The sequence below is a fragment of the Streptomyces sp. NPDC003691 genome, assembly GCF_053981115.1.
Genome location: NZ_JBSFNQ010000047.1, coordinates 1 through 55,546, shown reverse-complemented (window position 1 = coordinate 55,546; position 55,546 = coordinate 1). Strand labels below are relative to the sequence as shown.

The following is a 55,546-nucleotide window of genomic DNA, read 5'->3' as shown; positions in this document are numbered from 1 at the left end:
CGCCTACAACGAGGCGTACAACTGGGCCTGGGCGGCCTACGCCCAGGGCAGCGCCGCGGGCACCGTGAAGGTCGTCAAGGCCGTGCCGTTCACGACGGCGTCGGGGCTGGTGGGCAGCGTCTCCACCGCCACGGCGAGCGGGACGAAGAAGCGCCATTCCTGCGAGACCGACGGCAAGTCGGTGGCGTTCAGCTTCAAGGACTCCACCGGCGAGATCAAAACCTTTGTCCTGCACGGGGTGAAGGGCGTCAAGGGGGAACTCCCCGAGGCGCTGATCCGGAAGATCCTGGGCACGGTCCGCCAGGCGGCGGCGTCGGGCGCCTGACACCCGGCCCGCCGGCCGCCCGGCCGTGCTCCGCGGCCGCGCCGGTGGAGTTGCCGCCGCGGAGCGGCCGTCAGCCGATGCCGAAAGCCCCGGCGGGCGGCTCCGGCGAGCTCTGCGCCTCCGCGTCCCGCACCGGCCGGGCGTCCCCGGTGCGCCGCGCCAGCGCCGCTCCGTGCTCGACCCGGGCGGGAAAGGCGTCGGCCGCGGTGCGGCGGGCGAGACAGGCCGTGTCGAGGGGCGCCTGGGAGGCGAGCAGCAGCACATTGCCGAACCGCCGTCCCCGCAGCACCGCGGGCTCCGCGATCAGCGCCAGCTCGCCGAAGACCGCGCCGAAGGTGGCGAGCTGGGAGCGGAGGAACGCGAACGGCGCGCCGTCGGCGAGATTGGCCGCGTACACCCCGCCGGGCCGCAGGACCCGCTCCGCCGCCCGGGCGAACTCGACGGACGTGAGGTGCGCGGGCACCCGGGAGCCGCCGAAGACATCGGCGACGAGGACGTCGGCGCTGTCCGGGGCGGCCGCTTCGACATGGGCGCGGGCATCGGCGGCGTGCACGGTGATCCCGGATCCGGCGGGCAGCGGAAGGTACTCGGCCACCAGCGCCAGGAGTCCCCGGTCGGCCTCCACCACGTCCTGCCGCGACCCGGGCCGGGTGGCGGCGGCGTAGCGCGGCAGGGTGAGCGCGCCCCCGCCGAGGTGGAGCAGGTCGAGCGGGGCACCCGCCGGGGCGCGCGAGTCGAGCAGATGGGCGATCCGGCGGGCGTACTCGAACTCCAGGTACGTGGGGTCGTCCAGGTCGACGTACGACTGCGGGGCGCCGTCGACGGTGAGCAGCCAGGACCGGGCGCGGTCGATGTCGGGCAGCAGTCTGGCGAGGCCGTGATCGACGGCGCGGGCGACGGGTATCGCCTCGGCGGGACGGTTGTTCTCCACTCCCCCATTGTCGGGCCCGCCGGAGCCCCTCGGGACCGGATCGCCGCGACCGGCCACGGCGGGGTACGGGCCGCGGCGAGGTGCCGACTGCGGCGGGGTGCCGGCCGCGACCGCCGTACGGCCGGTGCGGGCGGGGGGCGCGGCCCGGCCGTACGCTCCGGCCCCGCACCCGCCCGGAGCGGCGGCGGCACCCCGTCGGGTACCGCCGCGGCCCGGGCGCCGTCCCCGCCCCCGCCCTCGCGGATCGCACGGTCCCGCGGTCAGAGCGGTGTTGTCACCGTGCCCGCGCCGACCGTGCGGCCGCCCTCGCGGATCGCGAAGCCGAGGCCCGCCTCCAGGGGGACGTCACGGCCGAGTTCGACGGTCATGGTGACCGTCTCCCCGGGGCGGGCGACGCCCTGCTCGCCGAGGTCGACGAGTCCGACGACATCCGCGGTCCGGAGGTGGAACTGCGGCCGGTAGCCGGTGGCGACCGGCGTCGTACGGCCGCCCTCGCGTCCGGTGAGCAGATGCACCCGTGCGGTGAAACGGCTGCCCGTGGCGGTGCTGCCGGGGGCGACCACGACATGGCCGCGGCGGACCGCGTCGCGGTGGAGGCCCCGCAGCAGCAGCGCGACACTGTCCCCGGCCTCGGCGTACTCCATCGGCCTGCCGAAGGTCTCCAGGCCGGTGACGACGGTCTCGGCGCCCGCGCCCAGCACCTCGACCCGGTCGCCGGGGCGTACGGTGCCGCGTTCGACGGCGCCGGTCACCACCGTGCCGCGGCCGGTGATGGTGAGGACGTTCTCCACCGGCAGCAGGAACGGCGCGTCGGTGTAGCGGACCGGCAGCGGCACATAGGTGTCGACGGCGTCCAGCAGCGCTTCGACGGACCCCGTCCAGCGGGGGTCGCCCGCCAGGGCCCGGAGTCCGGAGACCCGGACGACGGGCGCGGTGTCGCCGCCGTAGCCGTGCCGGGTCAGCAGCTCGCGGACCTCCAGTTCCACCAGGTCCGTCAGCTCGTCGTCGCTCGCCTCGGCCATGGTGAGCGCGGTGACGATGTGGTCGACGCCGACCTGGCGCGCGAGGAGGACGTGCTCGGCGGTCTGCGGCATCACCCCGTCGAGGGCGGAGACGACCAGGATCGCCCCGTCCAGCTGGGCCGCGCCGGTGATCATGTTCTTCACGTAGTCGGCGTGGCCCGGCATGTCGACGTGCGCGTAGTGCCGGGTCCCGGTCTCGTACTCGACGTGCGCGATGTTGATGGTGATGCCCCGCGCCACTTCCTCGGGCGCCTTGTCGATCCGGTCGAAGGGAACGTAGCCGCTGCCGGTGCCCCGGTCGCTCAGGACCTTGGTGATGGCGGCGGTGAGCGTGGTCTTGCCGTGGTCGACGTGACCCATGGTGCCGATGTTGAGGTGCGGCTTGGTCCGTACGTAGGCGGTCTTGGCCATGTGTGATCGTCCTCGAAGCTCGGGAGGGAGTGGTGCGAACGGGACCCCGGGGGTCTGCCGACCCTCCCCCTTCGGGGTCCCACCGGACGATCCGGGAAGGGTCAGCTTCGGGCGCCGTCGGCGGCGAGGATCACGGCAGCCCTCACCGCGGCCGCGAGGGGGCGGCAATCTGCGGGAGCGGCGGGCCGGAACATGGTTCGATCATGGCGGACCGGCCCCCGCCGGTCGACCGGATTTCCCCCCGGCTGTGACCCCGGGGGCGCCCGCGGTACTGCTCCCGCGGCCCTGCCCACGGCTGCGCCGCGCTCCTTCGGCTACCCGGGCCGCAGCTCGGGCCCCGGCTTCCCCGGTGGCCGCCCGCCGGAAGGCCGCCGGGGCATGCGGAAAGACGCGGGGCGGCCCCTGACGCGTCCGTGCCCGCCGCGGTTCCCAGCGGGCGATGAGGTCCCCGTTACGGCGCCCGGCGGCCCGCGTCGGTTACGCTCCCCGGATGTTCGAACCCGCGCCCGGGCCCGTCGCGGGCCCCCGGCCCGCCGCCGGCCTCGCCGTCCGCTGCGGCAGGGCTCTCCTCTCCCCGTGGTCGAAGCTGTCGCTGCTGGCGCTGCTGCTCGTGTCGGCGGGCGCGCTGGTGCTGCTGTACGAGCCGCAGCGGGCGCTGGCCGACGGATGGCCGCCGTTCCAGCTGACCGGCCCGGTGGCGGTCGTCCTCTTCGCCGCGGCGTACGGCGCGTGCACGGCGGCCTTCGTGCCGCGGCCGCTGCTGAACCTGGCCGCGGGGGCGCTCTTCGGCTCCCAGGCCGGCCTGGTCGCGGCGGTCGCGGGGACCGTGCTCGGCGCGGGCCTCGCCTTCACCCTGGGCCGGTTCCTGGGGCAGGAGGCGCTCCGCCCGCTGCTGCGGGGCCGCTGGCTGAAGGCGGCGGACCACCAGTTCAGCGCGCACGGCTTCCGTTCGATGCTGGCGGTCCGGCTGTTCCCGGGGGTGCCGTTCGCCGCGGCCAACTACTGTGCCGCGGTCTCCCGGATGGGCTATACGCCATTTCTGCTGGCGACCGCCATCGGTTCGATCCCCAACACGGCGGCGTACGTGATCGCGGGCAGCCGGGCGAGTTCCCCGACCTCGCCCGCGTTTCTGATCTCCACCGGGTTCATCGTGGTCACCGGAGTGGTCGCGAGCGTCGTCGCCTGGCGCAAGCGCCATCGGTTGCGCGGGAATTAACCGGACGTTCACCCCTTAGGGCGCATGGCCGTACATCTCGCTGCGGGAGGGTACTCTTCCTGCCCATCGGCGCAGGAAACGGACACCGTGCGCCCCGGTACGCTCCGGGGCCGCCGGATCGCGGACTCTCCCTTGGGTGGCGTACTTCTACATGTCGTGGTTTGAATCCCTGATCCTCGGACTCGTGCAGGGCCTGACCGAGTTCCTGCCCATCTCGTCCAGCGCCCATCTGCGGCTCACGGCCGCCTTCGCCGGCTGGGAGGACCCGGGGGCGGCCTTCACCGCGATCACCCAGATCGGCACCGAGACCGCGGTACTGATCTACTTCCGCGAGGACATCTCCAGAATCGTCTCCGCCTGGTTCCGTTCTCTGACGGACAAGGCGATGCGTGCCGACCACGACGCCCGGATGGGCTGGCTGGTGATCATCGGTTCGATCCCCATCGGGGTTCTCGGCATCACCCTGAAGGACCAGATCGAAGGCCCCTTCCGCGATCTGCGGCTGATCGCGACGACCCTGATCGTGATGGGCGTCGTCCTCGGCGTCGCCGACCGCCTCGCGGCCCGCGACGAGACGGGCGGCAGGCACCGGGCCGTCAAACAGCGCAAAACACTCAAGGAGTTGAGCGTCCGGGACGGCCTGATCTACGGCTTCTGCCAGGCGATGGCCCTGATCCCCGGCGTCTCCCGCTCGGGCGCCACGATCAGCGGCGGCCTGCTGATGGGCTACACCCGCGAGGCGGCGGCCCGTTACTCCTTCCTCCTCGCCATCCCGGCCGTCCTGGCCTCCGGCGCGTACGAGTTGAAGGACGCGGGCGAGGGCCATGTCTCCTGGGGCCCCACGATCTTCGCCACCGTGGTCGCGTTCTGCGTCGGATACGCGGTCATCGCCTGGTTCATGAAGTTCATTACCACCAAGAGCTTCATGCCCTTTGTGATCTACCGGATCCTGCTGGGCATCCTGATCTTCGCCCTGGTCGGAGCGGGCGTCCTCAGCCCCGACGCGGGCGAGTCCGCCCACTGACGACCCACTTGGCCGCCGGCCGCCGGGGCCTTCTCCCGCGGCAGCCGGAGCGAGCGGTAGCCGCGGTGGACCGTCACCGGCCCTCCACCGGCGGGCTCGGCCAGCGGCCGTGAAGGGGGTCCGGATGCGATGACATTCGTCACGGCATCCGGTCACCTCCGGAAGGCAACCGTGCCGCTCTACCCGGTGTTCGCCCAGTTCAAACCGGACACCCGGGGCGCTTTGGAAGCACTGAACTCGGCCAAGGCGCCGCTCCGGGCGTGCACCAGGGGTTCACGTCGGCTCCACAGGCCGTAATCTGGAGCCATGTCGCCCCTTCAACACGAGTCCGAGGCCGTCGCGCCCTCGGCATCCGTGCAGTCCGCCGCCGAGCTCAACGCCCGTATCCGGGAGCTGTGGGCCGACGGGCGGCTGCCCGAGGAGCGGCGCGGGGAGTACGAGGCGCTGGTTCTGAAGTGGGCCACGACGCTGGAGCACATCGAGCGCGCCGCCTGAGCGCCGGGCCGCCGCCCCCGCGGGCCGGCCGGGCCGTCCGCGGACATGGCCTAGCCTGGTCGGCACGATGAACCGTCTGACCACACCGTGGGGGGATCTCGCCCTCACCCGCTTCCCCGAGGATCCGCGCGACCCCCTGCGGGCCTGGGACGCCGCCGACGAGTATCTGCTGCGGCACCTCGCCGAGGAGGGCACGGACCTCTCGGGGACCCTGGTCGTCCTGGGTGACCGGTGGGGCGCCCTGACCACCTCGCTGGCCGCGCACCGGCCGGTCCAGATCACCGATTCGTATCTGGGGCAGCGGGCGACCGAGGCCAATCTGGCCCGCGCCGGAGCGGACCCGTCCGCGGCCGTGCTGCGCAGTGTGCGGGACACCCCGCCGGAGCGCATCGACGTACTGCTGGTGCGGGTGCCCAAGAGCCTGGCGCTGCTGGAGGACCAGCTGCACCGGCTGGCGCCCGCGGTCCATCCGGGCACGGTGGTCGTCGGTACCGGCATGGTCGGGGAGATCCACACCTCCACGCTGAAGCTGTTCGAGCGGATCATCGGGCCGACCCGGACGTCCCTCGCGGTGCGCAAGGCGCGGCTGATCTTCTGTACGCCGGATCCCGCGCTGCCCCGGGAGGCCGGGCCCTGGCCGCTGCGGTACGCGCTGCCGGACGGCATCGGCGTGCTGTCGGGCCGTACGGTGACGAACCATGCCGGGGTCTTCTGCGCCGACCGGCTCGACATCGGCACCCGGTTCTTCCTGGGCGAGCTGCCGGTGCCGCGGGGTGCGGTCCGGGTGGTCGACCTGGGCTGCGGAAACGGCGTGGTCGGTACGGCCGCGGCGCTGGCCGGGCCCGAGGCGTCGGTGACCTTCGTCGACGAGTCCTTCTCCGCCGTGGCCTCGGCCGAGGCCACGTACCGCGACAACGTCCCCGGGGGAGCGGACCGGGCCGTGTTCACCGTCGGCGACGGGCTCTCCGGCCTGCCGGACGCCTCGGCGGACCTGGTGCTCTGCAATCCGCCCTTCCACTCGCACCGGGCGACCACGGACACCACCGCCCGCCGGATGTTCTCCGGCGCCCGGCGGGTCCTGCGGCCCGGCGGCGAGCTGTGGGTGGTCGGCAACCGCCATCTGGGCTATCACACCGCCCTGCGCCGGGTTTTCGGCAACTGCGAGGTGGTGGCGGGTCATCCGAAGTTCGTGGTGCTCCGGGCGACCGCTCCACTGCGCCGTTCGCGTGCCGGGACGCGCTGACGGACCGGCACGGGTCTTGGCCCCGGCGGCAAGCTGCCGGAGACTGAGCCGATGACGCAGCGTGTGGATCTTTCGACCGTGATGGACCGGCTGGCCGTCGACGACCTGGTCACGGCGTACGCGGTGGCCGTGGACGACGGCGACTGGGCCGCCTACCGTGCCCTGTTCACCGGGGACGGCCGGGCCGACTACCGCTCGGCGGGCGGTGTCGAGGGCCCGGTGTCCGAGGTCGCCGACTGGCTGGCGGAGGCGATGGCCCCGTTCTCCGTACGGCAGCACCTGATCGTCAACCGCCGGGTGAGCATCGAGGATCTGGGCGGCTATCCGGGTGACCGGGCCGAGGTGCGGGCGGACTACGTCTCCCCGATGCGGCTGGGCCCGGAGAGCGACCTGGTGTGCGGCGGCCGGTACACGTTCACCCTTACCCGTACCGGTGCGGGCTGGCGGCTGAGCGGGGTGGTCGTGGCGGAGCGGTGGCGGCGCGGGCCGCTCTGAGCGGTCCGAACGCTCCGAGTCCGCCCGGGCCGCCGGGCAGGCGCCGCGCGGGGTCCCGGGCCAGACTGGGGGCACCCGGGCGCCGCCCGGTCCGGCGGTGGTGAGGAGGCTCCCGCATGCGGATTCCGGCCGGCCGCCGGCGTGCCGCCGGGGCACTCGTCGCGGGCGGGCTGCCGGTGTTCGCCTTCCCCGCGCCCTCCTGGTGGTGGTGGGCCTACGGAGCGCTGGTTCCGTGGCTGCTGCTGTTGCGGTCGGCGCCGGGCGGGCGCCGGGCCGCGTTCGAGGGCTGGCTCGGCGGTACGGGTTTCCTGCTGGCGGTGCACAGCTGGCTGGTCCCGAACCTGACCGTGTTCATCGTGCCGCTGGCAGCGCTGCTGGGGCTGTTGTGGGCGCCCTGGGGCGTACTGGTGCACCGGATGCTCGGCGGCCCGCCGCGCGCGACCGCCGGGGACCGGGACGGCGAGCCGCCCCCTGCCCCCGCGGCCGGGCCGCCGCCCGGGTCCGCCACCCCGGCCACCCCTCCGTCCCCCGCCGCGCGGCCCGCCGCCGCGCCGTCTCCCGTCCCGGCCCGCGGGTCCACTACCGGGCCCACTACCGGGCCGCCCGCCGGGCCGTCCGTGGCGCGGGCGGTGGCCGCCGTCGCCGTGATCCCGTCGGGCTGGCTGCTGATCGAACTGGTGCGCTCCTGGCAGTGGCTGGGCGGGCCCTGGGGGCTGCTGGGTGCCTCCCAGTGGCAGGTGCCGCCCGTGCTGCGGCTGGCGTCGGCCGGCGGCGTATGGCTGGTGAGCCTGCTGGTCGTGGCGGTGAACACGGCGGTCGTCGTACTGATCACCGTGCCCCGGGCCCGGCGGGCGACCGCCGCAGCCGTAACGCTCGGGGCCCTGGTCACCGCGGCCCTGGTGGCCTGGGCCCCGCGCCCGCACCCCGCGGGCCGGGCGCGGATCGCGGTGGTCCAGCCGGGGGTGATCGACGATGCCGCGGCGCGGCTCGCCCGGGAGGAAGGGCTCACCCGTGAACTGGCCGGGCGCCGGCCCGATCTGGTGGTGTGGGGCGAGAGCAGTGTCGGCGAGGACCTGTACGCGCACCCCGGAACGGTGGCCCGGCTGGCCGCGCTGTCCCGCGGGACCGGTGCCGATCTGCTGGTCAACACGGACGCCCGGCGTCCCGGCGCGGGCGGGATCCTGAAGAGCGCGGTGCTGGTGGGACCCGGCGGACTGACCGGGCAGCGGTACGACAAGATGCGGCTGGTGCCCTTCGGGGAGTACGTCCCCTTCCGCTCCCTGCTGGGCTGGGCGACCTCGGTGGGGCGGGCGGCCCGCACCGACCGGCTGCGGGGGACGCATCCGGTGGTGATGGTCCTCCCGCCCGGGACGGACGGGGCCGGGCGGCTGCGCGTCGGGCCGCTGATCTGCTTCGAGACGGCGTTCCCCGATATGAGCCGCACCCTGGTCCGGCGCGGCGCGCAGGTGCTCGCCGCCCAGTCGTCGACCTCGACGTTCCAGGACAGCTGGGCCCCGGCGCAGCACGCGTCGCTGGCCGCGCTGCGGGCGGCCGAGACCGGCAGGCCGGTGGTGCACGCGACGCTGACGGGCATCAGCGCCGCGTACGGCCCGGACGGCTCCCGGTCGGGCCCGTGGCTGCCCCGGAGCAGCAGTACGGCCGTCGTCTACGAGGTTCCCCTGGCGACGGGCACGACGCCGTTCGTCCGGTACGGCGACTGGGCGGTGTACGCGGCAGCCGGGGTCCTCGCCGTGGCGGCGGGCGCGGCGGGTGCCCGGCGGTTCAGCCGTTCTGTTCGAGGGCCCGGAGGACCACGTGTTCGCACAGTTCGTGGGTCCGCAGGGCGTCCCCGGCGCTGAGCACCTTGCCCGCGCGGACCGCGTCGAGGAAGCCCAGGACCGCCTGCTCCAGTCCGCGCTGGCGGGCGACGGGCACCCAGTCGCCGCGGCGCCGCACGCTGGGCTGCCCCTTGTGGTCGATCACCTCGGCGAGATTGCGGACCTCGCGCTTGGTGTCCTGGCCGGCGACCTCCAGGATCTCCTCGGTGGAGCCGCTCAGATGGTTCATGGTGCCGATGGCGGTGAAGCCGTCGCCGGAGAGCTGGAGGACGACATGGTGCAGCAGCCCGTCCACCAGCCGGGCCCGGACATCGGTGTGGGTGACGGTGCCGGGGACCAGGAAGCGCAGGGTGTCGACGACGTGAATGAAGTCGTCGAAGACGAAGGTGCGCGGGTCCTCGGGGAGGCCGACGCGGTTCTTCTGCATCAGGATCAGCTCGCGCGGGTGCTCCAGGCACTGGGCGTAGCCGGGCGCGAGCCGGCGGTTGAAGCCGACGGTGAGGGAGGTGCCGCGGGCCTCGGCCAGCTCCACCAGCCGCCGGGACTCGCCGAGTTCGTACGCCAGCGGCTTGTCGACGTAGGTGGGGACCCCGGCCTCCAGCAGGGCGGTGACGATCTCCGGGTGGGCCGCGGTCGGGGCGTGGACGAACGCCGCGTCGAGGCCCGCGGCAAGGAGGGAGCCGAGGTCGCCGTGGCGGGCCCGGTCCGGGACGCGGTAGATGTCGCCGACCCGGGCGAGGGTGTCGGGGCTGCGGGTCGACAGGTGCAGTTCGACGCCCGGCAGAGCGCCCAGCACCGGAAGGTACGCCTTCTGCGCGATATCGCCGAGCCCGATGCAGCCGACCTTCACTGAGCCTCCTGGTGCCGTCGTGGTCAGCCCCGTTCCGGGGCTGGTTCAGCATACGTGCGGCCCGGCGGGTGCCAGTCGGCGATGCCGTCGAAGGCCCGTACGGCGGCTCCGGGGCCGAGCAGGGCGGTCAGGGCCATCGCGCCGTCCCGGAGGGCGACGGCCGGGCGCGCGGCGACGGAGTGCAGGCGGAACACCCGGGCCGCGCGGCGGACGATACGGGTCGTGCGGGGCAGCCGGTCGGCGGTGTACGCGGGGAGCCCGGTGCCCGGGTCGCCGGCCGCGCAGTGGTGGGCGAGGACGACGGCGTCCTCCACGGCCTGGTTGCCGCCCTGTCCGAGGGAGGGCGCCATGGCGTGGGCCGCGTCGCCGAGGAGGACGGTGCGGCCGCGGTGGAAGGCGGGCAGCGGGTCGGTCATCTGGTGCACGTCGTGGCGGAGGACGTCCTCCGGGCGGGCGGCGGCGATGAGCCGCGGGACCGGGTCGTGCCAGTCGCCGTACTGCCGGAGCAGATGGGCCCGTTCGTCGCCCGAGCGCTGCCCCTCGGGGGCCACGGCCGCCGCGTAGGCGTAGGCCCGCCCGTCCTTGAGGAGATGGCTGCCCCAGATCCGGCCGGGGCCCCAGGTCTCGTGGGGGTGGAAGCCGTCGACGCCGGAGACGACGAGGCGCCAGGTGGTGAGGCCGGAGTAGCGGGGGCCCGGATGGTCCGGGAAGAGGGCCCGGCGGACGGCGGAGTGGATACCGTCGGCGCCGACGACGAGTTCGGCCTCCAGCTCGCCGTCGGGGGCGGCGACGCGGGCGGGGTGTCCGGCAGCCGCTCCGGGGTCGGTGAGCCGGGCCGGGCTGCCGGTGCGGACGGTTCCGTCCGGGAGGCGGCTCAGCAGCCGGTCGATCAGGGTGGCGCGGTGCAGCAGCACCACCGGTCCGCCGAAGCGGGCGGCCAGGGCTTCGCTGTTCATCCGGGTGAGCCAGCGTCCGCGCGGGTTGCGCAGTCCGCCGTCGCCCTGCCAGGCGGCGAGGGCGCGGATCTCGTCGCCCAGGCCGACGGTGTCGAGGGCGCGCTGGGCGTTGGGGGCGAGGGCGATACCGGCGCCGACCGGTTCCAGGGCGGGCGCCCGCTCCAGGACGGTGACCTTCATACCGTTCCGGTGGAGGGCGACGGCCGCGGTCAGCCCGCCGATTCCGCCGCCGATCACGACGGCACGCTGTTTCGTCATGGGACCTCCTCGTCGGCCCTCCGCCTCGGCGGAAGGGGTACGGGCGTCGCTGTCGCACCACAGGCTCAACTACACCTGTAGTGGACCGTGCCGACGCTACTACAGATGTAGTGCGGACGGTAGGCTGGTTCCCATGACCCGACCGCTCACCGCCCGACCGGCAGGGCCCGGACCTGCGGAGACCCCCGCGGCGACCCGAGCCGTACTGATCGCGGACACCGCCCTGCGGCTGCTGGCCGAGCGCGGGATGCGGGGGCTCACCCACCGGGCCGTGGACGAGCTGGCGGGACTCCCCCAGGGCTCCACCTCCAACGGCGCCCGCACCCGGCTCGCCCTGCTGGAACTGGCCGTACGACGGCTGGCGGAGCGGGAGGCAGCGGTCCTCGGGATGTCCGGGCTCCCCGGTCCCGGCGGTGGGCTCCCGGCGTTCACCGATGCCCTGGCACACGCCCTGCACCGCCATCTGACCCGGCACCGCCCGCTGGTGGTGGCCCGCTACGAGATCGCGCTGGAGGCCACCCGGCGCCCGGAACTGCGCGCCGTCTACGACGCGGCGGGGGCCAGGATGCGCGACCCGTTGATCGCCCTGATGGCCGCGGCCGGGTCCCCGGCGCCGGAACGCCACGCGCTCTCGCTGATCGCCTGGGCGGACGGACTCATGTTCACCTGCGCGGCGGGCTCGTATCACGATGCGATCCCGGGCCTCCAGGACCTCCGCACCGGCTTCGCGGAGCTGCTGTACGGCATGCTCTCCCCCCGGGACCCGGCGCCGGAGGCACCGGCCGGCCCCTGACGGCCGGGCCCTCACCACCCGGGTGGCCGTGCGGTGGCCCCCGGCATACCGGCAGGCGGGGGGCGGGCAACGGTCAGCAGTAAGTCAGCACCGCCACATCCGAGCCGAATCCCACCACCAACTGCCCCTCCGACGTGACGGCCACACTGTTCACCTGCGCGGGAAACAGCAGCTCCGGTGCGGTTTGCCGACCGGTGAGGGGATCCCGTACCCGCACGCTTCCGTCGTCACTGCCGCTGACGAAAACCGGACGGCCGTCCACCACTCCCGTCGCCACCGTTGTCACCCAGCCTGTGTGGCCGGTCAGGGGTTCGCCGATGGGCCGGCGGGTGGTCAGGTCCCATACCCGTAGCGTCTTGTCGCTGCTGCCGGTGGCGGCGAGGGGGCGGCCGTCCACCACCGCGGTCGCCACCGCGCGCACCGTGTCGGTGTGGCCGACGAGCGGGTCACCCCGCTCCCGGCCGTCGTCGGGGTTCCACAGATGCACGCTCGTGTCGTCACCCCCGGTGAGAACAAGGGGGCGGCCGTCCACCACCGCGGTCGCGAGCGTCTCGATATCGCCGCGGATGTGGTCGGTGGAGAAGTACTCGCCCGCGGGACGGCAGGCAGCCGGGTCCCACACCCGGACGCTTCGGAAATCGCTGCCGACGACGACAACCCGACGGCCGTCCAGCACTGCCGTCGCCACCGCCAGGACCGGGCCGTTGTGGCCGGCGAAGGGTTCGCCGACGGGCTGTCCGCCGGCCAGGTCCCAGACCCGTACCGCCCCGTCCCAGCCACCGGTGACCGCAACCGGACGACCGTCCACCACTGCCGTCGCCACCGCCGACACCAGGCCGTCGTGACCGGCGAGAGGCTCGCCGACGGACTGTCCGCCGACCAGGTCCCAGACCCGTACCGCCCCGTCCCAGCCGCCCGTGACCGCAACCGGACGACCGTCCACCACCGCCGTCGCCACCGCCGACACCAGGCCGTCATGACCGGCGAGAGGCTCGCCGACCTGCTCGGCGGCAGCCGTGCCCCAGAGGCGTATCACCCCCTCGTCGTGGCTCGTGAGGACGTGGAGGTGTCCGTCGATCGCGACGGCAACCACCTCCCGCAGGCCGTCACCCCAGCCGGTGAGGGGCGGGCCGGCCTGTTCACCGGTGACGAGATCCCACACCCGTACCGTCCAGTCGTTTCCGGTACCGGTCCTCCCGACGACGGCGACCGGGCACCCGCCGGCATCCGCCGTCGCCGGCGTTCGCACCTCGTCCTCATGAGCCCACAGGGGTTCACCGATCTCCCGCCGCGTGGCCAGGTCCCACACCCGCACCACGCCGTCGCCTTCGGTCAGGACATGAGGACGGCCCTCGACATCCGCCGTTGCCACCGGCCGGCTCTCCCCACCGGCCGGAAGGGGTTCACCGACCTGCCGGCCTGTGAACAGGTCCCATATCCGCGTCACTCCGTCTTCACCGCCGCCGGTGACGGCAACGGGACGCCCGTCGACCACCGCCGCCGCCACCGTATCCGCGCAGTCGCCCACAAAAACTTCGCTCACCTGCTCACCTGTGGTCAGATCCCACACCCGCACCTCGTCACCGCCCTTGCCGACGATGTGCGGGCGGTCGTCGATCACCAGAGCTGCCACCCCACGTACAGCGCAGGTGTGACCCGTGAGGGGTTCGCCGACCGGTCGGCCGGCAGCCAGATCCCAGATGCGTACCGTGGTGTCGTCGCTGCCGGTGACGGCGTGGGCGCGACCGTCGATCTCTGCCGTCACCACCGCCTTCACCCGGCCGGTGTGTCCGGTGAGCGGTTCACCGACGGGCCGACCGCCGATCAGGTCCCACACCCGCACCGTCCCGTCCGCACCTCCGGCAACGGCGACGGGCCGCCCGTCGACCACCGCCGCGGCCAGCCCCTGCACCTCTCCATGGGTGGTGAGCACATTCCGGAGCCGGGGGTCGAGCCGGGAGCCGGTGGCCCACTCCACTCGCCACCGCGGAGCGGATTCTCCGGCTACCGGCACCGATGCGATCCGCGCCGCCAGGTCCGGGGCGCCGTAACGGGCCGCGTCCAGCGCCAGCAGCTGCCGCCGTGCTCCCGCACCGGCGTCGCGGTGCAGATGCACCGATGTCCGGTATACGGCAGCCGCCCGCAACTCCTCCCGCCCGGCGGCCCCGTCGAGTGCCGCCAGAACTTTTGCCGGGTCGCCGTTCACCAGCCACCCCGGGTCGGCCAACCGCCCGCTCTTCGCCATGGCCTCGCGGGCCGGACCGGCGCTTCGGAGATCATCAGACATGACCGGCACACTAACCATCGCCACTCGTCGCCCGTCGCCCGTCGCCCGTCGCCCGTCACTCGTACGGAGCAACGTGCGCGCGTACGGCGCCGAACGCGCCCCCGGGCCCAGCAGAGTGGCTGCGTGCCGCGAACGACGAACGCCACCACCGCCCTGACCGCGCTGGCGCTCTGCGCCGTTCTCGGTCTCACGGCCACGGGCTGTGTGACCGTGGCGCCGCACCGCACCCCGGAGGCCGTGCCCCCGGCGCCCGCCCCCGCGCCGCCGCCCGCGGTGGTCCATCCGCAGATCGTCCGGCAGCCGGCGCTGGAGTCGCTGGACCGCCCGCCCGGCCCGGCGCCCTCCGCGAGCGCGTCCCGGAGCGCGCGCCCGGCGGCTCCCCCGCCGCGGACGGAGCACCGGCGGCCGCCCGCCGCAGTCCGGGAGGGCACCCGGCAGCGCGCGGAGCGGCCCCGGAACCGGCCCGTGGCACCCGCGCTGCCGCCGGGAGCCGTCCCCGATGTCTGCGGACTGGCCGAGGCGTACGGCGGCTGGAGCCGGAACAGCGCCCAGGCCAGGATCTGCCGCAACGCCGCCCGCCGCTGAGAAGCGGCGCCGGTCGCCCCGTCCGCAGGGGTCAGAGCCCGCCGGGCTGCTCGTCGAGCCGCCGCGCCAGTTCTTCGATGCCGGTACGGATCCGGCGCATATGGCTGTCGTCCCCGGCGAGGCCGTCGAGGGCACGGCGGGCCCGGCCGAGATGGAGCCGGGCCGGTTCCGGGCGGTGCAGCCGCAGATAGCCCGCGGCGAGATCGAGATGGAGCGAGGGGTAGAGCGCGCGGAGCGCCCGCGCGGCTCCGGGCGCCGCCCGGCCGTCCAGTGCCGTATCGGCGGCCGCCAGGGCCCGCAGATCCCAGGCGAGGGCGTCGCCCGGGTCGTCGTGGGTGTCCGCGAGATAGCGGGCGAGCGTACAGCGGTGGAGGGCTTCGCCGCCCGCGCCGAGTTCGGACCAGAGGGCCGAGAAGCGGTTCCGCGCCTCCTCCCGGTCGCCGCCGTGCAGCAGCATGGCGGCCTGTCCGATCCGGGTCGTCAGGGCGTCGTCGAAAGCCTGTTGCTGGGTCACCGCGGCCTCCCGCGTCCGTGCGGCGCCGGGGCGGCGGCCCCGGCGATGGCGCTGATTCCGCCGGGAGCGACGGTAACCGCACGGCGCGGAAATCCGCGTCAGGCCGGGCCCGGCGGCCCGGCCCGCCACCGGCGACGGTCGTGCGGGACCCCGGCCGGGGTTCCGCACGACGGGCGGCCGACCGGTCGGCCAACCAGCCGGTCAGCCGGTCAGCCGGTCAGCCGAGGTTGGGGATCCGCCAGTCGATGGGCTCGTGGCCCTGTGCCGCGACCGCCGCGTTGATCTGCGTGAACGGATGCGAACCGAAGAACTTCTTCGCCGACAGCGGCGAGGGGTGCGCCCCCTTGACCACGACGTGGCGCTCCTCGTCGATCAGCGGGAGCTTCTTCTGCGCATAGGCCCCCCAGAGGACGAAGACCGCCGGGTCGGGCCGCTCGGCCACCGCGCGGATCACCGCGTCCGTCACCTTCTCCCAGCCCTTGCCCTTGTGGGAGTTGGCTTCCCCGGACCGGACCGTGAGCACCGCGTTGAGCAGCAGCACTCCCTGCTCGGCCCAGGGCATCAGATAGCCGTTGTCCGGGACGGGCAGGCCCAGCTCCGCCGCCATCTCCTTGTAGATGTTCCGCAGGGACGGCGGGATCTTCACCCCCGGCCGCACCGAGAAGCAGAGACCGTGGCCCTGTCCCTCGCCGTGGTAGGGGTCCTGGCCGAGGACGAGGACCTTGACCTTGTCGAACGGGGTGGCCTCCAGGGCGGCGAAGACCTCCTCGCGCGGCGGAAAGACCGGCCCCCGGGCCCGCTCCTCCTCGACGAACTCGGTCAGCTCCTTGAAGTAGGGCTTCTGCAGCTCGTCGCCGAGAACGCCGCGCCAGGACTCGGGCAGCAGGTCGGTGTCGGACACGTCAAGAACCTCCGGAATGTGTTGCGTTACCGGACACAGAACCTACCGGGGACCACTGACAACGGGGCCGCCCGTCCGGAAATCAGCGGCTCCGGGCGGCCCGGGGCGTCACCACTTGCCCTTGCGGAACAGCTCCCAGAGCTGCATCACCGTCTGCGGGTCGAGGGCCCGCTCGGCACCGCCGATCTCCTCCGTGGTGGCGACATAGAGCTTGCCCTGCCAGAGCGGCAGCAGCCGGACGTCGGCGGCGATGATCTCCTGCGCCACGGCGAACTGGCGGGCGACCGCGCCCCGGTCGACCTCGCGCCGCGACTCCGGCAGCAGCGTCCCGGTGATCCTGGGGCTCAAGTACGGGGTGTTCAGGGCGTTCCGCTCGCCGACGAAGGGGGCGATGAAGTTGTCCGGGTCGGGGAAGTCGGGGAACCAGCCGCGTCCGAAGACGGGGTACTGCCCGGCGGCGTACCCCTTCTGGAACTCGGCCCACGGCTTGCCGCGCACGGTCACCCGGAACAGCCCGGAGGCTTCGAGCTGCCGCTTGATCTCGGTGAACTCCGCCTCCGTCTCGGCGCCGTAGCGGTCGGTGGTGTACCAGAGTTCCAGCTCGACGGGCTCGTCGATGTCCGCGTTCTTCAGGATCTTGCGGGCCTTCTCCTTGTCCGGCTCGCCGTAGACGTCGAAGAACTCCGTGGTGTGCCCGGCGATCCCCTTGGGCACCATCGAGTAGAGCGGCTCCGCGGTACCCCGGTAGACCGTGTGGACGAGCTTGCCGCGGTCGATGAGCTGGGCTATCGCCCGGCGTACGGCGGGCTTCCCGGCCACCGGGTCGTCGCCGTTGAAGACCAGGTAGCGGATGTCCGCGCCGACCGACTCCACCAGTCTGAGGCTCTTGTGCCGGGGCAGTCCCTGCTGGAGTACGGAGACCTCCGCCGCGGAGAGTCCGCGGTAGGTCACGTCGATCTTCCGGTCCTCCAGCGCCTTGACCATCGTGGCCGAGTCCTTGAAGTACCGGATGGTCACCGAATCGTTCCTGCGCTGGGCGAACCCCTTGTACGAGCCGTTCCGGCCCAGCTCGGCCCGGTCCCCCTTGGCGTACTTCTTGAGGACGTACGGGCCCGAGCCGGTGAGCTTCCCGTCGTCGCGCAGCTTGTCCGCGGGGTACTCGCCCGGCGGCACCAGCGAGAGGGCGGGCGTGGCCAGGATGAACGGGAACGTGGCGTCGGAGGACTTGAGCCGGAAGGTCACCTTCCGGCTGCCGCTGATGTCCACCGAGGCCAGGGAGCCCAGCAGCGCCTGCGGACCGGTCTTCGCGTTGATCTTCCGGATCCGGTCGACGGTGTGCTTGACGGCCTCGGCGTCCAGCTTCTCCCCGTTGGAGAAGGTCATGTCCTTGCGCAGCTCGCAGGTGTAGACCCTGTTGGCCGTATCGGCGAACTTGCAGTTCGCGGCGTCGGGCTGGGGCGTCGTGCTCCCGGTCGGAAAGCTCAGCAGAGTCTGGAAGACGTTCCGGTAGAGCTCCCAGGAGCCGTCGTACGCGGCGGCGGGGTCGAGAGTCGACGGCTCGCTGACCGTCCCGACGGTGACCTTCCCCTTCCCGTCCGCCTCGGCGTCGGAGAACAGCCCGCATCCCGCCAGCAGGGAGATGGACGCCAGGGCCCCCGCGCCTCGCAGAGAGTTCCGGTAGAACACGTGCGCACGCTCCTCTTTCGGCCGGGATCGGCAGACCCTACCGCAGTGCCCCACCGGGTCGGCTCGGGATCCCGGCAGGGCACTTGATCGGTCGGCGCCGCGCGGCGCGGCGTACCTCAATGCACTCCGGCTGTGAGGAAGATACCTCCGTCGACCACGAGCGTCTGCCCTGTGATCCAGTCCGATTGCGAAGATGTGAGAAAAGCTGCCGCGCCGCCGATGTCCCCGGGCACTCCGAGCCGGCCCAGCGGGTAGGCCGCGGCCGCCTCGGCCTCACGGCCTTCGTACAGCGCCCGGGCGAACCGGGTCCGCACGACGGCCGGGGCGATGGCGTTCACCCGGACCCCGGGGGCGAACTCGTGGGCCAGCTGGAGGGTCAGATTGACCATGGCCGCCTTGCTCATCCCGTAGGCGCCGACGAAGGGCGAGGGGGCCAGCCCGGCGACGGAGGCGATATTGACGATCGCGCCGCCGTGCTCGCGCTGCCAGGCGTGCCAGGTCCGCTGCGCGAAGCCGAGGGCGGAGAGCACATTGGTCTCGTAGACCTTGCGCACGACCTCCAGGTCGAGATCGGCGAGCGGTCCGTAGACCGGGTTGGTGCCCGCGTTGTTGACCAGGAAGTCGATCCGGCCGAACACCTCCATGGTGCGGTCGACGGCGGCCGCCCGGTGCCGCTCGTCATGGGCCCGGCCGGGCACGGCGATCACCCGGCCGGGGCCGAGCCGCTCCACCGCCTCCCGGAGCGCCTCCTCGCCCCGGCCGGTGATGCAGACCCGGTCGCCACGGGCCACCAGCGCCTCGGCGACCGCGTACCCGATGCCCCGGCTGGCGCCGGTGACCAGGGCGACCCGTCCGCTGTCGGCCGCCGGCGGGTCCGCCGCGCCGCTCCCCTGCGTGTTCCCGTTCTCGTTCCCGTTCGCCACCATGTGCCGGTCTCCCGTCAGTCGAGCGGTCCGCCGGCCACGTACAGCACCTGACCGGAGACGAATCCGGCGTCGTCGGCGGCGAAGAAGGCGATGGCACCGGCGACGTCCTCGGGGCGGCCGACGCGCTGCACCGGGATCTGACTCGCCGCGGCCGCCTGGAAGTCCTCGAAGCCCATACCGACCCGGGCGGCGGTCTGCGCGGTCATCTCGGTCGCGATGAACCCGGGGGCGACCGCGTTCGCGGTGATGCCGAACTTGCCCAGCTCCTTGGCGAGGGTCTTGGTGAACCCCTGGAGCCCCGCCTTCACGGCCGAGTAGTTGGCCTGGCCCCGGTTGCCGAGCGCCGAGGAGGAGGAGAGCGAGACGATCCGCCCGAACCCGGCGTCCACCATGTGCTTCTGGCAGGCGCGCGCCATCAGGAACGCGCCCTTCAGATGCACGTTCATTACCGTGTCCCAGTCGGACTCGGACATTTTGAAGAGCAGATTGTCCCGCAGGACACCCGCGTTGTTGACGAGTACGACCGGCGGGCCCAGCTCCGCGGCGATCCGGCCGACGGCGGCCTCCACCCGGGCGGCGTCGGAGACGTCGCAGCCGACGGCGAGCGCCCGGCCGCCCGCCGCGACGATCTTCTCCACGGTCTCCTCGCACGCCGCTTCGTCGAGGTCCAGTACGGCGACGGCGCGGCCGTCGGCCGCCAGCCTGACCGCGGTGGCGGCGCCGATGCCGCGTGCGGCCCCGGTCACGACGGCGACGCGCTGCTCGGTGGTGGACATGCTGCTTCTCCTCGCCCTGGATGACGCCCGCCCGGGCGCCCCGGGGCCGGTCCCGTCCCGTTCCGGACGGGGTCCGTTCCGCCTCCGGGGCGTACGACGCCCGCGTGAGCGACCGCTTAGTACCTTTGCGCAGACGTGACGCTAGAAGCAGCGGCACCCGGTGTCAACGGCCCACCGGGTGCGCCGGGGCGGGCCCGTCGGCCGTCCGGCCGATCGTCCGGGCCCCGGGGCCGACGGCCGGCGGGCTGGGGGCCGGCGGGCTCACCGCACCAGCAGCTCCAGCAGGCGGGCGAGTTCGGCCTCCGGGTCGGCGGTCAGCCCGGTGTGGACCGGACCGGGCTGGACGACCGTGGACCGGGGCGCCACCAGCCAGCGGAAGCGGCGGCCCGGATCGTCCCCGGCGGCCTGCCCGGCGCCGTCACCGCCGCCGCAGACCCCCTCGACCGCGTGCAGGGCGGCCCGGACGCCCGTCGCGTCGGCGTCCGGGGCGAGCGCCTTCAGCTTCACCTCGTCCAGATGGGTGAGCGCGCCGACGAACGACCGGGCCCGGCAGTAGAGCACGACGCCCGCGTTGAAGCACTCCCCGCGCTCGACCCGCGGGATCACCCGCAGCAGCGCGTACTCGAAGACGACCCGCTCGCTCATGCGCCCGCGCCTTCCGTGCCGGTACCCGCCGGGCGCTCACCGCGGCCGGTGACCGGGAGCCGTCCGACCAGCCAGCCGGGCGCCTGGGAGGGCCGGGGCTTCGAAGGTGCGTTCAAGGTGATCCGTTCGTGAATGCCGGCCGCTCGCGACAGCAGGGCGGCCGTGTAGGCGGCGCGTACCTCGTCGGTGGTGGCGAATCCGGGCTCGTCGACCAGCCATTCGTCGGGCACCTCGGCCACGATCCCGGCCAGCAGTTCCTCCGTGACGAGGGGGGCGAGTTCGGCGGCGGCCGCCGCGATGTCCGGCCGGAAGGGCGCGAGGGCGTGGTCGGACGCGTCGTACGGCTTGGCCGCGGAGGCGGCTGCGCCCGGCCAGTTGTGGTGCCAGATCATGGTCGCGCCGTGGTCGATGAGCCAGAGGTCGCCGTGCCAGACCAGCATGTTGGGGTTGCGCCAGGAACGGTCGACATTGTTGATCAGGGCGTCGAACCAGACGACCCGCCCGGCCTCGGCCGGCCCGACCTCGTAGGCGAGCGGGTCGAACCCGAGGGAACCCGGCAGATAGTCCATGCCCAGATTGAGCCCGCCGCTGGCCTTCAGCAGCTCCTGCACCTCCTGGTCGGGCTCGCCGAGCCCGATGACGGGATCGAGCTGCACGGTGACCAGCTCGGGAATCCGCAGCCCCAGCCGCCGCGCGAGCTGCCCGCAGATCACCTCCGCGACGAGCGTCTTGCGCCCCTGCCCGGCGCCGGTGAACTTCACCACGTACGTACCGAGATCATCGGCCTCGACGATCCCGGGGAGCGAGCCGCCTTCTCGCAGGGGGGTGACATAGCGGGTCGCTGTGACTTCGGTCAGCATTTCCCCAGGCTATACGGCACGGCTCCGGGCGAATCCGCAGCGCGGGTGGCACCGTACGGCCGGACCGGTCCCACCGGGCGGCTCCGGAGAGCCGCGCGAGGAGGCGACGGCACCCGGCCGCGCGGTGCGGGCTCACGGGCCACAACGGGGGGCGGCACACTGGAGCGCATGCGATACGAGACGAGATCCGAGAGAGCCGGGATCAAGGCCGTGAGGGCACTGATCTCGCTTGCCCTTCTCATCTCCTCACCCGTGCTGCTCCTGGCAGGAGCGCCCATCCGCCGCCGGTACCTCCGCCATATCTACCGCGATGAGGCCCCGCAGATTCTCGACAAGGAGCGGGGCCGGGTCAGCGCCCACTACTTCGTCGCCTTCCATCCGCTGCTCGACGGGCTCTGCCGGCCCACGGAGGCACTTGTCCGCCTCGCCGGAGGCCGGGGCCGGCAGTAACGCCGGCCTGGACGGAACTCCTCGCCGCCGGACTCCGGAAGCAATCAGCAGGGGCGGTAGTCGACACGTCGCCTTGCCGATTCGACGGCGCCACGCCCTCCCCCGGCCCGCCGGGCCTGGCTCAGCGCGCCGCCGTGACCAGGTAGTAGTCGAGGAGCCCGCGCTCGTAGGCGCGGAGGAAGTTGCGGGGCCAGGTGCCCTCGGCCCACCAGTGGGAGAGCCAGCGGTCCCAGCCCGGCCAGACGTGGGTGCCGATCGGTTCGGTGCGTACACCGGTGAGGCCGGCGGCCGTGAAGGCGTCCGCGAGGGCCGCCACCGGGCGGGCGAGGTCGAGACCGCCGGCGTACGTCTCCAGCAGCTCGGCCAGTTCGGCCGGGGCAGTCGGGGCGTCGTCCACGGTGAAGAAGCTGGCCACGGCGGCGCGGCCGCCGGGACGGAGCACCCGGGCCGTCTCCGCCGCGAAGGCGGTGAGGTCCGGGAAGTGCTGGGCGGCCTCGACGCTGATGACGACGTCGTACGTGCCGTCCCCGGCCGGGATCCGCTCGGCTGCTCCCTCGGCGAACCGGAGCCGGTCCGGTTCCCGGGCGAGCAGGTCCGCTTGCGCGGTGCGGGCCCGCCGCAGCTGCTCGGGGTGGATGTCCAGACCGGTGACCGCGGCGGGCCCGTACTCCGCCAGGACCAGGGCACATCCCTGGCCGAGTCCGCAGCCCACTTCCAGCAGGCGGTCCCGGGCCGACGGCCGGGCGGCGTCCAGGACATGCCGGTAGAGGTCCTGCTGGCTGCGGATCCGCTCCGTCTCGGTCAGCGGCCGGGCAAGGTCGACCGCCTTCCAGTAGCCGAAGTTGATGAAACCCCCGCCGAAGATCGGCTCCGCGCCCAGATCGGCCGGTCCGTACGTCTCGCGTACGGCGGGGTTCATCGGGGGGCACGCCCCGGAAAGACCGTCCGCCACTTCCGCCTCCTCGTCGCCGCACCTCCCATCATGCCCGGATCCGGCGGCCCTATCCGGGCGGAACACAGGAGCCCCGGGTGGCGGGCCGGTCGCGGCACGCCGGGGGTGACGGACCGGGGGTGACGGACCGGAAGCCGGGGAAACCGGGTTGCGGCGCGGCGCCGGGGGCTGCGCAGGATCCCCCATGGCCTCCCACAGCAACGGCGCCGCGTCCGGCCGCCGCCCCGCCGCCCCCGTACTGCCCGGATTCCCCCGTCTGTTCGCCCGTACCCGGCGCTTCTCCCTCGGTACGCCGGAGCGGTTCACCGTCGCTCCGGACGGTTCCCGGGTCCTCTTCGTCCGCGGCACCTCGGGCACCGACCCGGTCGCGAGGCTCTGGCTGTACGAGGCGGGGCGGGAGCGCATCCTGGCCGATCCCCTCGGCTCCGACGAGCACGACGATCCTGAAGAAGCGATTCCGGAGGCGGAGCGGATCCGCCGCGAGCGGGCCCGGACAGCGGTGTCGGGGATCGTCTCGTACGCCACCGACGCCGCGGTCCGGCTCGCCGTCTTCGCTCTCGGGGGTGTCCTCCGGGCGGTGCGGACCGACGGCGGTGGGGCCTGGACGATCGCCACGGCGGGCCCGGTCGTCGACCCCCGTCCCTCACCCGACGGTGCGTGGATCGCCTATGTCACCGGCGGCGCGCTGCGTGCCGTGCGGCCCGACGGCAGTGATGACCGGCTGCTGGCCGGTCCGGAGACGCCCGAGGTGACCTACGGTCTGTCGGACCATGCGTCGGCGGAGTCCATCGGGCGGTCCCGCGGCTACTGGTGGTCGCCCGCGGGGGACGCGCTGCTGGCCATGCGGGCCGATCTGTCGCCCGTGGCGACGTGGTACGTCCACGACCCGGCGGATCCGGCCCGGCCGCCGCGGGCCGTGAAGTACCCGGTGGCGGGGACAGCCAACGCCCGGCTGTCGCTGCACGTCCTGCGGCCGGAGGGCGGCCGGACCGATGTGGCGCTGCCCGCGGCCGCCGATCCGGAGTCGCACGAGCCCGGCGAGTGGACCGACCGGGCCTTCGAGTATGTGACGGACGCGCGCTGGGACCCGCATGGGCCCCTGGTCACCGTGCAGACCCGGGACCAGCGCTCCGTATGGCTGCTGGCCGTCGACCCGGTGACCGGCGCAGCCGAGCCGCTGGACCGGGTGCGGGACGCGGCGTGGGTCGATCTGCTGCCCGGCGCCCCGGGCCGTACCCCCGCGGGCACCCCGGTCGCCGTCACCGCCCATGCCCGCGACGGCAGGCGGGGGCTGCGGATCGGCGGCGACCTCTCCCCCGCCGCCCTCCATGTCCGGGAGTTCGTCGGCGCGGACGGCGACCGGCTGTGGTTCACCGCGAGCGACGAGCCGAGCGAGGTCCATGTCTGGTCGTACGGTCCGGAGGAAGGGTTCACCAGGGTCAGCCGGGAGCCCGGGGTGCACACCGCGGCCGTCGGCGGGGACACCGTCGTCCTCGACGGCCTCACCGAATCCGGCCGGACGGTCACCGTGCTCCGCGGCGGCGTACCGGACGGCGGCATCGCGGTGCTCACCGCGGAACCCGGCTTCGACCCGGCACCGGTACCGCTGCTCCTGGGCGAGCGCCTGCTGCGGTCGTCCCTGTATCTGCCGTCCTGGTACGAGGCCGGCTCCGGGCCGCTGCCGGTGCTGCTGAGCCCGTACGGCGGCCCCGGGATGCAGCTGGTGCTGCGGGCCCGCGCCTGGTGGACGTACACCGCCCGGTGGTTCGCCGAGCAGGGCTTCGCGGTGCTCGTCACCGACGGCCGGGGCACGCCGGGCCGCGGCCGGGAGTGGGAGAAGGCGGTACGCGGCGACCGGCTGGGACCGGCACTGGAGGACCAGGTGGACGCCGTACACGCGGCGGCGGAGCAGCGGCCGGAGCTCGACCTCGGCCGGGTCGGCATCCGCGGCTGGTCGTACGGCGGCTATCTGGCGGCGGCCGCGGTGCTGCACCGACCGGACGTCTTCCACGCGGCCGTCGCGGGGGCGGCGCCGACCGACCGGCGGCTGTACGACACCCACTGGGAGGAACGGTTCCTCGGGCACCCGGACGTCTTCCCGGAGGCGTACGAGCGCAGTTCCCTGGTGCCGTACGCCCATCTGCTCACCCGTCCGCTGCTGCTGGCGCACGGCACGGCGGACGACAACGTCCATTTCGCGCATCTGCTGAGGTTCTCGTCGGCGCTGCTGGCCGCGGGCCGGGAGCATCAGGTGCTGCCGCTGCCGGGCGCCGGTCACCGGGTGGTGCGGGAGGAGCAGGCAGCGGGACTGCTGCTGAGGGAGGCCGGGTTCCTGCGGGAGGCGCTCGGCGCCTGACGGGCCCGGCGGTCCGTGCCCCCGCGGCCGGGCGGGGCGGCGGGTGAACCCTCCGGGGGCGCGGCACGTACTCACTCGCACGGGCCGCGCCGCTCTCCGGCGCTCCGGCCCGCGGGACCGTGACCAGAAGGAGCGCACAGAGATGTCCGGATCACAGCAGGAGCCCCGTACCGTCTGCCGCAGGACCGTCGTCGCCGCGGTGGGCGGGGCCGGTCTGGCGGTCGCGCTGACGGCGTGCGGATCGGACGACGGCCCGTCCGGCGGCGGCGACAGGAGCGCGGGAGGCACCGGCGGCACCACGGGCGGCGCTCCGGAGGGCGGCTCCCCCGGCGGCAAGGTACTGGCGAAGGCGGCCGACATCCCCGAGGGCGGCGGCAAGGTGGTCGGCGACGTCGTGATCACCCAGCCCGTGAAGGGCGAGTTCAAGGCGTTCTCCGCCAAGTGCACGCATCAGGGGTGTGCCGTGCGGGGCGTCGAGAACAACGTCATCGTCTGCCCCTGCCACAACAGCCTGTTCGACGCGTCCGACGGCAGTGTGAAGGGCGGCCCCGCGCCCCGCCCGCTGGCACCGGCCGCGGTACGGCAGGAGGGCGATTCCATCGTGCTGGCGTAGGTCGTCACGGAACGCGCGGCCGCCAGGCCGCCCGTACCGCCTCGCAGGTGGTGAGGGTGGCGACGGGCGCGAGCGTATGGCGGAGGACCGCGGGGGTGTAGTCGGCCGGCACTCCCGCGATCGCGTCCCGCGGCACCACGGCCGCGTACCCGAGGTTGACCGCGTCGAACACGGTGTTCGGGACGGCGATATTCGCCGACACCCCGGTGACCAGCAGGGTCCGGCAGCGGAGATTGCGCAGCAGCGGATCGAGCCCGGTCCCGGCGAGCGGCGAAAGACCGTGCAGCCGCCGGACCACGAGATCACCGGCCGCGGCTTCGACGGGTGGCGCGAGTTCGACGGCCGGGGTGCCTGGGTGCTGCTGTACGGGGAGGTGCGCGAGGGCCCGGAAGAGCGGGGCGTTCCGGTTGGCGCCGCGCCCGTCGGGACGGCGTTCGGCCACCGCGTGCACGACCTGGACGCCCGCGGCGCGCGCGGCCGCGGCCAGCGCGGCGATCCGGCCGAGGACGCCGGAGCGCCGGACCTCCGCGGCGAGTTCGGGCAGGGCGCTCGGCTCCCCCACCACACCGCGCTGGCACTCGACGGTGAGCAGGACGGTGCCGGCCGGGTCGAGCAGCCGCGCCAGCCGGTCGCCCGCCGCGCTGCCGGAAACGGATTCGCCGGACGGCATCGGACCCCCTCCACCGCGTACGGGGCGCCCGCGGGGCCCGCGGCGGCCGCCGCGCCGCGGCACTCTTGCGCCGCCGGCGCGGAGCGCCCATGATTCCTGACACTTCGTCAGACATCAAGCCCGGACGCGACGTACGGGCGGAAGGGGCGGGTGACGGCATGCCCGAGCGGCACGGGCCCGCGGCGACGCAGCGGCGGGGCCGCCGGATCATGATGACCCCCGGGGAGATCGACACCTTCCTCGCCGGACGGCGCACCTGCCGGGCGGCGACCGTCTCACCGGACGGCCGCCCCCACGCGGGCGCGCTCTGGTACGCCTGGGACGGCACATCGCTCTGGCTGTACTCGCTGGTGCGCAGCCGCCGCTGGACGGATCTGCGGCACGATCCCCGGATCGCGGTCCTGGTGGACGACGGCGAGGAGTACGGGGAACTCCGCGGCGTGGAACTGTCCGGGTCGGTGGTCCCGGTCGGCGAGGCCCCGCGCACCGGCGAACCCTGCGCGGAACTGCGGGAGCCGGAGCGGCTGTTCGCGCGGAAGAACTTCGGCCTCGGCGCGATGCCGCACGACGGCCGTCACGCCTGGCTGCGGCTCACTCCCGACACGATCGTGTCATGGGACTTCCGCAAGGCGGGAGGGCCGGGGCGGGCATGACGGCGCCCGAGGCCGGCCCGCGCGGCAGGACCGTCACCGGCAGCCCCGGCGCCGCCCCCGGAGCGGGGCTTCCGCGAGGCGGGAAAGCCGGGGGCGAACACGACGGCCCGGAGCGGGACTTCCCCAGAGGCGGTACAGCCCGTACGGGCGCGACGGGGCCGGAGCGGGCGCGGCGCGCGTCGGCGGCGGGTGCCGGATCCGTACGCCCGCCGCCGCTCCGCGCCCTCGACACCCCGCGCCCCCCTCCACCCCGTCACCCCGTCATCCCGCCCCGGGACCCGCCTCCAGGGCCGCCGCGGCATCGGCCAGCGCCCGCGCCGTGGCCCGGATGGACGGCCGCCGGTCGGCGTCGGTGCGCCAGACCGCGTACACATGGCGGAGCACCCGACGGCGTACGGGAACGAGCACGACGCCCTCCGGCACCGGGCCGCGCCCCAGCCGGGGCGTCACACAGACCCCGCAGCCGGCGGCGATCAGCGCCAGCTGGGTGTGGTGCTCCCCCGCCAGATGCGGGATGCGCGGCTCGATACCGCGTGAGCGCAGGGTGAACGTCAGCCACTCGTGGCAGAACTCGCCCTCCGGCCAGGACACCCAGTCGTCGTCCGCGAAGTCCTCCAGACCGACCTCCGCCCGGTCCGCCAGCGGATGCCCGGCGGGCATGGCGATATCGGGGGCGTCGTCGAGGAGATGGACCTGGGCCAGCCCGCCGGGGACGGGCAGCCGCTTGTTGCTCCAGTCCAGGACGACGGCGAGGTCGTAGTCGCCCCGGACGACCCCGCGGATACCGTCCTCGGGCTCGGTCTCCCGGGTCCGTACCCGCAGATCGGGGTGGCCCTCGCGGAGCGCCGAGATCATCCCGGGGAACAGCCCCCGGGCCGCCGTCGGGAAGGCGGCGACCCGCACCTCCCCGACCACCTGGCCGCGCTGTGCCTCGATATCGGCCTGGGCCAGCTCGACCTGGGACAGGATCCGGGCGGCGTGGTCGGCGAGCAGCCGTCCGGCGTCGGTGAGCCGCACCCCGCGCCCGTTCCTGGCGAGCAGTTGCTGCCCGACCTCCCGCTCCAGTTTGGAGAGCTGCTGGGAGACGGCGGAGGTCGTGACGTGCAGCCCCTCGGCGGCGGCGCTGACCGATCCGTGGCGGGCGAGGGCGTCCAGGGTCCGCAGGCGCTCCAGATTCAACATGTAAGCAATGCTAATCCAAACAGCGAAGAAATTCTCACTTGTGCTACGAGATTCCGGGCGGGACAGTAGATCCCATGACCACCGCGGCCCGGGCGTCCACCGCCCCCTCCACCACCCCGCCGGCCCTTCCCCGCCGCTCCCGGGTGGACTGGCGGCTGCGCTTCGCCTTTCTCTCCGCCGTCTGGGGCTTCAGCTTTCTGCTCACCAAGGTCGGCACCCAGGGGTTCGCCCCGTTCCAGGTGACCCTGGGGCGGCTCGTCTTCGGTACGGCGGTGCTGGCCGTGGCGCTCGCGGTGCGGCGGGAGGGGCTGCCCCGCGGCGGGTGGACCTGGCTGCATCTGACGGTTTCGGCGTTCCTGCTGAACGCCCTGCCGTTCTCCCTGTTCGCCTACTCCCAGGAGACGATCCCGTCGGCGCTGGCGGCGATCTGCAACGCGACCTCACCGCTGTGGGGCATGGTCCTCTCGCTGGTCGCGCTCTCCGAGGACCGGCCGACCCGGCGCCGGGTGGCCGGGCTGAGCCTCGGCTTCCTCGGGGTGCTCACGGTGCTGGGCGCCTGGCAGGGCTTCGCCGGGATCGCCCCGTCCGGCACCGCGATGGCACTGCTGGCGTCCCTGAGTTACCCGGTCGGCTGGATCTACATCCGCCGCACACTGGCGGGGAACCGCCACTCGAATCTGTCGCTGACCACCGGCCAGCTCCTGATCGCCACGGTCCAGCTCGCCGTGGTCACCCCGTTGTTCGCCGGCTTCCCGACATCGTTCCCGACGGTGCCGCTGCTGTCGGTCGCGGCGCTGGGGGCGCTGGCCACGGGCCTCGCGATGCTCGTGCAGTACGGGCTGGTCGCCGAGGTCGGGCCGACGACGGCCCAGACGGTCACGTACTTCACCCCGGTCATCGCGACGGTCGCGGGCGTCACCGTCCTCGGCGAGCATCTGAGCTGGAACACCCCGGTGGGCGCGCTGGTGATCATCGCGGGGGCCGCGCTGAGCCAGTCCCGGCCGCGGACGGCGGGCAGAGCGTCCGTCCCGGTGGCCCGGGGCGGCGGGGCGGCGCTCGCGGGCGAGGCGGCCGCTCCGGGCGCGGCGGAGTCCGGCCGGTCCCCCGGGCCGGTTCCGCCCGGGGCCACCGCGACGACGGCGTCTCCGGTCTCCGGGGTCCTTGCGGCGGGAGCGGCCGCTCCGGTCGGGGCGGCCACGGCGATTCCCGGGGACGGTGCCGCAGCCGGAGCAGCGCCCGGCGGCGACCTAGCAACCGCCCCAACGGCCGTAGCGGTCCGTCCGGCCGACGGTGCCGGCGCCGGAGCAACGGCGGCTGCTCCGGCCGGGGGGCCGTGGAGACCATGACGGTCCCACCGGCCACGGCGGCCACGGCGGTCCCGGCGGGCTCCCCGGCCGGGACGGCCGGGGAGCCCCGGAGGCGGCCGGCCGTTACCGGGCGGCGTCCGGCGCGGCGCACCCCGCCCGTCAGCCGTAGCTCCGCCGCGGCACCGGTCCGACGGCATCGGCGACGGCGTCCGCCAGCGGTTCCGTATCGGCCTCGGTCAGCGAGGAGACGGTGATCCGGATGCCCGGCGGGGCCGCGGTCCGGAAGCGCGCCCCGGGGGCGACCGCCCAGCCCGCCTGGAGCAGCCGGGCCACCGTCCCGGTCTCGTCGGCGACCGGCACCCAGACGTTCATCCCGCTCCGCCCGTGGGCCGTGACGCCCCGCCGGGCCAGGGCGGCCACCAGACCGTCGCGGCGCCTCCCGTACTCCGCGGCCACCCCGGCCGGGTCGACCGCCCCCGTGGTCCAGAGATGGACCACGGCCGACTGGAGCAGCCGGCTGACCCAGCCCGGACCGACGAACTGCCGCCCGGTGACCCGGTCGACGGTGACCGGGTCACCGGTGAAGACGGCGGTCCGCAGATCGGGGCCGTAGGCCTTGGCCGTGGACCGGACGAACGCCCAGTGGTCCGTGACCCCGGCAAGGGGGTGCAGCGGCAGGCCGACGATGCCGTGCGCATGATCGTCTTCGATGAGCAGGGTGTCCGGCGCGGCGGCGAGGACGGCGCGCAGCGCCCGGGCGCGCGGCCCGCTCACCGCGGCACCGGTCGGGTTCTGCGCCCGGGCGGTGACGACGACCGCCCGGACCCCCTCGGCGAGCGCCCGGGCCACGCCGTCCGGCAGCGGCCCCTCGTCGTCGACGGGCAGGGGCACCGTGCGCAGCCCCAGCGCCGGGACCAGGTCGAGCAGATTGCCCCAGCCCGGATCCTCGACACCGACCCGGTCCCCGGGCCGCAGATGTGCCGCGAGTACGCGTTCGATGACATCGAGGGAGCCCGAGGCGACCGCGACGGGCCCGGCCGGGACCCCGTCGGCATCCAGGGCCTCACGGGCGAGCCGGGCCAGCTCGGGTGTGACGGTAGGGCCCCCGTAGAGGCCGTAGTGCGGGCCGCTCCGCCCGGCCCGGGCGGCCGCCGCGAGTGCCTCCTCCAGCGGCGGCAGCAGCGCCGGGTCCGGGTTGCCCTCGCTGACGTCTCGTACACCGGGCGGCGCTTCGACCCGGAGCGCGCCTCGCGCCGTACTGACCGGCCGGGGCAGCACCCGGCTGCCCCGGCGGCCCGCCGTCTCGATGATTCCCCGCTCGCGCAGGGTCCGGTAGGCCGCGGCGACGGTATTCGGATTCACTCCGAGGACCTCGGCCAACTCCCGCATCGGCGGAAGGAGTTGCCCGGGCTCCAGCGCCCCCTCGGCGACACCGCGCTCCACGCTGGCCGCGATCTCCGATGCGCGACGCCCCACGATCCGATATTCTCCTAGCACAAACAGCATTATGCACTAGTGCAATGGAGTTGTCATGTCGGATGCCGCACCCGTCGTCGTCCCCCCGGTCCCGGACGGCTATGCCCCGACCGAATTCACCGTGCCCACCCGCAGCCGGGAGCGCGCCGCGTACGACCGCGAGACGGTCCACGCGATACTCGACGACGACTGCGTCTGCCACCTCGGGTTCATCCGCGACGGCCGCCCGGTCGTACTGCCGACGCTGTACGCACGGGTCGGCGAACGGCTGTACGTCCACGGCTCCACCGGCTCCCGTCCGCTGCGGGCGGCGGGCGGCGAGGACCCCGGTCTCCCGGTCTGTCTGACCGTCACCCGTTTCGACGGCCTGGTGCTGGCGCGCTCCGCCTTCCACCACTCGGTCAACTACCGCTCGGTCATGGTCCACGGCATCGCCCGCCAGGTCACCGACCCCGCGGAGAAGCTGGCGGCGCTCGACGCCCTGGTCGACCACGCGGTCCCGGGCCGTTCCGCCGACTCGCGCCCGGCGAACGCCAAGGAGGCCGCGGCGACCGCGGTCCTGCGGCTCGACCTCGAAGAGGTGTCGGCGAAGACCCGCAGCGGCGGCCCCAACGACGATCCGGAGGATCTGGAACTGCCCTACTGGACGGGTGTGGTGCCGGTCCACCGGGAGTACGGCGCCCCGGTTCCCGCCGACGATCTCGCGCCGTCCGTCGGGCTGCCGCCGTATCTCCCGATGGGCTGAGGACGCCCCCGGGCACCCGGCCCGGCCGGGCGGGGACGGCCGGGCGAGCCGGGGACCGGGACAGCAACGGCCCTCGCCCGCACCGGGCGGGGCCGCCGCTGCGGGACCGCGCGAGCGGCGCACCAGCCGCGCAGACCGCCGGGACCGGCCCCGGCCCGCGGCCACCGGGGCCGGGCACCGGGACACGGCCCACAGAGGCGGCCGACCGCCTCCGTCCGGCGTCCGGGGTCCTCGCCCACGCCGTCGGGCCCGCCCCCGGGCCGAAGGCAGGACCGCCGCGATACGGCGGCGGGTCACTCCGGGACCGGACCCCCTCGGGCATCCGCCGGGACGGGTACGCCGCCGCCGCGAAGACCCGGCCCCGCCCCCGTCACCACCGGGGCCGGACCACCCGCGGCCCCGGCACGGGGAGCGCGTCCGGCCGGATAGCGCACGTACCACCGTCCGAACCGGACCGCCCGCGGGCCCGGGGCGCGCCCGGATCCGTACCGCCGCTACCGGCGGACGCGGCCCGGGCGGGATTCCGTCCTGGCGAGCCCCACGACCGCGGTGAGCAGCAGCAGCGTCCCGAGGACTGTCGCGCCGGTCAGTTCCTCGCCGAGGAAGGCGGTGGCCATGACGGCCGCGCTCACCGGCTCCAGCAGCATCACCACCGATACGGTCGCGGCCCGGACCGCGGCCGCCCCGACGAAGTAGAGGACGTACGCCAGCGCGGTCGGCACCGCCGCCACGTACCCCAGCAGCAACAGGACGCGCAGCGGGTCGCCGGTCGTGGGGAAGAACCCCTCGGCGAGGGCGAGGGGCAGCAGACAGACCGCGCCGACACCGAAGGACCAGGCGGTCGTGGTCACCGGGTCGGAGCCGCCCGAGCGGCCGAGCCCGCGAGCGATCAGGGTGATCGCCGCATAGCCCGCGGCGGCGAGCAGCGCGAGCAGCACCCCGGAGGTGCGTACGGTGCCGTTCCCGCCGCCCAGCACCAGCACCGCGAGACCGGCGAGCGCGCCGCCGACGGCGGCCGTCCCGCCAGCGCCGAGCCGCTCCCCCAGCAGCGCGCGGGCCCCGGCGGCGATCAGTACCGGCCCGGCTCCCAGGGTGACGACGGTGGCCACCGCGAGTCCGGTCGCTTGGACGGCCGCGAAGTAGGCGCTCTGGAAGACGGTGAGCCCGATACCGGTGCCGAGCAGCCGTACCAGCCTGCGGCCGCGGGACTCCGGCCGGGTCACGGGGGTGGCGCCGCCCGGCCGGCTGCGGCGCCGCAGCGCCAGCACCCCCAGCAGCAGAAGCAGTCCTCCGGCGCAGCGCCAGAAGGAGAGCGACAGCGGCCCGGGCCCGCCCGCGGCGAACACCAGGGACGCGGCAGCGCCCGCGGTGCCCCAGGCGAGGCCCGCGACGATCAGACAGAGCAGGCTCCGCCCGACGGACGGTACGCCGGGTGCGGGGCGCGCCCCGGCGGGCCCGGATCCGGGGTCCGGAAGGACCGGGGACACCGGTCCGGGCACGCCGACGGCAGGGAGGGACGAGGAGTTCGACACGTGAGGTCTCCGTGGAGGAAGTACGGGATGAGGTCGTCGCTCTGCACGGAACGCGGGCAGCGACGGACCGCCCGGGGACATCCCGGGCCCGGTCCTCGTCGGAGAAGGGCGCCGCCCGCGTCAGCGGGCGGGAGGCGGAAGCACGGTCGAATGCATGATCGCGACCCTATGCTCAGGAGCGGTCGGCCGACAACTCCCCTTCGGCGCCCGGGATCCGGCCCGCGGGGCCGGGTCCGGCCGCTTCGGGGTGCGCGGCGGACGAAACGGCGGGGGCGGACGGGACGGCGGGCTCCGCGGACGCGTCCGCGGGCCCCGTACCGTCGGAGACACCGCCGCTACCGCCACCGGAGGCGACCGGTCCGGAAGGCGCCTTGGGCGCCTGGGACTGGGCGATGAACGCCCCCGTCAATACCAGTGCCCCGCCCACGATCTGCGGCAGCGACAGATGCTCCCTCAGCAGGACCCAGGCCAGCACGGTGGCCACGACCGCTTCCAGACAGGCGACCACCCCGGCGACCTGCGGCGACAGTTTCCGCACCGAGACGACCCCGGTGACATAGGCGAAGACCGTCGCGATCAGTACGACCCAGCCGAGCAGCAGCCAGGCCTGCACCTCGCTGCCGCCCATCTCGACGGCGCCGCCGAGCAGCCCGGCGTCCATGGTCCAGGGGCGGGCGACGACCGTCAGGACGGCCGCGCCGACCAGCAGTCCGTACGCGATCACCCCGAGCGGGTCGGCCCGGGTCTCCTCGTCGCCGCTCCCGTGGTCGGCGAGAATGAAGTAACAGGCCTGGCAGCAGGCCGCGCCGAGCGCCAGCAGCAGACCGAGGGCGTCGAAGCTCAGCCCGGACCAGACCTCGACCACACAGGCGAGACCGGTCACCGCGAGCACCACGCCGACGGCGGCGGCTCGGGTCACCGGCCGCCGCTGGACGAACCGGATCCACCCCAGGACGAGGGCGGGGCCGAGGTATTCGACCAGGAGCGCGACGCCGACCGGGATCCGGGAGATGGAGGCGAAGTAGAAGGCCTGCACACCGGCGACGGCGAGCAGTCCGAAGCCGAGGAGCAGCGCCGGTTTGCGGCGTACGAGATCGCGGTGGCGCCAGGCGAGCGGCAGCATCACCAGCGCCGCGCCGGTCACCCGCAGCCACACCACGTGCAGCGGGTCCAGCCCCGCTTCGATCAGCGGCTTGGCCGCCACACCCGATCCGCCGAACGCGAGGGCGGAGGCCAGGGCGATGCCCAGGCCGCTTTTTCTCCCGGAAGTCGCCTGCATCGGCACATCATGACAGCAGCGGTCATGAGCGTCGACCTCATGACGCATGTCGAGACGGGAACACGGAAGACCGCGGAGAACGGCAGCGGCCGGGTAATCCGCCGGTTCCCTCAGACAGCCCCGGCGCCCCCGCCGCCGGCCCGCGCCCCGAGCGTCTCGGGATCCACCCCGGCACGGCGCAGCACCTCCACCGCGCGGCACCCGGCGTCGGCCACCAGCGCGGCGAGCAGATCGACTCCGGCGGCCCGCCGAACACCCCGCCGGGCGGCACGCGTCAGCGCGCCGTCGACCGCGCCGGCCGCCGACGGCGACCAGACCCCGCCGCCCGCGGGTCGCGGCACCGGCGGCCGGAGGGCCGGCATCGTGCCCGAATCCTCCACCGCACCGCGCCAGCGCAGCCCGTACCCGATGCTGCGCTGGGCCAGATATCCGCGGACCCGGGCGACCTTCGGGCCGGGGCCCAGTGCCGCCCTCGCCTCGGGATCGGCCTCCAGCAGGGAGTGCAGCAGATGCGCGGTGTCGATCTGGCGGTCACCGTCCCGCAGGGCCCGGCGGCGCGCGCCCGCCACCACCGCGGCGAGTTCGGGCGTGAGCCGCCCTCCGGCATCGGTACGCGACAGGGGCGACGGAACGGACGGCGGCGGGACGGAGTTCTGCACAACTCCCACCCCATCAGTCAGGCGACCCGAAAGCATCCCCGTCCGGGGCTATTCGCCCATCCCACCGAAGTTGGGCACACCTTGCCGATTCCTCCTCCTTACGGATGAGATCGCGACACATCCCCTCCGGCTCCGCGCGCCGCCTTGCCCGCACGCGCCCCCTGCGCCCCGGCCGGGCACTCCGGGCAGGCAACCCGGGCCGCCGCGGACGCGTCACCCGGGACATGTTCTGGTTGGTGGCCCTGCCCGCGGCGGACGGACGGGAGTACGTCTACCGGGTGTACGCACCCGTCGACGCCCTGCGCGCGGATGTCTTCTGGGCCGCCTTCCACTGCCACGACGAGGGCCCCCACCCCCGGGCGTCCGACCGCTTCGACGCGGCCGAGATCCGGCGGCACACCTCCGCCGGCCCCCGCGGGCGGCTCCCCCGCGGCACGGGCGGTTCACCGGGCTGACCAGGGCAGACCGGGCAGACCGGGGGCAACCGCCGACCGGAGCGCCCCGTACGGGGACACCGGAGACCCTGTACGGGAACAGGGGTGCGACCCCGCACTCGTCGCGCGGGGCCGCACCCCTGTTCCGCCGCCCCGGTCCGCCGGGCGGCCCGGCGGCCGGTTCACTGCTCGTCGGCGAGGATGAGATAGAGCTTCTTCCGGCTCTCGTTGATGACATCGAGGGCCTTCTGGCGCTGTTCGGCGCTGCCGGTCTTCCAGACCTGGCCGAAGGCCTCCATCAGCCCCCAGCCCGCCTGCCGTATCTCGTTCACCGTGTCCCAGTCGACCCCGCGGCCGGCCTCCTCCCAGGGGGCGTCCGGCCCGGTCTCGGCCTCGGTGCGCCCGGCGTCGGTGAGGGTGAAGAGCTTCTTGCCGCCCTCGCTCGCACTGACGATCAGGCCCTCGTCCTCCAGCAGCTGGAGGGTGGGATAGACGGAGCCGGGGCTGGGCTTCCAGGCACCGCCGCTCCGCTCGCCGATCTCCTGGATCATCTCGTATCCGTGCATCGGCCGGTCCTTCAGCAGCGCCAGGATCGAGGCCCGCACATCGCCACGGCGCGCCCTTCCCCGGCCACCGCCGCCACGGCCCCGGCCGCCGCCGAAGGGCCCCCCGAAGGGACCGCCGCCGCCGAAGGGCGGCCCGAACTGCCCGAAGGCCCCCCGACGCCCTTCGCCGCCGCCCCGGCCCCGATGTCCGGGGCCGCACTGGCGGCCGTGCTCGTTGTCGTCCCGATAGGAATCCATCACGACACTCCTTCCATCGTTGATCCATCGTGATGCTTCAACGATATATCGGAACCTGTCGCCGAACAAGCCCAGCGACATGATCCTTCCCGGCCCCGCCGCCGTCCGCGGGGAGAAGGGGGCCGCCGCCTCCGGATTGGCCTTGGTGGCGGCGCCCGGTCCGCTCGTACGGTCGCCCCATGAGAATCCGATTCGTGGACGCCTTCACCCCCCGGCCCTTCGGGGGCAATCCCGCCGCCGTCGTACTGCTGCCCGAGGCCAGGTCCTTCCCCGACGACGCCTGGCTCCAGCGGGTCGCCGCCGAGGTCAATCTCTCCGAGACCGCCTACGCCCACCCCCTGCCCGAGGGCACACCGGACGCCGACTGGGCGCTGCGCTGGTTCACCCCCACCACCGAAGTCGACATGTGCGGTCACGCCACCCTGGCGACCGCCCATGTCCTGCACACCACGGGCACCGCGGGCGGCACCGTCCGCTTCGCCGCGCGCTGCGGGATCCTCACCGCCACGACGCACGACGACGGCACGGTCACCCTTGACTTCCCCACCGCCCCGCTGACCCCCGCCGCCCTGCCCGACGGAGTCGAGAAGGCGATCGGCGCACCGGTGCTCTCCGTGCACGACACCGGCCCGCAGATCGGCGACCTCCTCGTCGAGGTCGCCGACGAGGAAACCGTGCACGCTCTCGCACCGGATCTGCCGGCCCTGGCCCGGCTCTCCCGGCGGGGCGTCATCGTCACGGCCGCCGCGGGGAACCCGGACAGCGGCTACGACTTCGTCTCCCGCTGTTTCTTCCCCAACGCCGGCATCGACGAGGACCCGGTGACGGGCAGCGCCCACACCGCCCTCGCCCCCTTCTGGTCGGCCCGCCTCGGCCGCACCGATCTGACCGGCCGCCAGGGCCCGGCCGGGCGCACCGGCCTGGTCCGGACCGGGCTGCGCGGCGGGCGGACCCTGCTGACCGGCAGCGCGGTCACGGTGATCGACGGCGAGCTGCTGGCCGCTCCCTGACCGGCCGCCCCGGGGCCCGGAAACGGCAGAGGGGGCGTACGGTTCCCTCCCGTACGCCCCTCGCTTCCCGGTCCCACCGCGTCACGCGGTCGGCAGCCAGCCCACCTTCCCGGCCAGCAGCGCGTATCCGGCGAACGCCACGATGTCGAGCAGCGCATGGGCGACCACCAGCGGCCCGATCCGGCCCCACCGGCGGTACAGCAGGACGAAGACGACGCCCATCACCACATTGCCGATGAACCCGCCGATGCCCTGGTAGAGGTGGTACGAGCCGCGGAGCAGCGAACTGGCCAGCAGCGCGGCCGTCGGCGTCCAGCCCAGCTGCCCCAGCCTGCGGAGCAGATAGCCGACGACGATGACCTCCTCCACCACGGAGTTCTGGATCGCCGAGAGGATCAGTACGGGGAACTTCCACCACACCTCGGGCAGCGACTCCGGCACCACGGTCAGATTGAACCCGGCCGCCCTGGCCCCCAGATAGAAGGCCAGCCCGGCACTGCCGATCCCGGCGGCGACCAGGGTGCCGCGCCCCAGATCCGGCCAGGGCCGGCCGCGGTCGAAGCCCATCGAGCGCAGGCCCCCCGCGCCTTCCCTGGTCAGCAGATGGGCCACCAGCAGTACGGGTACCAGCGCGGTCGCGATGCCGAAGAGCTGCCAGGCGAGGTCGAGCCACGGCCGCCCGGGGGCGTACGAGCCGTTCAGGGTGGCCGCCTGGTCCTTCAGACCGCCGGGCCTGGTCAGCGCCCCGACAAAGCTGATCAGCGACGACAGCGCGCTGGCCCCCAGCGAGAGGGCGAGGACCAGCAGCAGCTCGGAGCGCAGGGTCCGGCGCGGTATTCCGTCCGCCAGGAGCCCGTCCCCCGTACCCCCGGGGGGCAGGGAGCCGGCCACCCTTCCCGCTTCCGTCCGCACCGTCGCCTCCCGTGGGCCGCCTGCCGCGTGTCGTTCCGGCTCATCCCATCACAGGCGGCGGCCGGTGCGGACCGCGGCACCGGCCGGCGCCCCCGCTCAGCCGCCGGGGCCGGGGAAGCCGACGGGCCAGGTGTGGACGGGGTCCCCGCGGTGCATCAGCTCGCAGTAGCGCCGGGTGGTGGCGGCGAGGGCCGCGTCCCGCTCCAGCCCGGCCTCCCGGGCCCGGTGGAAGGTCTCCGCCTGCCAGGACGCCCCGTTCATCCGCCGTTTGCAGCGCTCCTCGATCACCCCCAGGTAGTGGTCCCGGTCGGCGGGCTCCACGTTCCAGGCGTCGAGACCGGCCGCGGCGAGCGGCAGCAGTTCGTCCCGGACCAGGTCGACCACGGGAACGGTCACCAGCCCGCCGTTCCGTCCGGGACGCGGCCAGCGCAGTCCCGCCTCGATGCCGTCGCGGCACGCGGTGTCGAAATTCTCCGCCGCCGCCTCGAACGGCAGTCTGCTCCAGACCGGCCGCGGTTCCTCCGCCAGGGCGCGCACCAGCCCGTAGTAGAAGGCGGCGTTGGCGACCACGTCGGTGACGGTCGGGCCGGCGGGCAGTACCCGGTTCTCGACCCGCAGATGGGGAACTCCCCCGGCAACCCCGTACACCGGCCGGTTCCAGCGGTACACCGTGCCGTTGTGCAGGACGAGTTCGTGCAGCGAGGGCACGCCGCCCTCGTCGACGACCCGCAGCGGGTCCTCCTCCTCGTCGCAGATCGGCAGCAGCGCCGGGAAGAACCGCAGGTTCTCCTCGAAGAGGTCGTACGCCGAGGAGATCCAGCGCTCTCCGAACCAGGTGCGCGGCCTGACACCCTGTGCCTGCAACTCCGGCGGACGGGTGTCGGTGGCCTGCTGGAACAGCGGTGGCCGGGACTCCCGCCACAGCTCCTTGCCGAACAGGAAGGGAGCGTTGGCACCCACCGCGACCTGCACGGACGCCACCGCCTGGGCGGCGTTCCAGACATCCGCGAACCGGCCGGGCGTGACCTGGAGGTGGAGCTGTACGGAGGTGCACGCGGCCTCGGGCGCGATCGAAGCCGACGAGCAGTGCAGTTTCTCCACCCCCTCGATGTCGAGGACGAACTCCTCGCCCCGGGCGGCCGTGATCTGCTGGTTGAGAAGGGTGTAGCGGTGGTCGTCCGAAAGGTTCCCGCTGACCAGATCGGCCTGTTCGAGGGTCGGCAGAATACCGATCATCACGATTCCGGCGCCGACCTCGTTCGCCTTGCGGTGGGCATATCCAAGACCGGCCCGCAGCTCTTCGGCCAGTTGGTCGAGAACACGCCCGCCGAGCCGGTGCGGAACGATGTTCACCTCCAGGTTGAACATTCCCAGTTCGGTCTGGAAATCATGACTGGCGATACGTTCCAGAACTTCCGCATTCATCATCCGCGGCTGTCCGTCCGCACCCACCAGATTCAGCTCGATCTCCAGCCCCATGAGATTTCTGGGCCGGTCGAACCGCTGCTCGGCCAGCAACCGCCCCAGCGCCGCGAGGCACTGCTGGAGCTTCCGCCGGTACCGCTGGCGATCGGACAGCCCGAAACCTTCTGTCGCGACCTTGTCCCCCATCGAAGTGTCCTTCCTCGGGTGGATGCCACGGAGCGCCGGCCTCCGCCGGGAGCGGCGGCTCGGCGAACTCCGGGACGAATAATGCCCAGACTGGTTGATCCATAACGCGGCGGGGGCGGCCGGGGGCCGCTAGTGTGGCCTCCGTCACCGGACGCTTCACACGGTCGGCCCCGGGAACGGCCGGACGGCAACCCGGTGCAACAGGCACCTAAAACCTGCCGGGCGTCTGGTGAAAAATGCCGACAGGTTTCGGCCTACCACCCCGGGGGCAAAACAACTGGCCGTCGGCCGGGCCTCGCCGGAAATCCGGCGCAACCTCCCGCCGAATAAGACCTGAACCCGCCTTGCCCGGATTCACGGGACGCGCTAGCGGAATCACTGTACGAACATGAGTGTTATAAACTCTGCAAACGGGCGGCGAGTTGGCCCGGCGGTCTCCCCGGTCCCCCGGAACCGCCGGGCGCCGCGAACCGACAGTGCCGTCGGAGCCGACGGCACCGGCACCACTGACAGACCGACAGCACCGTCGGCGCGCCGCCCCGGTTCACCGTGTCTCCCGAGCGAGAGGCGACCCACCATGCCGCTGCATGTCCTCCCGGCCCCCGCGCCTGCCCTCCGCAGCGTTCTCGCGGCACTCAGTTCCCCATCAGCCGCCCTTGAGGACCGTCCCCCGGCACTCAGGTCCGTTCAGGGACCCCTGAGCCCCGAGTCACCGCTCCCCCTCCATGTCCTCGACCCGGTGGAGCCGGGCGGGCCGGAACCGGACGGTTCCGGCACCCGCACCCGGCTCACCGGCTGGCGTTTCCTGCTGCGCGGCGACGGCGTCGCGGTCGCGGCGGCGGACACGGTGCTCACCCCGGACGGCTGGACGTTCTCGCACTTCTTCAGAGGGCCGTACCTCGGCTCCACCGAACTCGCCCTGCGCCGGGCCGAGTCCTCGCCGGGCGCCTTCCAGCCCCGGCTGCTCTCCGTCCCCGCGCTCTACATGCTGACGCTCTGGCTGCACTCCGACCCGGCGGCGGACGCGTCCGCCGCCGCCCTGGCCCCCGCCGATCTCCTGGTGCCCCTGGCGCCCGCTCCCCCCGGGATCGCCGCCCACCGGCCCTACCGGGCGGGCGAACTCCTCCCGGTGATGACCCTGCGACTGTCCCCGGCGCCGCTGCTCGGCTCACCGGCCTGACCCCTTCCGCCACTCCTCCCGCCGGACCCGGCCGCCCCGGTGTCCCGGCGGCAGCGCGCCCCGTGACCGGACGGTCACGGGGCGCGCTGTCATCCGTCCTGGTCATAACGGTCTAGTCAGCTCGGGCCACTGATGAACCACCCGAAAGGACAGTGTGGTTGAGCTGAACCATCCGGGTGGGTGATACGTCTTTCACCGCACAGACGAGCTGTCGGGAAATCCCTGCGGATCGACGCCCGTCGGGCAACACTGGGATCGGACCGAGAGATACGGGGGGCGGCCATGAACACTTCATCGAGCCGCGGGACACTGATCACACCACAGCGAAAGAACCTGCCCATGTGCCAGCACCAGCCTTCGTGCCCGACATCAGACTCAGCCGACCGGGACGCCGCCCGTCTGGTGGCTCACCACCCGGAGCAGGGCTGGAGCCTGCTGTGCAACGGCGTTCTCCTCTTCGAGGACACGGGCGAGCTGCTGCCGGACGGCAAGATCATCGCGCCGCACCGCCCGCTGGCCGGGGCACACGCGGCCTAAGGCTTTCCTCTCGGGGAGAACAGCCCTGCACGGCCGGAGAACGACCAGGGGCCGGACGGTGTGCTTCCGCACGCTCCGTACCGGCCCCGTGGCATCGGCCGCGGCCCTCCGTCAGCCGTCGTAGGCGTCCAGCGGCGGGCAGGAGCAGACCAGGTTCCGGTCGCCGAAGGCACCGTCGATACGCCGGACCGGAGGCCAGTACTTGTCGGCGGCGCTCACTCCGGGCGGGAAGACCGCCTCGTCACGGCTGTACGCGTGCTCCCACTCGCCGCCCAGCGCGGCCGCGGTGTGCGGCGCGTTGCGCAGCGGGTTGTCCTCGGCGGGCCAGACACCCGAAGCGACCTTCTCGATCTCGCCGCGGATCGCGATCATCGCCTCGCAGAAGCGGTCGACCTCGGCCAGGTTCTCGCTCTCGGTCGGTTCGATCATCAGCGTCCCGGCGACCGGGAACGACATCGTCGGCGAGTGGAAGCCGTAGTCGATCAGCCGCTTGGCGATGTCGTCGACGCTGACGCCGGTCGCCTTGGTCAGCGGGCGCAGGTCGATGATGCACTCGTGGGCGACCAGTCCGCCCGGGCCGGTGTAGAGCACCGGGTAGTGCGGTTCGAGCCGCTTGGCGATGTAGTTGGCGGCCAGTACGGCGACCTGGGTGGCCCGCTTGAGCCCCTCGCCGCCCATCAGCCGGACGTACGCCCAGGAGATGGGCAGGATGCCGGCCGAGCCCCAGGGGGCCGCCGAGACCGGCCCCACGCCGGTCGCCGGGCCCGCCTCGGGCTGGAGCGGGTGGTTGGGGAGATACGGGGCGAGGTGCGCCCGTACGGCCACCGGGCCGACGCCGGGACCGCCGCCGCCGTGCGGGATGCAGAAGGTCTTGTGCAGGTTCAGATGGGATACGTCGCCACCGAACTCGCCCGGCTTCGCCAGTCCCACCAGCGCGTTCAGATTGGCGCCGTCCACGTACACCTGGCCGCCGGCCTCGTGGACCCGGGCGCAGATATCGGCGACGTGCTCCTCGAACACTCCGTGCGTGGACGGGTAGGTGATCATCAGTACGGAGAGCTGGTCCCGGTACTGCTCGATCTTGGCCCGCAGGTCGTCGGCGTCGATCTCGCCGTCGTCGGCGGTCTTCACCACGACGACCTTCATACCTGCCATCACCGCGCTCGCGGCATTGGTGCCGTGTGCCGAGGAGGGGATGAGGCAGACCGTGCGGCCGGTGTCGCCGTTGGCCCGGTGGTAGGCACGGACGGCGAGCAGTCCGGCCAACTCGCCCTGGGATCCGGCGTTGGGCTGGATGGAGACCTTGTCGTAGCCGGTGACCTCGGCCAGCCGCTCCTCCAGCTCCCGGATCAGGGTGAGGTATCCGGCGGCCTGGTCGGCCGGGGCGAAGGGGTGGATCCGGCCGAACTCGGGCCAGGTGACCGGCTCCATCTCGGTGGTCGCGTTCAGCTTCATGGTGCAGGAGCCGAGCGGGATCATGCCGCGGTCCAGCGCGTAGTCGCGGTCCGCGAGCCGGCGCAGATAGCGCAGCATGGCGGTCTCGGAACGGTGCTGGTGGAAGACCGGGTGGGTCAGGTAGTCGTCGGTGCGCACCAGGGCGGCGGGCAGCGCGTCCGCGCCGTCCTCGTCGAGGGCGTCGATGTCCGCCTCGATACCGAAGGCGGCCCAGACCGCGGTGACCGCGGCCCGGTCGGTGGTCTCGTCGCAGGCGACGGAGACATGGTCCTCGTCCACGAGACGGAGGTTGACCCCGCCCGCGCGGGCGGCGGCGGCCACCTCGGCGGCGCGCCCGGGTACCCGTACCGTGACGGTGTCGAAGTAGGCACCGTGGACGACCTCGGCACCGCCCGCCGCCAGACCGGCGGCGAGCACGGTGGCGTAGCGGTGGGTGCGCCGGGCGATGGACCGCAGTCCGTCGGGGCCGTGGTAGACCGCGTACATGCCCGCCATCACAGCCAGCAGCACCTGGGCCGTACAGATGTTGCTGGTCGCCTTCTCCCGGCGGATGTGCTGCTCACGGGTCTGGAGCGCGAGGCGGTAGGCCTTGTTGCCGTCCGCGTCGACGGAGACTCCGACGAGCCGGCCGGGCAGGCTGCGGGCGAACCGGTCACGGACGGCCATGAAGCCCGCGTGGGGGCCGCCGAAGCCCATCGGGACGCCGAACCGCTGGGTGGTGCCCACGGCGATGTCCGCGCCCAGCTCCCCGGGGGAGGTGAGCAGGGTGAGGGCGAGAAGATCGGCGGCGACGGTGACGACGGCGCCCAGGTCCTGCGCCTGCTCGATCACCGGCCGCAGATCACGGACGGCACCGGAGGCACCCGGGTACTGGAGCAGTACGCCGAAGACACCGCGCTCCGCGATCTCCGCCGGGATCCCGTCGCTCAGATCGGCGGTGACCACCTCGACGCCGGTCGGCTCGGCCCGGGTCTCGATGACCGCGATCGTCTGGGGGAGCACATCGGCGTCGATCAGGAAGACGCCGTCCTTGACCTTGCCGACCCGGCGGGAGAGCGCCATCGCCTCCGCGGCGGCGGTGCCCTCGTCCAGGAGGGAGGCACCGGAGGTGGGCAGACCGGTGAGGTCGGCGACCATCGTCTGGAAGTTCAGCAGCGCTTCGAGACGGCCCTGGGAGATCTCCGGCTGGTACGGCGTGTACGCGGTGTACCAGGAGGGGTTCTCCATGACGTTGCGCAGGACGACCGGCGGGGTGAAGGTCCCGTAGTAGCCGAGGCCGATCATCGACGTCAGTACGGTGTTCCGGTCGGCGAGGGAGCGCAGCTCCGCGATGACCTCGGGCTCGGTGCGGGCGTCCGGCAGCCCCAGCGCCCCGGCGCTCTTGATCACATCGGGCACGGCGGCGGCGGTCAGCTCGTCCAGCGAGCCGTAGCCGACCTGAGCCAGCATCTTGGCCTGGGCCTCGGCGTCGGGCCCTATGTGGCGCTGCTCGAAGGGCGTTCCCCGCTCCAGGCTCCGGAGGGGAATGCGGTTGGCGGTCATACAGGCGGCCTCCTGGTCTGCTACGACCCGGTGAGGGGCACCCCGGCGGATGCCCGGGACGGCCTCCCCCTCTGTCATCTCAACCTGAGAGCTTCACCGGTCCGCCCGTGGCGGGGGCGCGCCGGCTTTCACCGTCGGTGAGAGCGGCTGCCGCACGGCACCCGCTCCACTTTCCAGAGTGACCTCGTCCGCGCGGTACGGGTGCCTGAGAGATTCCGGGGAGGATTTGCTCCTTCGGCGCCACCGTCGTCCTGCCGGTGGACTCTCCCGCGCGGGGTCAACAGCCGCTGCCAGCCTACCAGCGCACTCCTGGACCGGAGTGGCCTGAGATCGCTCAAGTGGCCGACGTCCGTGTTGTGCACTTTCGTGGTTTTTGAACGAGTCGGGAACGGCAGTTGCGACCTGTAGGAGGGACCGTGCAGACCGATATCGATCCGCGCAGCCTGATCGGCCGCAAGGCTTACGACCGCGACGGCGTGAAGATAGGAACCGTCGACGAGGTGTATCTGGACGATGCCACGGGGTCACCCGAATGGGCTGCCGTCCGCACCGGACTCTTCAGCCGGGACGCCTTCGTCCCCCTGGAGCCGAGCACGATGGTCGACGACACCCTGCGTGTCCCCTACGAGCGCACCCTGATCAGGGGCGCGCCGGGCTTCGGCGCGGGCCGCCACCTCTCCCCCGAGCAGGAACTGCAGCTCTACCGGCACTACGGGATCGAGCTGTCCGCCCCGCCCGACCCGGCCGCGCCGGACCGTTCCTTCGGCTCGGTGGCCGGCGAGCCGGAGACGGGCTGACCGGCCGGTGACAGTGACGCCACCAGCGGCAGCGGATCGGCCGGGGAGAGCAGCGGATCGTCCACCCGGAAGGTGCGCACCCGCCCCACCTCGCCGCCGGGGACCTCGAACCGGACGGTGACCCGCCCGAGGCCGCTGCCCTGGACCCAGCCCGGCCCGTACTCCTCGTGGCGGACGTCCTGCCCGGGTGACCACTGCCGTACGGCAGGCCCCGGCGGCCCGTCCGCGGCGGGTCCGGACGGCGGGGCGGCCCCGGGCCCTCCGGCCGCTCCGGCCGCCGGTCCGGTACCGCCTCCGGCAGTGGCCTCCGGACCGGGTGCCCAGGCCGCCGGCAGTCCGGCGGCCTGGGCGAAGAGGTCCTCCTGGGTCCAGTCGGCGAGCCCCGACACCCCGACGCCCAGCAGCCGCACTCCCCCGGTGGTGTCCACGCCGTCCAGCAGCCGCGCGGCGGCCTCCCGGACCACGACGGGGTCGTCGGTGGGCCCGCGCAGGGTCTCGGAGCGGGTCAGGGTGGAGAAGTCGTACCGCCGCACCTTCAGCACGATCGTCCGGCCCGAGTGGCCGGAGTCCCGCAGCCGCCGGACGCACCGGTCGGCCAGCCGTTCGACCTCGAGACCGATCCGCAGCCGGTCGTGGAGGTCCAGATCGAAGGTGTCCTCCACGGAGACCGACTTCATGTCCCGCTCGGCCACCACGGGCCGGTCGTCGTGCCCGAGGGCCATCCGGTGCAGCGAGGCGCCCATGGCCCGGCCCAGCAGCCGTACCAGCTCGTCCTCCCCGGCCTCCACCAGCTCGGCGCAGGTGGTGATCCCGGCGCGCCGCAGATGCTCCCCGGTGGCCGGTCCGACGCCGGGGATCGTCCGCACCGACAGGGGCCCGAGCAGCGCCCGCTCCGTCCCGGGCTCGATCAGCACCAGCCCGTCCGGTTTGGCCTGCTCCGAGGCGATCTTGGCTATCATCTTCGACCCCGCCAGCCCGACCGAGCCGGTCAGCCCGGTCACCGCGGCGATATCGGCCCGCAGCCGCTCCCCGACCGCCCGGGCCGACCCGGCGTCCCCGGCCGCGCCGCTCGCCTCCAGATCGACGAAGGCTTCGTCCAGACTCAGCGGTTCCACCAGCGGTGACAGCTCTCCGAGCAGCCGCATCACCTGTTCGCTGATCGACCGGTAGAAGGCGAAGCGGGGCACCAGATACGCGGCGTTCGGGGCGAGCCGCCGGGCCTGGGCCATCGGCATGGCCGAGTGCACCCCGAAGCGCCGGGCCTCGTAGGAAGCGGTGGCCACCACTCCGCGCGGGCCGAGCCCGCCGACGACCACCGGCTTTCCGCGCACGCTGGGCTTCGCCGCCTGTTCGGCGGCGGCGAAGAAGGCATCCATGTCCAGATGCAGGATCGTCGGCGCGGATCTCACAGCTCCGATGCTGCCCTACGCCACTGACATCTCCCCCGCGGACCCGGCCGGACCCACCCGCCGGACCGCCCGGTCAGACCGCCCGGTCGCGGCGCCGCCGGGCCAGTTCGTCGGCCGGATTGTGGCCGATCAGCGTCTCACCGGTGTCCACGCGTTCGCCGTGCAGTTCGGAGAGAGCGGCCTCGACGTCCCGCCAGACCACCCCGACGGCGATCCCGAAGACCCCCTGGCCGCCCTGGAGCAGATCCACGACCTCGTCGGGCGACGAGCACTCGTAGACCGTCGCCCCGTCGCTCATCAGCGTCATCCGCTCCAGATCGGCCAGCTCGCGGCCGCGCAGATGCCGGACGGCGGCCCGGATGTTCTGGAGGGCGACCCCGGTGTCCAGGAACCGTTTGACGATCTTGAGGACGACGACATCGCGAAAGCTGTAGAGCCGCTGCGTCCCCGATCCGTGCGCGGGACGGACACTCGGCTCGACCAGCCCCGTACGCGCCCAGTAGTCGAGCTGGCGGTAGGTGATGCCGGCCGCCGCACAGGCCGTCGGCCCCCGGTATCCGACCTTCTCCTCGGGCGCCGGCTCTCCGGCCACACCTGTCACGCCCCCGCCCCCATGGAGCGGATACGGTCCACTCTCCACCGGACTCCGTCCGGGAGCGCCCCCGACCGCACCGTCGCCGCTGCTTCTCACGCCGACCCTCCGTCCTCGACCTGCCAACTCGACGGTAGGCAGTCACCAGGGGTGCGTCAACGATCGCCACACTCGGCACGCCGAGTGATAATCACCCTGAGAGTGGTTTCCCGTGCCCCTGTCCGGGGTAAGGCTAGCCGAATGGGCGGAAACCGCCTGCTCCGACGGTCACTGGCTGTTGGTCCCGAAGTCCTCCGGGGAGATCTGGTCGAGGAACTCGCGGAACTTCTCCACCTCGTCCTCCTGCTCGTCCGGAATGGCGATCCCCGCATCGTCGAGGACGTCGTCACTGCCGTAGATCGGCGCCCCGGCGCGCAGCGCGAGCGCTATGGCGTCGGACGGCCGGGCGCTCACCTCGACCCCGCCGGAGAACACCAGCTCCGCGTAGAAGACGCCTTCCCGCAGATCGGTGATGCGCACCTCGGTCAGCTCCTGGCCGAGCGCGTCCAGCACGTCCTTGAACAGGTCATGAGTCAGCGGTCTGGCCGGTGCCATGCCCTGCTGGCCGAGGGCGATCGCGGTCGCCTCCCCGGGGCCGATCCAAATGGGGAGGTACCGATCGCCTCCCACTTCTCGCAGGAGCACGATCGGTTGATTGGAGGGCATCTCCACCCGGACACCCACAACGTCGAGCTCGTTCACACAGCAACCCTAGGCCGTGACCGGTCTCTTTGGATAGTCGGGCACGGCCGTGATCAGTCGATGCGGACCCCGAGGGAGGTCTCCAGCAGGGCGGCGTGGAGCCGTACCGACAGGGTCGCCAGCTCCTTGGCGGTGATTTCGGCCCGGGCCCTGGTCCGTGCGTTGGGATGCCGCCGCAAGGGTGCCACCACCTGTTCGACGAGGCCCGCCTCCCGGTCGGCGGCGGCCCGCATGGCCCGCAGATGCCGGGGTTCCAGCCCGAACCGGCCCAGCTCGGCGACGAGCCGGGCCACGGTGACCGCCCCGGCGTCGTAGGAGCCGTCGGCGGCGGCCGCCAGCAGCCCGTACGACTCCCACTCGGCCAGCTCCTCCGTACCGACCGCGGCGGCGGCCAGCAGCTCGGAGCGTCCGATCCGGGCCGCGGTGGGCCGCTCGGCCTCCGGTGCCCCGGTGCCGGTCCCGGAGTCCGCCGGCCCGCCGGAGGAGCCGTCGGACGCCTCCTGCTGCGGCCCCGCGGCGGGCAGCAGCGGCTGCTCACCCCGGGCGAGCGCGTCCAGGTGCTCCCGGATGACCTTCAGCGGCAGATAGTGGTCCCGCTGCATCCGGAGCACCTGGGCCAGTCGCTCGACATCCGCCCGGGAGAACTTTCGGTACCCCGATGGGGTACGCCGGGGCTCGACGAGTCCCTCCGCCTCCAGAAACCGGATCTTGGAGATGGTGACCTCGGGGAACTCGTCCTGGAGCCGGGTGAGCACCGTGCCGATGCTCATCAGCCTCTCCCCCGCGCCGGCGGCGCCGTTTCCGGCGCCGCCCGTCGGTGTTCGCAGCATGTGCCTTCCCACGGATGAACCGCGACGGCCGGCGATCAGTAGCCCCGCTGGCTCGCGTGGCTCGCGTAGAAGACCAGCCGGTACTTGCCGATCTGGACCTCGTCCCCGCTCCTCAACAGGACGGAGTCGATGGGTTCACGGTTGACATAGGTGCCGTTGAGGCTGCCGACGTCGGCGACGCTGAAGTTGCCGTCGGCACCCCTGCGGAACTCCACATGGCGGCGCGAGACCGTCACGTCGTCCAGGAAGATATCGCTCTGCGGATGACGGCCCGCGGTCGTCAGATCCCCGTCGAGCAGGAAACGGCTGCCCGAGTTCGGCCCGCGGCGCACCACCAGCAGCGCCGACCCCAGCGGCAGAGCGTCCACCGCGGCCTGGGCCTCCGGCGACAGCGACGGCAGCTGCGTCTGGCCGGTCGTCTCCGAGTCATAGGCCTCGAGGCCCGAGATGGAGATCGTCGACGTCGTCTCCGAGGAGCGCTCGGGAACCACGCCCGGCTTCAGCGGCGCGCCGCAGTTGGAGCAGAACCGGCTGGACTCGGGGTTGCGGTTGCCGCACCTCGTACAGACCGTCACACCCGCCATGGAAGGATCCTCCTGCCGCGGCTGCCCCCCTCGGGGGTTGGTCGCATAAGGGTCGGAGGCATACCCCCCACCCGCTCCTGGGGTCGATGATTCCCCGAAACCTATGCGCCCGGCACCGGCAGGGTCAACCGACGACGCGCCCGGAGCGGGAGGAAACGCCCCGCTCTGTCCACCCACCTCGTCCCGGAAGAGCGGCCGCTGACCGCCCTGCTCCTCCTCCTGCTGCCCCTGACGGCGCGCACGGTGCCTGGCGCCGCCGTCCTCGCGTGCGCTCTTGCCGAACAACTTCGAAAACAACTTCACGGGCGATTCCCCTTGACCGAAATAGACCCGCCCGCGGGGCAGGACGCACTCTCAACGACGCCTGCCGACCCGGACATCCTCACAACGTCCGTACCCACCGGACAGTTTCCACCACACCGCGCGAAGTCTGCGTGCCGACCTCCCGCGGCTTCGTGCCCCGTCATCCGGAGCACCGTCTCCCGGCGGCTCACCGTGCTGACGACCGAGCGTAGTCAGGCTGCTTCTCGGGTCGCAAGGCGTCCACAACGATCTTCTCGGAGCGGGCCACCGTGGCCGTGGCCTGCTCCTTCTCCAGTGTCCGCACGATTCCCCCGGGAATGTTCAGGGCCGGCTCCAGGTCCTGCGGCTTTCCGATCACCTCGAACCGGTACGGCGTGGTGATCTTCTTCCCGTCCACCTCGACGTTCCCACCGGATCCGGTGAAGTACGTATCGGCGACGACCCGGTTGCCGTTGACCTCGATCGCCTCGGCGCCCGCCGCCCGCAGCTCCTGCACGGCGTCGAGCAGCATGTCCGGCTCGACCGTGCCGGAGCGGTCGTCGACGCTGAGCGTGATCCCCGGTCCCTGTGCCGCCACCGTACCGGCGAGGATGCCGAGCTGCTGCTCCTTCTGCCGGGTCTGCCGACGGGCCTCCTCCGCCTGGTCCGAACTGGTCTCCAGCTCGGTGCGCTGCTCCTCCAGCCTGCGCTTCTCGTCCTCCAGCCGCTCGGTGCGGCTGTCCAGCTCGTCCAGGATCCGCACCAGGTCCTCCTGGCGGGCACCCCTCAGCGCGCTGTTGTCGCTGGTGGAACGGACCTGGATGGCCAGCCCGAGGCCGAGGACGAAGAGCAGCAGGGCCACCGTGAGTTGGGCCCGGGTGATCCGCGGCGGCCAGAGTCCGGCCTTCAGCCGCTGCCGCCCGGACGGCCGCGGCCGCTCCGCGGCGCCGCCCGGCCCGGGGCCGTTCGCCGGGCCGTTCTCCGGACCGTGCCGCTCCTGCCGGTCCCGGCCGTCCCCGCCGTCCTGTCCGCCGAACCCGTCCGGGTTCCGTCCGCTGTCCACCGGCGTCACGCCTGGAAGACGTGGCGGCGGATCGCGGCCGCGTTGGAGAAGATCCGGATACCGAGGACGACCACCACGCCCGTCGACAGCTGTGCGCCGACGCCCAGCTTGTCGCCGAGGAAGACGATGAGTGCGGCGACCACCACGTTCGACAGGAACGACACGACGAACACCTTGTCGACGAAGATGCCGTCGAGCATGGCCCGCAGCCCCCCGAAGACGGCGTCGAGCGCCGCGACGACGGCGATCGGCAGATAGGGCTCGACCACCGCCGGTACTTCGGGCCGGACCAGCAGGCCGGCCACGACTCCCACGACGAGGCCCAGTACGGCGATCACGATGTGCCCTTCCCTGTGTCGGTCCGCCCCTGCCCGCTCCCCTTCGGGGCTTCGGGGGTTCCCGGTTGCGCTGTACGTACGATCAGGCTCGGCGCGGCCGGCAGCCGCACCCTGTCCTCAGTGGAGATGCTGAAACGGATCCCGAAGTTCTCCCGCAGCGCGTGAAGATAATGTCCGTCCGCACTGTCCTGGAACGTCGTGTTCAGCTTCTTGCCGTCCCCCACCGCGAGCACCGTGTACGGCGGCACCAGCGGTCTGTTGTCGACCAGTATGGCGTCACCGGCGGCCCGGATCGCCGACAGGGCGGTCAACCGCTGGCCGTTGATGGCGACGGATTCCGCACCGGACTCCCAGAGCCCGTTGACCACGCGCTGCATGTCCCGGTCCCGGACCCGGCCGGTGTCGCTGAATCCGCTGCTCGCGCGGGGCCCGTCGGCGCCCCCGCCGGTGCCCTTGGCGTCGTCGACGACCAGTTTCACCCCGGGGCCCTCGACGTCGGTGGCCCCGGCCAGCAGGGACACCGCCCGGCCCCGGTCGCCCTCACCGTCGCTCAGGGCCTTCCGCTGACGTTCCCCCACTTCGGTGCGCAGCTTGTCGACATCGCGCTCCAGGGCGTCCACATCGGCGGTCTCCGCGTCGATGCGGCCGATCAGCTCCTCGCGCTCCTTGGCGACGACCGGCGCCGATATCCGGGCCTCCGCAGCCCCCACGGTGACGATTCCGGCGGTGAGTACGAGTCCCGCTCCCAGCCACAGCTTGGCCCGGAGGGTACGGGGCAGCCCGCCGCCCTCGGCCCGGCGGGCCGCCGCTTCCGCGTACCCGTCGTCGAGGCTGTGCTCCATCACATTGGTCAGCAGCGACATGGAGGCGTCGGGGCGCGCGGGCGGCCGTCCGGGGTTCGGACCGGTGCTCCGGACGGGGGGCTGCTGCGGCATGCCGCACATCGTCGCACGTCGTCGGCGATACCGCCGAATGGCCCCACCGGTGGGTGGACGAACGGCCCGCCCGGGGCCGTCCGTCCACCGCGCCGGCGTCAGTGACCTGCGCTGTCGACCACCGCGGCCCATTCGTCGAGGAGTGCCTTGGCGGAGGCGTCGTCGGGCCCCTCGGCCCACAGACGGGTGACGGCCTCGGCCGGGTCGGGCAGCACCATCACCCAGCGCCCGTCGGGCTCCACGACCCGGACGCCGTCGGTGGTGTCCACCTCGCGTTCCCCGGCCGCTTCGACGACACGCCGCATCACCAGGCCCTTGACGGCCCACGGGGTCGCCAGATCGCGCTTGAGCACATGGGCCCGCGGGATCCGGGCGTCGATCTGGCTGAGTGTCAGCTGGGTCCGGGCGACCAGCCCCACCAGCCGGACGAGGGCCGCCGTGCCGTCGAAGACGCTGCTGAACTCGGGCACGATGAACCCGCCGCGGCCGTCGCCGCCGAAGACCGTGGTCTCCTCACGGCCCACCCGGGTCAGATCGTCGGGCGACGTGGTCGTCCACTCCACCTCGGTGCCGTGGTACGCGGCCACCTGCTCGGCGATCCGGGTGGTCGTCACCGGCAGCGCCACCTTGCCGCTGCGGCGCTCGGCCGCGACCAGGTCGAGGAGGACCAGGAGCGCCCGGTCGTCCTCGATGATCCGGCCGCGCTCGTCGACCAGGGAGAGCCTTTCGCCGACGGGGTCGAACCGCACCCCGAACGCGGCCCGCGCGGACGCCACGATCTCGCCCAGCCGCACCAGACCCGCCCGGCGGGTCTCGGCGGTCTCGGTCGGCCGGGCCTCGTCGAGACCGGGGTTGATCGTCAGGGCGTCCACCCCGAGCCGTCCCAGCAGACTGGGCAGGACCAGCCCCGCGCTGCCGTTGGAGGCGTCGACGACGACCTTGAGACCGGATTCGGCGACTCCGGTGGTGTCGACGTTCCGGAGCAGGGATCCGGTGTACGAGTCGAAGACGCTCGCCGGGAAGTGCAGGTCCCCGATCTCACCGGGGAAGGCCCTCCGGTACTCCTGGCGCGCGTACACCCGGTCCAGCTTCCGCTGTCCGGCCTGGGAGAGGTCGGCGCCCCGTTCGTCGAAGAACATGATGTCGACGGAGTCCGGTACGCCGGGCGAGGTCCGGATCATGATGCCGCCCGCACTGCCGCGGGCGGTCTGCTGCCGGGCGACGGGCAGCGGTACGTTCTCCAGGTCCCGGACGTCGATCGCGCTGGCCTGGAGAGCGGAGATCACCGCGCGTTTCAGGGCCCGGGCGCCGCGGGAGTGGTCCCGGGCGGTGGTGACGGTGGCGCCCTTCTTCAGTGTCGTGGCGTAGGCACCGGCCAGCCGTACCGCCAGCTCGGGGGTGATCTCCACATTGAGGATGCCGGAGACTCCCCGGGCGCCGAAGAGATGTGCCTGACCGCGGGACTCCCAGATCACCGACGTGTTGACGAACGCGCCGGCCTCGATGGTCTTGAACGGGTAGACCCGTACGTTGCCCTGGACGATCGATTCCTCACCGACGAGGCACTCGTCGCCGATGACCGCGCCGTCCTCGATCCGGGCGGCCCGCATGATGTCGGTGTTCTTGCCGACGACGCAGCCCCGGAGGTTGCAGTGCTCCCCGATGTACACATTGTCGTGGATCACGGCCTTGTGGAGGAACGCCCCGCTCTTGACCACGACATTGGAGCCGACGACGGTGTGCTCGCGGATCTCCGCGTCGGCCTCGACCTTGGCGTAGTCGCCGATGTAGAGGGGGCCGCGCAGGACCGCGTCGGGATGGACCTCGGCGCCTTCGGCGACCCAGACACCGGGCGAGATCTCGAAGCCGTCCAGCTCCACCTCGACCTTGCCCTCCAGAACATCGGCCTGGGCCTTCACATAGCTCTCGTGGGTGCCGACGTCCTCCCAGTAGCCCTCGGCGACATAGCCGTAGATCGGCTTGCCTTCCTTCATCAGCTGGGGGAAGACATCACCGGACCAGTCGACCGGTACATCGGCCTCGACATAGTCGAAGACTTCCGGCTCCATGACATAGATACCGGTGTTCACGGTGTCCGAAAAAACCTGGCCCCAGGTCGGCTTCTCCAGGAATCGTTCGACCTTTCCCGCCTCGTCGACGATGGTGATGCCGAACTCCAGAGGATTGGGCACCCTGGTCAGACAGACGGTGACCATGGCGCCTTTCTCCTTGTGGAAGGAGATCAGATCGGTCAGGTCGAAATCGGTGAGGGCGTCACCGGAAATGACGAGGAATGCATCGTCCCGCAGCGCTTCCTCGGCATTCTTCACACTGCCCGCGGTGCCGAGCGGCTTCTCCTCGTTGGCATAGGTCAGCTCCATGCCGAGTTCTTCGCCGTCGCCGAAGTAGTTCTTTACGAGGGAGGCGAGGAACTGCACGGTCACCACGGTCTCGGTGAGGCCGTGCCGCTTGAGCAGCCGCAGCACATGCTCCATAATCGGCCGGTTGGCGACCGGCAGGAGCGGCTTGGGCATGCTGGAAGTCATGGGGCGAAGCCGGGTTCCTTCGCCACCGGCCATCACGACGGCCTTCATGTCGGAAGCGTCCTCCTTGGGAGACGACGGCCCAGCCGACTGCGCTCGTCCTAAGAGGCCCTCTTGGCGTCATGCGCGGCCGGCCACTCTGCGCGGCCGCGCATCAACGAGGTCAATCGGCCGCTGTATCCGCCTTGACGAGACGGCGGACCTGGACCACATACAGGATCCCTGCCCACCAATACAGAGTTGTACCCCATCCGGCGAAGGCCCATCCGAAAACTGCGGCAAGTGACGCAAGCCACCCTGTTCCGTCACTCAGGAGCAGCAACGGGAAGGCATACATCAGGTTGAAGGTGGCGGCCTTGCCCAGGAAGTTCACCTGTGGCGGCGGATAACCGTGCCGTCGGAGGATCCACACCATCACCAGGAGCATCACTTCCCGCGCCAAAAGGGCCACGGTGAGCCACAGCGGGAGGATCTCCCGCCAGGTGAGTCCGACGATGGTGGACAGGATGTACAACCGGTCGGCGGCCGGATCGAGGAGCCGGCCGAGGCTGCTGATCTGGTTCCAGCGGCGGGCGAGTTTCCCGTCGAGATAGTCGGTCACTCCGCTGAGCATCAGTACGAGCAGTGCCCAGCCGTCGCTCTTGGGTCCCCCGAACTCGGGCCGCAGGATCAGCCACAGGAACAGCGGCACACCGGCCAGCCGGGCCATGCTGAGGATGTTGGGGATGGTGAGCACCCGGTCCGTCTGAACGCGGGTCTCCTGGACCTCCACCCGGGGCCTCCTGGGGAACGTGATGACGATGCCCCCCGACTTTACCGTCAGCGACCTCCGGTTCCGCACAGGGGTCGACCGCGCTTTCCGCCCCCGGTTCGCCCGGAAAATCCCCGGTGCTGTCCGGAAATCGTCCGGAAATGCAGAAAGGCCCCGCACCAAGGTGCGGAGCCTTCCCGGAAAAGTTGTTCGGCGGCGTCCTACTCTCCCACAGGGTCCCCCCTGCAGTACCATCGGCGCTGAAAGGCTTAGCTTCCGGGTTCGG

General features: G+C 73.0%; 53 protein-coding genes, 1 rRNA gene and 1 riboswitch (1 of these 55 cut by a window edge). Of the genes, 20 read left to right on the top strand and 34 right to left on the bottom strand.

Annotated features, from left to right (window positions below):
• On the top strand, window positions 1–325 hold the 3' portion of the coding sequence (locus ACWDR0_RS22020) for a hypothetical protein (protein WP_456353424.1). 761 nt of this gene lie to the left of the window's left edge; only the last 325 of its 1,086 coding nucleotides appear in the window; its start codon lies beyond the left edge, outside the window; the stop codon is at window positions 323–325.
• 70 nt (window positions 326–395) lie between these two features.
• Here ACWDR0_RS22020 and ACWDR0_RS22015 read toward each other — a convergent pair whose 3' ends face one another.
• On the bottom strand, window positions 396–1,256 hold the full coding sequence (locus ACWDR0_RS22015) for a spermidine synthase (RefSeq protein ID WP_456353423.1): 861 nt from the start codon (window positions 1,254–1,256) through the stop codon (window positions 396–398).
• 260 nt (window positions 1,257–1,516) lie between these two features.
• Entirely contained in the window at window positions 1,517–2,689 is a 1,173-nt protein-coding gene (locus ACWDR0_RS22010) for an elongation factor Tu (RefSeq protein WP_456353422.1), read from the bottom strand.
• Between the two features lie 490 nt (window positions 2,690–3,179).
• Between ACWDR0_RS22010 and ACWDR0_RS22005 the strand changes: the two genes are divergently transcribed.
• The 6 genes from ACWDR0_RS22005 to lnt all read left to right on the top strand — a co-directional run bounded on the left by ACWDR0_RS22005 (window position 3,180) and on the right by lnt (window position 9,021).
• Window positions 3,180–3,905: a TVP38/TMEM64 family protein gene (locus ACWDR0_RS22005; protein ID WP_456353421.1), complete on the top strand. Its 726-nt coding sequence runs from the start codon at window positions 3,180–3,182 to the stop codon at window positions 3,903–3,905.
• A gap of 151 nt (window positions 3,906–4,056) precedes the next feature.
• A complete protein-coding gene (locus tag ACWDR0_RS22000; RefSeq protein WP_456353435.1) occupies window positions 4,057–4,929 on the top strand; it encodes an undecaprenyl-diphosphate phosphatase in 873 nt (290 codons plus the stop codon).
• Between the two features lie 306 nt (window positions 4,930–5,235).
• Window positions 5,236–5,424: a hypothetical protein gene (locus ACWDR0_RS21995; RefSeq protein ID WP_456353420.1), complete on the top strand. Its 189-nt coding sequence runs from the start codon at window positions 5,236–5,238 to the stop codon at window positions 5,422–5,424.
• 67 nt (window positions 5,425–5,491) lie between these two features.
• A complete protein-coding gene (locus tag ACWDR0_RS21990; protein ID WP_456353419.1) occupies window positions 5,492–6,667 on the top strand; it encodes a methyltransferase in 1,176 nt (391 codons plus the stop codon).
• 51 nt (window positions 6,668–6,718) lie between these two features.
• Window positions 6,719–7,162 carry a nuclear transport factor 2 family protein gene (locus ACWDR0_RS21985; RefSeq protein ID WP_456353418.1) on the top strand — a complete coding sequence of 148 codons (444 nt, stop codon included), beginning with the start codon at window positions 6,719–6,721 and terminating at the stop codon, window positions 7,160–7,162.
• 116 nt (window positions 7,163–7,278) lie between these two features.
• Window positions 7,279–9,021: an apolipoprotein N-acyltransferase gene (gene lnt / locus ACWDR0_RS21980; RefSeq protein WP_456353417.1), complete on the top strand. Its 1,743-nt coding sequence runs from the start codon at window positions 7,279–7,281 to the stop codon at window positions 9,019–9,021.
• Here the strand turns inward: lnt and ACWDR0_RS21975 are convergent.
• Complete coding sequence (locus tag ACWDR0_RS21975) at window positions 8,945–9,850, bottom strand: Gfo/Idh/MocA family protein (protein ID WP_456353416.1); 906 nt, start codon at window positions 9,848–9,850, stop codon at window positions 8,945–8,947. The genes lnt and ACWDR0_RS21975 overlap by 77 nt on opposite strands.
• 23 nt (window positions 9,851–9,873) lie before the next feature.
• Entirely contained in the window at window positions 9,874–11,064 is a 1,191-nt protein-coding gene (locus tag ACWDR0_RS21970; protein ID WP_456353415.1) for an FAD-dependent monooxygenase, read from the bottom strand.
• Between the two features lie 133 nt (window positions 11,065–11,197).
• Between ACWDR0_RS21970 and ACWDR0_RS21965 the strand changes: the two genes are divergently transcribed.
• Window positions 11,198–11,857: a TetR/AcrR family transcriptional regulator gene (locus ACWDR0_RS21965; RefSeq protein ID WP_456353414.1), complete on the top strand. Its 660-nt coding sequence runs from the start codon at window positions 11,198–11,200 to the stop codon at window positions 11,855–11,857.
• A 73-nt stretch (window positions 11,858–11,930) separates the two neighbouring features.
• Here ACWDR0_RS21965 and ACWDR0_RS21960 read toward each other — a convergent pair whose 3' ends face one another.
• Entirely contained in the window at window positions 11,931–14,144 is a 2,214-nt protein-coding gene (locus tag ACWDR0_RS21960; protein WP_456353413.1) for a WD40 repeat domain-containing protein, read from the bottom strand.
• Window positions 14,145–14,267: 123 nt separating this feature from the next.
• On the opposite strand from ACWDR0_RS21960, the gene ACWDR0_RS21955 reads away from it, so the two are divergent.
• The gene (locus ACWDR0_RS21955) at window positions 14,268–14,729 is read left to right on the top strand and encodes a hypothetical protein (RefSeq protein WP_456353412.1); all 462 of its coding nucleotides are present in this window, start codon (window positions 14,268–14,270) and stop codon (window positions 14,727–14,729) included.
• A 31-nt stretch (window positions 14,730–14,760) separates the two neighbouring features.
• Here the strand turns inward: ACWDR0_RS21955 and ACWDR0_RS21950 are convergent, their stop codons facing one another.
• The 7 genes from ACWDR0_RS21950 to ACWDR0_RS21920 all read right to left on the bottom strand — a co-directional run bounded on the left by ACWDR0_RS21950 (window position 14,761) and on the right by ACWDR0_RS21920 (window position 21,037).
• Window positions 14,761–15,243, bottom strand: coding sequence for a hypothetical protein (locus tag ACWDR0_RS21950; protein ID WP_456353411.1), 483 nt, complete (start codon window positions 15,241–15,243; stop codon window positions 14,761–14,763).
• Between the two features lie 217 nt (window positions 15,244–15,460).
• Window positions 15,461–16,144 (bottom strand): uracil-DNA glycosylase, encoded by a 684-nt coding sequence (gene ung / locus ACWDR0_RS21945; protein ID WP_456353410.1) that lies wholly within the window; start codon window positions 16,142–16,144, stop codon window positions 15,461–15,463.
• 108 nt (window positions 16,145–16,252) lie between these two features.
• Window positions 16,253–17,830: an ABC transporter substrate-binding protein gene (locus ACWDR0_RS21940; RefSeq protein ID WP_456353409.1), complete on the bottom strand. Its 1,578-nt coding sequence runs from the start codon at window positions 17,828–17,830 to the stop codon at window positions 16,253–16,255.
• A 116-nt stretch (window positions 17,831–17,946) separates the two neighbouring features.
• Window positions 17,947–18,756, bottom strand: a complete 810-nt coding sequence (locus tag ACWDR0_RS21935) for an SDR family oxidoreductase (RefSeq protein ID WP_456353408.1) — start codon at window positions 18,754–18,756, stop codon at window positions 17,947–17,949.
• Window positions 18,757–18,770: 14 nt separating this feature from the next.
• Window positions 18,771–19,532 (bottom strand): 3-oxoacyl-ACP reductase FabG, encoded by a 762-nt coding sequence (gene fabG / locus ACWDR0_RS21930; protein WP_456353407.1) that lies wholly within the window; start codon window positions 19,530–19,532, stop codon window positions 18,771–18,773.
• 261 nt (window positions 19,533–19,793) lie between these two features.
• Window positions 19,794–20,177: a DUF3037 domain-containing protein gene (locus ACWDR0_RS21925; protein WP_456353406.1), complete on the bottom strand. Its 384-nt coding sequence runs from the start codon at window positions 20,175–20,177 to the stop codon at window positions 19,794–19,796.
• Window positions 20,174–21,037, bottom strand: a complete 864-nt coding sequence (locus tag ACWDR0_RS21920) for a HipA family kinase (RefSeq protein ID WP_456353405.1) — start codon at window positions 21,035–21,037, stop codon at window positions 20,174–20,176. The genes ACWDR0_RS21925 and ACWDR0_RS21920 overlap by 4 nt, the downstream gene beginning before the upstream one ends.
• A 168-nt stretch (window positions 21,038–21,205) precedes the next feature.
• On the opposite strand from ACWDR0_RS21920, the gene ACWDR0_RS21915 reads away from it, so the two are divergent.
• Entirely contained in the window at window positions 21,206–21,487 is a 282-nt protein-coding gene (locus ACWDR0_RS21915; RefSeq protein ID WP_456353404.1) for a hypothetical protein, read from the top strand.
• Between the two features lie 121 nt (window positions 21,488–21,608).
• Here ACWDR0_RS21915 and ACWDR0_RS21910 read toward each other — a convergent pair whose 3' ends face one another.
• Window positions 21,609–22,439, bottom strand: coding sequence for a class I SAM-dependent methyltransferase (locus ACWDR0_RS21910; protein WP_456353403.1), 831 nt, complete (start codon window positions 22,437–22,439; stop codon window positions 21,609–21,611).
• Window positions 22,440–22,623: 184 nt separating this feature from the next.
• Here ACWDR0_RS21910 and ACWDR0_RS21905 point away from each other — a divergent pair, with 184 nt between their 5' ends.
• Window positions 22,624–24,795 (top strand): alpha/beta fold hydrolase, encoded by a 2,172-nt coding sequence (locus tag ACWDR0_RS21905; protein WP_456353402.1) that lies wholly within the window; start codon window positions 22,624–22,626, stop codon window positions 24,793–24,795.
• 142 nt (window positions 24,796–24,937) lie between these two features.
• Window positions 24,938–25,408: a Rieske (2Fe-2S) protein gene (locus ACWDR0_RS21900; RefSeq protein WP_456353401.1), complete on the top strand. Its 471-nt coding sequence runs from the start codon at window positions 24,938–24,940 to the stop codon at window positions 25,406–25,408.
• A gap of 4 nt (window positions 25,409–25,412) precedes the next feature.
• Here ACWDR0_RS21900 and ACWDR0_RS21895 read toward each other — a convergent pair whose 3' ends face one another.
• Complete coding sequence (locus ACWDR0_RS21895; RefSeq protein ID WP_456353400.1) at window positions 25,413–26,078, bottom strand: cysteine hydrolase family protein; 666 nt, start codon at window positions 26,076–26,078, stop codon at window positions 25,413–25,415.
• Window positions 26,079–26,236: 158 nt separating this feature from the next.
• On the opposite strand from ACWDR0_RS21895, the gene ACWDR0_RS21890 reads away from it, so the two are divergent.
• Window positions 26,237–26,731: a pyridoxamine 5'-phosphate oxidase family protein gene (locus tag ACWDR0_RS21890; RefSeq protein ID WP_456353434.1), complete on the top strand. Its 495-nt coding sequence runs from the start codon at window positions 26,237–26,239 to the stop codon at window positions 26,729–26,731.
• A gap of 261 nt (window positions 26,732–26,992) precedes the next feature.
• On the opposite strand, the gene ACWDR0_RS21885 is transcribed toward ACWDR0_RS21890, so the two are convergent.
• Window positions 26,993–27,913 (bottom strand): LysR family transcriptional regulator, encoded by a 921-nt coding sequence (locus ACWDR0_RS21885; RefSeq protein WP_456353399.1) that lies wholly within the window; start codon window positions 27,911–27,913, stop codon window positions 26,993–26,995.
• Window positions 27,914–27,987: 74 nt separating this feature from the next.
• On the opposite strand from ACWDR0_RS21885, the gene ACWDR0_RS21880 reads away from it, so the two are divergent.
• Window positions 27,988–29,259, top strand: a complete 1,272-nt coding sequence (locus ACWDR0_RS21880) for a DMT family transporter (RefSeq protein ID WP_456353398.1) — start codon at window positions 27,988–27,990, stop codon at window positions 29,257–29,259.
• A 120-nt stretch (window positions 29,260–29,379) separates the two neighbouring features.
• Here the strand turns inward: ACWDR0_RS21880 and ACWDR0_RS21875 are convergent, their stop codons facing one another.
• Window positions 29,380–30,717 (bottom strand): aminotransferase class I/II-fold pyridoxal phosphate-dependent enzyme, encoded by a 1,338-nt coding sequence (locus tag ACWDR0_RS21875; protein ID WP_456353397.1) that lies wholly within the window; start codon window positions 30,715–30,717, stop codon window positions 29,380–29,382.
• A gap of 34 nt (window positions 30,718–30,751) precedes the next feature.
• Here ACWDR0_RS21875 and ACWDR0_RS21870 point away from each other — a divergent pair, with 34 nt between their 5' ends.
• Entirely contained in the window at window positions 30,752–31,441 is a 690-nt protein-coding gene (locus ACWDR0_RS21870) for a pyridoxamine 5'-phosphate oxidase family protein (protein ID WP_456353396.1), read from the top strand.
• A 494-nt stretch (window positions 31,442–31,935) separates the two neighbouring features.
• Here ACWDR0_RS21870 and ACWDR0_RS21865 read toward each other — a convergent pair whose 3' ends face one another.
• From ACWDR0_RS21865 to ACWDR0_RS21855, 3 genes are all read right to left on the bottom strand, one after another.
• The gene (locus ACWDR0_RS21865; protein ID WP_456353395.1) at window positions 31,936–32,973 is read right to left on the bottom strand and encodes a DMT family transporter; all 1,038 of its coding nucleotides are present in this window, start codon (window positions 32,971–32,973) and stop codon (window positions 31,936–31,938) included.
• 172 nt (window positions 32,974–33,145) lie between these two features.
• A complete protein-coding gene (locus tag ACWDR0_RS21860) occupies window positions 33,146–34,252 on the bottom strand; it encodes an EamA family transporter (protein ID WP_456353394.1) in 1,107 nt (368 codons plus the stop codon).
• A 110-nt stretch (window positions 34,253–34,362) separates the two neighbouring features.
• The gene (locus ACWDR0_RS21855; RefSeq protein WP_456353393.1) at window positions 34,363–34,911 is read right to left on the bottom strand and encodes a Clp protease N-terminal domain-containing protein; all 549 of its coding nucleotides are present in this window, start codon (window positions 34,909–34,911) and stop codon (window positions 34,363–34,365) included.
• A 224-nt stretch (window positions 34,912–35,135) separates the two neighbouring features.
• On the opposite strand from ACWDR0_RS21855, the gene ACWDR0_RS21850 reads away from it, so the two are divergent.
• Window positions 35,136–35,366, top strand: a complete 231-nt coding sequence (locus ACWDR0_RS21850; RefSeq protein ID WP_456353392.1) for a hypothetical protein — start codon at window positions 35,136–35,138, stop codon at window positions 35,364–35,366.
• Window positions 35,367–35,527: 161 nt separating this feature from the next.
• Here the strand turns inward: ACWDR0_RS21850 and ACWDR0_RS21845 are convergent, their stop codons facing one another.
• Window positions 35,528–36,148 (bottom strand): PadR family transcriptional regulator, encoded by a 621-nt coding sequence (locus ACWDR0_RS21845; protein ID WP_456353391.1) that lies wholly within the window; start codon window positions 36,146–36,148, stop codon window positions 35,528–35,530.
• A gap of 179 nt (window positions 36,149–36,327) precedes the next feature.
• Here ACWDR0_RS21845 and ACWDR0_RS21840 point away from each other — a divergent pair, with 179 nt between their 5' ends.
• Window positions 36,328–37,158, top strand: coding sequence for a PhzF family phenazine biosynthesis protein (locus ACWDR0_RS21840; protein ID WP_456353390.1), 831 nt, complete (start codon window positions 36,328–36,330; stop codon window positions 37,156–37,158).
• Between the two features lie 81 nt (window positions 37,159–37,239).
• On the opposite strand, the gene ACWDR0_RS21835 is transcribed toward ACWDR0_RS21840, so the two are convergent.
• Window positions 37,240–38,037, bottom strand: a complete 798-nt coding sequence (locus tag ACWDR0_RS21835; protein ID WP_456353433.1) for a CPBP family intramembrane glutamic endopeptidase — start codon at window positions 38,035–38,037, stop codon at window positions 37,240–37,242.
• A gap of 129 nt (window positions 38,038–38,166) precedes the next feature.
• Entirely contained in the window at window positions 38,167–39,681 is a 1,515-nt protein-coding gene (locus ACWDR0_RS21830; protein ID WP_456353389.1) for a glutamate--cysteine ligase, read from the bottom strand.
• 577 nt (window positions 39,682–40,258) lie between these two features.
• Here ACWDR0_RS21830 and ACWDR0_RS21825 point away from each other — a divergent pair.
• Window positions 40,259–40,861, top strand: coding sequence for a hypothetical protein (locus ACWDR0_RS21825; RefSeq protein ID WP_456353388.1), 603 nt, complete (start codon window positions 40,259–40,261; stop codon window positions 40,859–40,861).
• 339 nt (window positions 40,862–41,200) lie between these two features.
• Window positions 41,201–41,398 (top strand): DUF5999 family protein, encoded by a 198-nt coding sequence (locus ACWDR0_RS21820; protein ID WP_456353387.1) that lies wholly within the window; start codon window positions 41,201–41,203, stop codon window positions 41,396–41,398.
• A gap of 111 nt (window positions 41,399–41,509) precedes the next feature.
• Here ACWDR0_RS21820 and gcvP read toward each other — a convergent pair whose 3' ends face one another.
• Complete coding sequence (gene gcvP / locus ACWDR0_RS21815; protein WP_456353386.1) at window positions 41,510–44,395, bottom strand: aminomethyl-transferring glycine dehydrogenase; 2,886 nt, start codon at window positions 44,393–44,395, stop codon at window positions 41,510–41,512.
• 183 nt (window positions 44,396–44,578) lie between these two features.
• Window positions 44,579–44,675: riboswitch (glycine riboswitch) on the bottom strand.
• 136 nt (window positions 44,676–44,811) lie between these two features.
• Here gcvP and ACWDR0_RS21810 point away from each other — a divergent pair.
• Window positions 44,812–45,192, top strand: a complete 381-nt coding sequence (locus ACWDR0_RS21810; RefSeq protein ID WP_456353385.1) for a PRC-barrel domain-containing protein — start codon at window positions 44,812–44,814, stop codon at window positions 45,190–45,192.
• Here the strand turns inward: ACWDR0_RS21810 and ACWDR0_RS21805 are convergent.
• The 11 genes from ACWDR0_RS21805 to rrf form a co-directional block, all read right to left on the bottom strand.
• The gene (locus ACWDR0_RS21805) at window positions 45,105–46,601 is read right to left on the bottom strand and encodes a DNA polymerase IV (protein ID WP_456353384.1); all 1,497 of its coding nucleotides are present in this window, start codon (window positions 46,599–46,601) and stop codon (window positions 45,105–45,107) included. The genes ACWDR0_RS21810 and ACWDR0_RS21805 overlap by 88 nt on opposite strands.
• A gap of 73 nt (window positions 46,602–46,674) precedes the next feature.
• A complete protein-coding gene (locus ACWDR0_RS21800) occupies window positions 46,675–47,292 on the bottom strand; it encodes a MerR family transcriptional regulator (RefSeq protein ID WP_456353383.1) in 618 nt (205 codons plus the stop codon).
• A gap of 168 nt (window positions 47,293–47,460) precedes the next feature.
• Window positions 47,461–47,934, bottom strand: coding sequence for a bifunctional nuclease family protein (locus ACWDR0_RS21795; RefSeq protein ID WP_006350448.1), 474 nt, complete (start codon window positions 47,932–47,934; stop codon window positions 47,461–47,463).
• A gap of 53 nt (window positions 47,935–47,987) precedes the next feature.
• Window positions 47,988–48,764 (bottom strand): transcriptional regulator FtsR, encoded by a 777-nt coding sequence (gene ftsR, locus ACWDR0_RS21790; protein ID WP_456353382.1) that lies wholly within the window; start codon window positions 48,762–48,764, stop codon window positions 47,988–47,990.
• 35 nt (window positions 48,765–48,799) lie between these two features.
• Window positions 48,800–49,693: an FHA domain-containing protein gene (locus ACWDR0_RS21785; RefSeq protein WP_456353432.1), complete on the bottom strand. Its 894-nt coding sequence runs from the start codon at window positions 49,691–49,693 to the stop codon at window positions 48,800–48,802.
• Between the two features lie 145 nt (window positions 49,694–49,838).
• Entirely contained in the window at window positions 49,839–50,702 is an 864-nt protein-coding gene (locus ACWDR0_RS21780) for a DUF881 domain-containing protein (RefSeq protein ID WP_456353381.1), read from the bottom strand.
• Complete coding sequence (locus ACWDR0_RS21775) at window positions 50,699–51,031, bottom strand: small basic family protein (protein ID WP_006350443.1); 333 nt, start codon at window positions 51,029–51,031, stop codon at window positions 50,699–50,701. Before ACWDR0_RS21775 ends, ACWDR0_RS21780 begins: the two co-directional genes overlap by 4 nt.
• Window positions 51,028–51,966: a DUF881 domain-containing protein gene (locus tag ACWDR0_RS21770; RefSeq protein WP_456353380.1), complete on the bottom strand. Its 939-nt coding sequence runs from the start codon at window positions 51,964–51,966 to the stop codon at window positions 51,028–51,030. The genes ACWDR0_RS21775 and ACWDR0_RS21770 overlap by 4 nt, the downstream gene beginning before the upstream one ends.
• 98 nt (window positions 51,967–52,064) lie before the next feature.
• Window positions 52,065–54,560 carry a sugar phosphate nucleotidyltransferase gene (locus tag ACWDR0_RS21765; RefSeq protein WP_456353379.1) on the bottom strand — a complete coding sequence of 832 codons (2,496 nt, stop codon included), beginning with the start codon at window positions 54,558–54,560 and terminating at the stop codon, window positions 52,065–52,067.
• Between the two features lie 112 nt (window positions 54,561–54,672).
• The gene (locus ACWDR0_RS21760; protein ID WP_456353378.1) at window positions 54,673–55,281 is read right to left on the bottom strand and encodes a CDP-alcohol phosphatidyltransferase family protein; all 609 of its coding nucleotides are present in this window, start codon (window positions 55,279–55,281) and stop codon (window positions 54,673–54,675) included.
• Window positions 55,282–55,468: 187 nt separating this feature from the next.
• A 5S ribosomal RNA gene (gene rrf, locus ACWDR0_RS21755) occupies window positions 55,469–55,546 on the bottom strand; the annotation flags it as partial.

Excerpts from the sequence above, each read along its gene's own strand:
- ACWDR0_RS22010 (WP_456353422.1), bottom strand. The coding sequence starts at position 2,689 with ATGGCCAAGACCGCCTACGTACGGACCAAGCCGCACCTCAACATCGGC.
- ACWDR0_RS22005 (WP_456353421.1), top strand. The coding sequence starts at position 3,180 with ATGTTCGAACCCGCGCCCGGGCCCGTCGCGGGCCCCCGGCCCGCCGCC.
- ACWDR0_RS22000 (WP_456353435.1), top strand. The coding sequence starts at position 4,057 with ATGTCGTGGTTTGAATCCCTGATCCTCGGACTCGTGCAGGGCCTGACC.
- ACWDR0_RS21995 (WP_456353420.1), top strand. The coding sequence starts at position 5,236 with ATGTCGCCCCTTCAACACGAGTCCGAGGCCGTCGCGCCCTCGGCATCC.
- ACWDR0_RS21990 (WP_456353419.1), top strand. The coding sequence starts at position 5,492 with ATGAACCGTCTGACCACACCGTGGGGGGATCTCGCCCTCACCCGCTTC.
- ACWDR0_RS21985 (WP_456353418.1), top strand. The coding sequence starts at position 6,719 with ATGACGCAGCGTGTGGATCTTTCGACCGTGATGGACCGGCTGGCCGTC.
- lnt (WP_456353417.1), top strand. The coding sequence starts at position 7,279 with ATGCGGATTCCGGCCGGCCGCCGGCGTGCCGCCGGGGCACTCGTCGCG.
- ACWDR0_RS21970 (WP_456353415.1), bottom strand. The coding sequence starts at position 11,064 with ATGACGAAACAGCGTGCCGTCGTGATCGGCGGCGGAATCGGCGGGCTG.
- ACWDR0_RS21965 (WP_456353414.1), top strand. The coding sequence starts at position 11,198 with ATGACCCGACCGCTCACCGCCCGACCGGCAGGGCCCGGACCTGCGGAG.
- ACWDR0_RS21960 (WP_456353413.1), bottom strand. The coding sequence starts at position 14,144 with ATGTCTGATGATCTCCGAAGCGCCGGTCCGGCCCGCGAGGCCATGGCG.
- ACWDR0_RS21935 (WP_456353408.1), bottom strand. The coding sequence starts at position 18,756 with ATGGTGGCGAACGGGAACGAGAACGGGAACACGCAGGGGAGCGGCGCG.
- fabG (WP_456353407.1), bottom strand. The coding sequence starts at position 19,532 with ATGTCCACCACCGAGCAGCGCGTCGCCGTCGTGACCGGGGCCGCACGC.
- ACWDR0_RS21925 (WP_456353406.1), bottom strand. The coding sequence starts at position 20,177 with ATGAGCGAGCGGGTCGTCTTCGAGTACGCGCTGCTGCGGGTGATCCCG.
- ACWDR0_RS21920 (WP_456353405.1), bottom strand. The coding sequence starts at position 21,037 with ATGCTGACCGAAGTCACAGCGACCCGCTATGTCACCCCCCTGCGAGAA.
- ACWDR0_RS21915 (WP_456353404.1), top strand. The coding sequence starts at position 21,206 with ATGCGATACGAGACGAGATCCGAGAGAGCCGGGATCAAGGCCGTGAGG.
- ACWDR0_RS21905 (WP_456353402.1), top strand. The coding sequence starts at position 22,624 with ATGGCCTCCCACAGCAACGGCGCCGCGTCCGGCCGCCGCCCCGCCGCC.
- ACWDR0_RS21900 (WP_456353401.1), top strand. The coding sequence starts at position 24,938 with ATGTCCGGATCACAGCAGGAGCCCCGTACCGTCTGCCGCAGGACCGTC.
- ACWDR0_RS21895 (WP_456353400.1), bottom strand. The coding sequence starts at position 26,078 with ATGCCGTCCGGCGAATCCGTTTCCGGCAGCGCGGCGGGCGACCGGCTG.
- ACWDR0_RS21890 (WP_456353434.1), top strand. The coding sequence starts at position 26,237 with ATGCCCGAGCGGCACGGGCCCGCGGCGACGCAGCGGCGGGGCCGCCGG.
- ACWDR0_RS21885 (WP_456353399.1), bottom strand. The coding sequence starts at position 27,913 with ATGTTGAATCTGGAGCGCCTGCGGACCCTGGACGCCCTCGCCCGCCAC.
- ACWDR0_RS21880 (WP_456353398.1), top strand. The coding sequence starts at position 27,988 with ATGACCACCGCGGCCCGGGCGTCCACCGCCCCCTCCACCACCCCGCCG.
- ACWDR0_RS21870 (WP_456353396.1), top strand. The coding sequence starts at position 30,752 with ATGTCGGATGCCGCACCCGTCGTCGTCCCCCCGGTCCCGGACGGCTAT.
- ACWDR0_RS21860 (WP_456353394.1), bottom strand. The coding sequence starts at position 34,252 with ATGCAGGCGACTTCCGGGAGAAAAAGCGGCCTGGGCATCGCCCTGGCC.
- ACWDR0_RS21850 (WP_456353392.1), top strand. The coding sequence starts at position 35,136 with ATGTTCTGGTTGGTGGCCCTGCCCGCGGCGGACGGACGGGAGTACGTC.
- ACWDR0_RS21845 (WP_456353391.1), bottom strand. The coding sequence starts at position 36,148 with ATGGATTCCTATCGGGACGACAACGAGCACGGCCGCCAGTGCGGCCCC.
- ACWDR0_RS21840 (WP_456353390.1), top strand. The coding sequence starts at position 36,328 with ATGAGAATCCGATTCGTGGACGCCTTCACCCCCCGGCCCTTCGGGGGC.
- ACWDR0_RS21830 (WP_456353389.1), bottom strand. The coding sequence starts at position 39,681 with ATGGGGGACAAGGTCGCGACAGAAGGTTTCGGGCTGTCCGATCGCCAG.
- ACWDR0_RS21825 (WP_456353388.1), top strand. The coding sequence starts at position 40,259 with ATGCCGCTGCATGTCCTCCCGGCCCCCGCGCCTGCCCTCCGCAGCGTT.
- ACWDR0_RS21820 (WP_456353387.1), top strand. The coding sequence starts at position 41,201 with ATGTGCCAGCACCAGCCTTCGTGCCCGACATCAGACTCAGCCGACCGG.
- gcvP (WP_456353386.1), bottom strand. The coding sequence starts at position 44,395 with ATGACCGCCAACCGCATTCCCCTCCGGAGCCTGGAGCGGGGAACGCCC.
- ftsR (WP_456353382.1), bottom strand. The coding sequence starts at position 48,764 with ATGCTGCGAACACCGACGGGCGGCGCCGGAAACGGCGCCGCCGGCGCG.
- ACWDR0_RS21770 (WP_456353380.1), bottom strand. The coding sequence starts at position 51,966 with ATGCCGCAGCAGCCCCCCGTCCGGAGCACCGGTCCGAACCCCGGACGG.
- ACWDR0_RS21765 (WP_456353379.1), bottom strand. The coding sequence starts at position 54,560 with ATGAAGGCCGTCGTGATGGCCGGTGGCGAAGGAACCCGGCTTCGCCCC.